Origin of the sequence: Micromonospora sp. M61 (assembly GCF_018070245.1) — a bacterium.
In the GTDB taxonomy this organism is placed as follows: Bacteria; Actinomycetota; Actinomycetes; order Mycobacteriales; family Micromonosporaceae; genus Micromonospora; species Micromonospora zamorensis.
The window spans coordinates 1-55,652 of sequence record NZ_JAGPYA010000014.1 but is presented as its reverse complement, the minus strand read 5'-3'; the positions used below and the strand labels follow the sequence as shown (position 1 = coordinate 55,652).

The window sequence follows — 55,652 nt, the reverse complement described above, 5'->3', positions numbered from 1 at the left end:
GGATCCGGCTGTTTCCGCGGTTGTTGCCGCACCTGGCAATCCGGGGATCGCCTCGGTGGCTGAGCTGCGGACGGTGAACGCTTCCGATCCGGACGCCGTAGCGGCTCTGGCCGTGGAGACTGCCGCTGACCTGGTGGTGATCGGGCCGGAGGCGCCGCTGGTCGCCGGGGTTGCCGATGCTGTCCGCGCCAAGGGGATCGGCGTCTTCGGTCCATCCGGTGCTGCCGCGCAGCTGGAGGGCTCAAAGGCGTTCGCCAAGGACGTGATGACCGCCGCCGGCGTACCGACCGCTCGGGCGTACGTCTGCACGGACGAGGAGAGCACCGCTCGGGCGCTGGACGAGTTCGGTGCCCCGTACGTGGTGAAGGACGACGGACTCGCCGCAGGCAAGGGCGTGGTGGTGACCGACGACCGGTCCGCCGCGTTGGCCCACGCGAACGAGTGTGGACGGGTCGTGGTCGAGGAGTTCCTCGACGGCCCGGAGGTCAGCCTCTTCGTGGTGACCGACGGTGAGGCGGCGCTGCCGCTGCTGCCGGCTCAGGACTTCAAGCGCCTCGGCGACGGCGACACGGGGCCGAACACCGGGGGCATGGGGGCGTACGCGCCGCTGGCCTGGGCACCTCCCGGCCTGGTCGACGACGTCATGCGCGACGTGGTCCACCCGACGCTCGCGGAGATGCGCCGCCGGGGCACCCCGTTTGCTGGTCTGCTCTATGTCGGGCTCGCGATCACTGCTGCCGGCCCCCGGGTGATCGAGTTCAATGCGCGCTTCGGTGACCCCGAGACCCAGGTGGTGCTCGCGTTGCTGGAGACCCCGCTGGGCGGGCTGCTGCACGCGTCGGCCACCGGCACGCTGACCGAGCATCCGCCGCTGCAATGGCGGGACGGCAGCGCTGTCACAGTGGTGCTCGCCTCCGCTGGCTATCCGGCCGCGCCGCGTACCGGCGACGTCATCACCGGCGCGGACCGGCCGGGCATCATCCACGCGGGCACCGCCCGCCGGGCCAGCGACGGCGCGTTGCTCTCCGCCGGCGGCAGGGTCCTCTGCGGTACGGCCACCGGCTCCGACCTGGCCGCCGCGCGGGACGCCGCGTACGCGCTGGTGGACGGGGTGGAGTTGGCCGGCTCGCAGCACCGCACCGACATCGCCGCCGCCGCCATCGACGGCCGGATCACGATTCCGGGCTGAGCAGCCGCCGGGCAGACGGCTGAGCGGCACCTCAGCCGAAGTAGCGGCGCAGTTCGCGGGTGAGCACCTTGCCGGTGGCGTTTCGGGGCAGGTATTTCACGAAGATCACGTCCCGGGGGACGCTGAAGCGCGCGAGATAGCGCCGGACGTACTCGCGTACCGCATCGGGATCGAGCGTCTCGTCGGGGTGCAGGGCGAGGAACGCGGACAGGCGCTGGCCGTACTCGGGGTCGGGTACGCCGATCACGGCCACTTCGCGGACCTGCGGCAGTTGGGCGAGCAGATCCTCCACTTCGGAGGGGAAGACGTTCTCACCACCGGAGACGATCATGTCGTCGGCCCGTCCGTCGACGAAGAGCAGCCCGTCGGCGTTGAGCCGGCCGAGGTCGCCGGTGTCGAGCAGACCGTCGCGGGTTTCCCGGCTGGTACCGGAGGTGTAGCCCTCGAAGAGCATCTCGTTGCCGACGAAGATCCGCCCGACCCGTCCGGTCGGCACCGGCTGGCCGTCGTCGTCGAGCATTTCCAGCCGGGTGCCGTGCGGTGGCCGACCGGCGGTGGTGGGTGCCTGGCGCAGGTCCTGCGGGCCGGCGATGGACGCCCAGGAGACCTCGGTGGAGCCGTAGAGGTTGTACAGGACGTCGCCATAGGCATCCATGAACTTCGGTGCCAGCCCGCCGGGCAGGGCGGAGCCGCTGACCGCGACGACCTTGAGCGGGGGGCGCGGGTCCGGCGGGGGCACCTCCATCAGTCGCTGCACCATCACGGGTACGGCGAACAGCGCGTCGCAGCGGTTGGCGGTCAGGGCGGAGAGTGTGGCGGCCGGGTCGAAGCGTCGGTGCAGCACGATGGTGGCCCGCAGGGCCAGGCAGACCTGGAGGGCGGCGAATCCCCAGGTGTGGAAGATCGGTGCGGCGATCATCACCCGGGTCCTGGTGTGCAGCGGGATGCGGCCGATGATGGACACCAGCGGGCCGAAGCCTTTGGGCGTGCGACGACGGGCGCCCTTGGGCGTACCGGTGGTGCCGGATGTGAGCACGATGATCCGGCCGTCCTGCTCCGGCGGGCGCAGGTCGCCCGGCAGTGCGCCGGCCACCAGCTCCTCGCGGGCGCGTTCGTCGAGCCGGGGCAGCTCGGCGGGGAGGCCGAGGACCCGCTCGGCGAACTCGTCGTCGTGCACCAGCAGCCGCAGCTGTTGCTCCTCGGCGATGGTGCCGAGCTGGGCCGCGGAGAGCCCGGTGTTGACCAGCACCGCGTCGACGCCGAGCAGGGTGGCGGCAACGATCGTCTCGATCAGCCCGTGGTGGTTGCGGCAGAGCACGCCGATCCGGTCGCCGGCCTGTACGCCGTGCCCGGCCCGCATCGACCTGGCCATCCGTTCGGCCCGGTCGAGCAGGTCGTGGTAGGTCAGCTCGACGCCGTCCTCGTCGATGACCGCCGTCCGGCCGGGATCCCGGGCGGCCGCCTGGCGCAATTCGCCAGCCAGGCTCCACCCCCAGGTACGCAGGGCGTTGAGTTGCGCGGCGACTCGGACCGGGTTGCCGGGGGTGAGCAGTCCGCGACGGGTCAGGGTGGCGACGGTGAACGGCAGGTCCATGCCGCAGACCTCCTAGGGGTGGTGCGCGGACGGGGCAGTGGCCTGCCCGTCCATCAGGGCTTCTTCCTTGATCATGCACTGGGGGCGGCTGAAGGCCCAGTTGGCGTCGGCGCGGGGTGACGAAGACGGCACAGATCGTGGAGTCCGGGCCACCGTCGGCCCGACCCCCTTGAAGAGGCGCCGGGCCGGCGGCGGTCAGCGGATCTGCATCCCGGAGATGGCTCGGGAGATCACCAGTCGTTGGATTTCCGAGGTGCCCTCGAAGATGGTGTAGATCTTGGCGTCCCGGTACCAGCGCTCGACCGGGTGGTCGCGCAGGAAGCCGGCCCCGCCGAGCAACTGCACCGCCTTCTCGGTGACCGACACCGCCACCTCGCCGGCCTTGAGTTTGGACATCGAGCCCTCGCCCGCGGTGAACGGGCGGTTGTTGCGGCCCATCCACGAGGCGCGCCAGACGAGCAGCCGTGCCGCGTCGATTTCCATCCGCATGTCGGCCAGCGCGAACGCGACCGCCTGGTTCTCGATGATGGGTCGTCCGAACTGGACCCGTTCCTTGGCGTAGTCCAGGGCGTACTCGTAGGCGGCCCGGGCCACGCCGAGCGCCTGCGCGCCGACCGTGGGTCGGGACAGCTCGAACGTGCGCATCGCGGCCTGTCCGGTGACCCGCTGACCGGAGCGGGCCCGGTCGAGGCGTTCCAGCAGGGCGTCCCGCCCGCCGAGCAGGCAGCGGCCGGGCACGCGTACGTCGTCGAGGAAGACGTCGGCGGTGTGTGACGCGCGGAGGCCGAGTTTGCGCAGCTTGCGGGTGGCGGCCAGGCCGGGGGTGCCCGGCGGTACGACGAACGCCGCCTGGCCTCGGGAGCCGAGGGTGGGGTCGACGGAGGCGGTGACCACGTGCACGCCGGCGATCCCGCCGTTGGTGGCGTACGCCTTCTGGCCGTTGAGCACCCACTCGTCGGTGGCCTCGTCGTAGACGGCCCGGGTGCGCATCGCGCCGACGTCGGAGCCGGCCTCGGGTTCGCTGGTGCAGAACGCGGCGACGGCCGGTGAGTCGACGTCGCCGAAGCACTGTGGCACCCACTCGACCATCTGGTCGGGGGTGCCGGCGCCGTAGATGGCAGCGACGGCGAGTGAGGTGCCGAAGATGGAGAGGCCGATGCCGGCGTCACCCCAGAAGAGTTCCTCGCTGGCGATCGGCAGGGAGAGCCCGGTCGGGTCGGCCCAGCAGGTGGCGAGGAACTCAAAGCCGTAAAGGCCGACCTTGGCGGCTTCCTGGATCACCGGCCACGGGGTGTCCTCGCGCTCGTCCCACTCGGCGGCGGCCGGGCGCACGACCTCGGCGGCGAAGCCGTGCACCCAGTCGCGTAGATCCCGCTGTTCCTCATTCAGGTCAAGCGAGAACTCAGCCATGTCAGGCCTTGGGGATGTCGAACAGGTTGGCGATGTTGGCGGCGAGGCCGAGGTCGCCCTTTGCCTTCAGCTTGCCGGTCATGAACATCATCACCGGGTTGGCGCCACCGGAGACGATCTTCAGGAACTCGACCGGACCCATGGTGAGGCTCAGCTTCGGGTCGTGCTGCGGGGTCTCGTTCACGACGCACGCGCCGTCGGCGATGACCACCTCGTAGGTGTCGCTGCCGCCGTCGGGGCGACCGGTGATGACCCAGTGGATGACCGCGTTGGTCGAGCCGGCCCGGTCCGCGCGGAACAGCGACGGCATCCGGCCGAACACCTCGCCCAGGACCTTGTCGCGCATGTCACCGGACATCACCTGAGCGATCTTGTCGTCCGGGGTGGACTTGACCAGCTGGGCGAACTCCTTGGGGCCAACGTTGGCGAAGGTGGCCGGGTCGAAGTCAGTCATCAGGTGTGTGCCTTCCGGAAGATTTGACTACTCGTGCGTAACCCTACGCACGAGTAGGTATGCTCGCAAGGTGTCCACCGTCCCCGCCTTCAAGCGCCTGCCACGCGCCGTCCGCGAGCAGCAGATGCTCGACGCGGCCGTGAAGGTCTTCTCCCGTCGCGGCTTCCACGCCGCCAGCATGGACGAGATCGCGGAGGACGCCGGCATCTCCAAGCCCATGGTGTACGCGTACCTCGGCACCAAGGAGGAGCTCTTCGTCGCCTGCCTGCACCGGGAGGGCACCCGGATGATGCAGGCCATCGCGGGAGCCGCCGCCCCCGACCTGCCGGCCGACGAGCGGCTCTGGCGTGGGTTGAGGGCGTTCTTCGGCTTCGTGGGCGCATACCGGGACGGCTGGGCGGTGCTCTACCGGCAGGCCCGGGGCGAGCAGCCGTTCGCCGGGGAGCTGGCCGCGATGCGGGCCCGGCTGGTCGAGGTGGTCGCCGGGATGCTCGACCACGCGCTGCGAGCCGAGGGCCGTGAGATCACCGCCGTCGACCTGGAGGTCGTCGCGTACGCCCTGGTCGGCGCGACCGAGTCGCTGGCCGACTGGCTCGCGGACCACCCGGACGCCGACCCGGAGAAGACGGCCACCCGGATGATGAACGTGGCCTGGCTCGGCGCCGCCCAGCTCCTGCACGGCGCGACCTGGCGTCCACCGGTCGACTGACCGGTCACCGCACCGGGGTCCGACGCAGCGGCGCGGTCACCGGCGCCGGCCCTCGGTCGGGCGCTGGCGAAACTCCAGGCGGGCAACCGGGTGCAGCTGGCCATCCTGGTGCACGACGCTGACCTGCTGTGACGGGTGGCAGGCCGGTCCGGGCCGGTCAGTGGCGGGCGGCGGCGCGGCGGTGCGCCCGGCGCCGCAGCCACCGGACGCCCTCGATGCCCAGCGTGACGATCACCGAGAGGCCGATCCCAGCGAGGACGCCCTTGACGGGGTGGCGCTCGAAGGCCAGCCCACCGAAGTAGCCGAGCAGCCCGCAGTACAGGGCCCAGGTGACCGTCGCGATCGCGTCGTAGAGAAGGAACGACCGGCGGGGATACCGCACGGCGCCCATGGTGAGGGTGACCGCGGTCCGACCGCCCGGCAGGTAGCGGGAGGTGGTCAGGATCAGCCCGCCGCGCCGGTTCAGCGCGCGCCGGGCCCACTCGGAGCTGGCCTGTCGGCGGCTGCCGTCGGGAAACCCGGCGAGCCGGTTCGCGCCACCACCACGTCCGATGGCGTACGACACGTGGTCGCCGACGCACGCGCCCACGGCGGCGGCGACGATCACCGGCGCCAGGTTGGGGTTGCCGCTGGTGGAGAGCACGGCGGCGGTGATGACGGCCGCCTCGCCGGGTACGGCCGGGAAGAACGCGTCGACCGCCGTGAGCCCGAAGATCAGCAGGTACACCCATGGTGAGGTGACCAGCTGTCGGAGCAGGTCGAGCGCGGAGTCCATGCCCCCATGCTCGCCGGGTGCGACCCGCCCGGTGGCCGAGTCGGCGGATCACCTCCTCCGGTCCTGCGCGTCAGGCCGCGCGGACCAGGGCGGGCGGGGCGAGCAGCGGACCGTGCGGGGTCTTGTCGTCGGCGGTGGGGCCGTGCGAGGTCAGCACCACCCGCGCGCCCAGCTCCGCGGACACCGCCTCCGCCCAGTCCGCGGGCGGGTCGTCGTAGAGCGGGCGGGAGCGCAGCAGGCGGGCGGTGAGCGCGGCCTGCCGGTCCAGGTCACCGGGTGGGCCCGGGGTGAGCCGGTCGGTGGTGTCGTAGCGGCGGCAGATCCGCAGCTCGGGGCCGGCGAGGTCGAGGTGGGTCAGGGCCAGGCCGTCGACCCCACCGGCCACGGCGAGGGCGTACCGGTGGGCGACCGCGTCGAAGTGGCCGAACCGGAACCGGCCCTGCCACGGGTTCGTCGGGTTGTGTGGATCGGCCAGCGGCAGGGTTGGGTCCTCGGTCACCAGCGGGCCCGCCCCGTGCCGGGTGGTGACCAGCCGGAGCACCCCGATCCGGGTCGCGCGGGGCTGCCCCGCCTCGGTGAGCAGGCTGTCGGCGTTGGCGAACGTGGTGGTGCTCCACGTCGTGTACGGGTGGAAGCCGTGCCACTCGTCGAGCAGCACCCCCTGCGCGCCCTCGAAGACGCAGGTCCCCGCGCGCAGCGCCCCGGTGAGCCAGCTCCCGTCGACGATCGCGACCCGCCCGGCGAACCCGGTGAACGCGGGCAGGCAGTCCTCGATCGGTGGCGCGTCCAGTGGGCCGAGCTCGGCGGTCAGCCGCTCCCGCAGGGCGGTCAGCCGGCGACGCAGCAGCGTTGGGCTGCGGCAGTCGGCGACCCGGGGCGCGTCGTCCGGGTGGGCGAGACCGTACGCGACGGTCTCGCCCACCCCCAGCCCGCAGGAGCCGTGCCGGTCGGCTCCCCGGGCGATCTCCCGGGCCTGGTTGGCGGCCCGGTGGTACGGGGTGGCGAGCAGCGCGTCGGAGTCGACGGTGAGTCGGTCGAGCGCGTCGGTCACCCCGACCGTGGCGAGATGGTCGGCCTCGGCGGCCAGCGCCAGCGGATCCACCACGACGTGCCGCGACAGGTGCGTACGCACACCGGGATGGAACGTGCCGGCGCCGAACTGCGCGAACGTGTGGTGCCGCCCGTCGCGCAGCACGACGTTGTGCGCCGCCTGCGCGCCCCCGTTGAAGCGGACCACCGTGTGCACGGGTCGCGTGGCGCAGAGCCAGTCCACCACCGTGCCCTTGCCGGCGTCCCCGTAGCCGAGGTCGACCACCGCCACGTGGTTCACAGCCGGGTCACCCCACCGGTGGTGTCGGTGAACGCGGGCAGCGTCGACACCTCGGCCCGCCGTCCCCGGCCGAGGCGGGCCAGTGCCTTCGAGACGGTGCCGGTGGCGCTGGAACCGGCGTGGTCCAGGTGGCGCAGGCCCTCGTCCAGGTCGATGGCCTGCTCGCCGAGGCCGATGGTGAGCGCGATGGTCTCGCAGACGGCGTCGAGGTCGTCGAGCACCACGGCGTTCTGCCCGAGCAGGCCCCGCCAGAAGTCGAGCACCTTGGCGTTGCCGGCGTAGTGGCTGCCGGCGGGGAGCAGGAAGTAGGTGTCCCAGCGGCGGGTCACCTCGTCGAAGATCTGCCGCAGCGGCACGTCCTCGGTCAGGTCGTCGCCCATCAGACGGGCCACCTCACGGGCCTTCACCTGGGGGTACGCCAGCTCGTCGCCGATGATGAACAGGTAGCCGCGCCGGCCGCGCTTCTCCCAGTTGTCGGTGGCGGTGTGCCGGGCCATGAAGTACATGGCCAGCTCGTACGACTCGCTCATCTGCCCGCCTCCCCCGCCTTCGAGGACGATCCGGCCGAGGTCGTCGTCCATCCGGTTGTCCGACTCGAACTGGCCCACCTGCAACGGCACCCGGTCGCAGGTGGCGTCGCCGATCGCGCCGAACATGATCTGCGGGTCGCTGGCGTACCCCTGCCGTTGCAGCAGCCCGAGCAGCTGCGGCAGCTTGGTCTGCAGGACACGCGGCACCTTGAGCATCGAGCCGGTCACGTCGAAGAGCACGGCGACGGGCGTCGACCGGGGGTGCTCGTCGGAGTCGCGGCTCTCGCGCATCCCGTCGCGGGGGTCGAGCGCGGTGTGCACGGTGCGCGCCCCGCTGTCGCTGTAGGAGAAGGCGCTCTTGCCGGTGGACCGGCGGTAGCGGTCGGCGGCGTCGTACACGTCGGTGGACCAGATTCCACTGCCCATGACAGCTCTCCTTAGGGGGTGAGGGTGAAGGGTCGGAAGGTGCGTGGCCCGTAGAGCCGGTCCAGCACCTGGTCGAATTCGCGCAGCAGGCGCCAGGCGTCGTCGGGCCGGTCGGCGAGAAAGCGGTGCCGGCAGCCCTGGGCGAAGGTGAGCAGCTCGCGCGGCGCGTGGCGGTTCAGCAGCCAGGTCATGCAGCGAGTGGCCATCCAGATGTCGGTGCCCGGCCCACAGGGCCTCTTCCGGAAGACCTCGGGCGGATACCAGTCCTCCTGGCCGGGCACCATCGCCGGGATAGTGGTGCCGATCGGGGCGGAGAAGCACCAGTCGATGAGCACCACGCCGTGGGCGGCCGGCTCGATCAGCACGTGTCGCGGCAGGACCGCGCCGTGCACGATGCCGGCGCTGTGGGCCAGGCCGAGCGCCACCAGCAGCCGCCGCCACATCCAGGCCACGTCGCGGGCGTCCAACCCGTCGGGGTACGCGCGCCGCACCTCGTCGAGGTCATGCAGGCCGGGCTCGGTGGCGAGCACGTTGATCCGCCGTTCGGCGCCGGTCGCGGCGTCGCGGTGCGGGAACTCGTCGACGAGCCGGGGCACGTACGGCAGGTAGCGCGGGTCGCCGCGCTCGGCGATGGTGTGCAGGGCGTGTGCCTCACGGGCCATCAGGTCGTTGTCGGCGGGCCGCCGGGGGAGCTTGAGCAGCCGGCCGTCGCCGACGTCGTAGAGGTCGGCCAGGTCACCCGAGTGGGCCGGCGCGCGGAGCCGGTAGTCGCCGAGAACGGTGACCTGCCGGGCCTGCCACCGGGTGGTGACATGGATGAACGCGTCGACTGCCTCGGCGCGTACCGCCGGGTCGGCCGGCAGGCGGTCGGGGTGCAGGGCCGCGACCAGCTCGCGGTAACGCCGGGCCGGCTGGTCCGTGCCGAACAGGTCGGCGTCGGTGCGGGCCGCCGCGACCAGGTCGATGGCCGCCGCCGTCCTCATCGCACCGTCTCCTCGCGGGCGGGGCGCAGCAGAGCCGGGTGCAGCAGTCGGGCGTCGCCGGCGCGGTAGAGCCGGGCGCGGGGGCCGCCTCGGGCGCCGCCGCGCTCGGTGCTGGCGCCGGTGCTCTCCACGAAGCCCGGCACGGAGAGCACCTTGCGGTGGAAGTTGCCGGCGTGCAGCGGGTGACCCCAGACCGTCTCGTAGACGGCGCGCAGCTCGCTGATCGTGAACTCGGCGGCGAGGAAGCGCGTGGCGAGCGGCGTGTATTCCAGCTTGGACCGGGCCCGTTCCAGCGCGTCGTCGATGATCCGGCCGTGGTCGAAGGCGAGCTGCCGGCTGGTCAGCGCGGTCACCGGCAGCCAGATCGCCTCGTCGGCGTCGGTGCCGGCGGCCGGGTCCGGCAGGTCGGGGGCGAACGCGAGGTGGGCGATCGAGACGACCCGCATCCGCGGGTCGCGGTCGGGCGCGCCGTAGCTGCCCAACTGCTCCAGGTGTACGCGGCGCAGCCCCTCGCCGCCGAGCCCGGTCTCCTCGGCCAGCTCGCGTCGGGCGCCAGCGGTCAGGTCTTCGTCGGGGTGGACGAACCCACCGGGCAGCGCCCAGTGCCCCTCGAAGGGTGCCTGGCCGCGCCGGATCAGCAGCAGGTGCAGCGCGTCGTCGCGGATGGTCAGCGTCACCACGTCGACCGTCACCGCGACCGACGGATAGGCCCGGGGGTCGTACGCGGCCAGGAACTCCTGCTCGTTCATCGCGTCTCTCTCATTCTGAGAACATCTCGCTGTGAGAACAACCTAGCGCATGCGAGCGCCCCTGCCAAGAGGGGTTCCCATCAGCGCACCAGACCCGCCAGGTGCGGTCGGCCGCGCGAGTCGTGCAGGGCGAACCCGCCGTCCGGCAGGAGAGCGAAGCTCACGGTGCTCGGAAGCGGGACGGGAAGCTTGAAGGCGACCTCGACGGTGTAGGCGTCCGGCAGCCGGTTCTCCAGTGCGGCCAGGCAGCGCGCCTTGCTCCACATGCCGTGCGCGATCGGCCGGTGGAAGCCGAAGAGCCGCGCCCCGAGGCGGGACGTGTGGATCGGGTTGTGGTCCCCGGACACCCGCGCGTACTCCGTGCCGACCCGGGGCTCCACCCGCCAGCGGGACGTGCCGGCCGGCGGCTCGGTGCGTCCACTCCGGTCGCCCCCGCCAGGCTTGCGCTCCCGACCCAGGTACGTCGAGACACCCTCCCAGACCTTCTCGCCGGCGACCGAGCCGACCAGCACCACGTCCACCTGCCGCCCCCGGTCGTGCGGGCGCAGGTTCTCGGCGTACGTCGTGAAGTCGAGGGTCTCGTCGGCGGTGATCGGGCGGTGCACGGTGATCCGGTTGCCGATGTGCACCAGACCGATCAGTGGAAAGGGAAAGTCCGGCGCGGTCATCAGCCGCAGGGTCAGCGGGAAGCCCATGACGTGCGGAAACGTGCCCGGCAGACGATCGGTGAGCCGGAACCCGCAGACCCGGTCGTAGGCGGCCAGGTGCGCCCGGTCGACGCTCACCCCGCCCACTGCCAACTCGGCGCCCGGAACGCCGGGGCCGCGCCGCCCGCCGCCCAGGCCGGGCAGCGCGCCGAGCAACGCCCGACGGTAGAGCGCTCCGGCCGCCGGCATCCGAGGCAGTTCGACCCGGTCGCGGCCGGCGGCCTCCGGCCGGAGTGCCGCGGCCCGCATCTCCGCCGACAGTGTCTCCGTCGGGCCGTCGATCAGCTCGTGCAGGGAGAGGTCGTCGTCCGGCTGCCTTTGAGTGCCCATCACGCCCCCAGCAGGCTCTGGCCGCAGACCCGGACCACGTTTCCGCTGACCGCACCGCTGGCCGGCCAGGCCAACCAGCCGATCGTCTCGGCCACGTCCACCGGAAGCCCGCCCTGGGCCAGGCTGTTCATCCGCCGGCCCGCCTCGCGGACCACCAGCGGGATACGCGCGGTCAGCCGGGTCTCGATGAAGCCCGGGGCCACCGCGTTGACGCTGATCCCCCGCTCCCGCAGAGCCGGGGCGAGCGAGTCGACCAGGCCGATCACGCCGGCCTTGCTGGTGGCGTAGTTGGTCTGCCCCCGGTTGCCGGCGATCCCGGCGATCGACGAGACCGAGACGATCCGCCCGCCGGTCGGGATGAGCCCCCGCTCCAACAGCACGTCGTTGATGCGTTCCTGGCTGGAGAGGTTGACGTCGATGACCTGGTCCCACCGGTCGGCGTCCATCCGGCCGAGCGTCTTGTCCCGGGTGATGCCGGCGTTGTGCACCACCACGTCGACCCGGCCGTGTCGGCCGGCCAGGTGATCGGCGAGCCGGGTCGGTGCGTCCGGTGCGGTCAGGTCGAGTTGCACCGCCGTACCGCCGATGTCGTTCGCCACCGCGGCCAGCGCGTCACCGGCGGCCGGGATGTCCAGCGCCACCACCTGTGCGCCGTCGCGGGCGAGCACCCGGGCCAGCGCCGCGCCGATGCCCCGGGCGGCGCCGGTGACCAGCACGACCTGCCCGTCCAGTGGGCGGTCCCAGTCGGCCGGGGCGGTCGCCTCGCCGGTGCCGACCCGGATGACCTGACCCGAGACGTACGCGGACCGCCCGGACAGCAGGAACCGGAGCGTCGACTCGAGGCTGGTGAGGACGCCGTTCTCGGCGCGGGTCACGTAGACGAGTTGGGCGGTCGTGCCCCGGCCGAACTCCTTGCCGATGCTGCGCACCAGACCTTCCAGGGCGCGCTGGGCGGTCGCCTCGCGGGGCGTCGGGCACTCCTGCGGTGGTGTGCCCAGCACGATCACCCGGCCGCCGGGCAGCACGGCCCGGGCCTGTGGGTGGAAGAAGTCGTAAAGCTGGCGCAGCTCGGTCGAATCGGTGATCCCGGTGGCGTCGAAGAGCAGTGCGCCGTACCGCCGCGGGTTGTCGCCGGGGGCGGTGTCGGCGGCCGGGTCGGCCACCTCGACCCCGGCGGCGGTCAGGATCCTGCCGACCGGCTCGGCGAGCCGGCCGCCGGTGGCCGCGCCGAGCAGGGCCGGCCCGGGCAGCAGCGGGTCGCCTGGAGAGTGCCGGCGCAGTCGGGGCGGGTCGGGCAGCCCGAGGCGCTTGACCAGCGTGCGGCCGGCAGTCGATTGGACGAAGCTCGCGTACCTGTCGGTCATGGGCGTAGCCTACTGGCGAGTAGGGTTCGAGCAACACATGTCGAGGAGGCGGATCGTGCAGAGCATTCGGCGGGTCGCGGTCATCGGGGGCAACCGCATCCCCTTCGCCCGTTCCAACTCGCGCTACGCGGACGCGTCGAACGCCGACCTGCTCGGCGCCGCGCTGGACGGCCTGATCGCCCGGTACGGGCTGGCCGGGCAGCGCGTCGGTGAGGTGGTGACCGGCGCGGTGCTCAAGCACTCCCGCGACTTCAACCTCACCCGCGAGGTGGTCCTCGGCTCCCGGCTCGACCCGCACACCCCGGCGTACGACATCCAGCAGGCCTGCGGCACCGGCCTGGAGGCGGCGATCCTCGTCGCCAACAAGATCGCCCTCGGTCAACTCGACGTGGGCATCGCCGGCGGCGTCGACACCACCTCCGACGCGCCGCTCGCGGTCAACGAGGAGATGCGCCGCACGCTGCTCAAGCTCAACTCGGCCCGCACGCTGGGCGAACGGCTCAAGGTCGCGGCGAAGCTGCGCCCACTCCAGCCGTTCAAGCCGGAGATCCCGCGCAACGCCGAACCCCGTACCGGCCTGTCCATGGGCGACCACGCCGCCCGCACCGCGGTGCGCTGGCAGATCGACAGGCGATCCCAGGACGAGCTGGCCCTGCGTTCGCACCAACGGCTCGCCGCCGCGTACGACAGAGGTTTCTTCGACGACCTGATGACTCCTTACCTGGGGCTGACCCGCGACGCGAACCTGCGCCCGGACACCAGCGTGGAGAAGCTCGGCTCGCTCAAGCCGGTCTTCGGCACCCGCGGCCCGGACGCCGAGCAGGCCACCATGACCGCCGGCAACTCGTCACCGCTCACCGACGGGGCATCCACCGTGCTGCTCGCCAGCGAGGAGTGGGCGGCCGCGCACAACCTGCCGGTGCTGGCCTGGTTCAGCTGGTCGGAGACGGCCGCTGTGGACTTCGTGCACGGCGACGAGGGGCTGTTGATGGCCCCCGCGTACGCGGTGCCCCGGATGCTGGCCCGCGCCGGCCTGACCTTGCAGGATTTCGACTACTACGAGATCCACGAGGCGTTCGCGTCCCAGGTGCTGGCCACCCTCGCCGCCTGGGAGTCGCCGGAGTTCTGCAAGGACAGGCTCGGCCTGGACGCGCCGCTGGGCGCGATCGACACCGACCGGCTCAACGTCAACGGCTCGTCGCTGGCCGCCGGACACCCGTTCGCCGCCACCGGCGGGCGGATCGTGGCGACCCTGGCCAAGCTGCTGGCCGAGCGGGGCAGCGGACGCGGGCTGATCTCCATCTGCGCGGCCGGTGGTCAGGGTGTGACCGCCATCCTGGAGCGTTGAGGGCGGCAGCCCCGGGCAGCCCCGGCCCGGTCCCGGTGTCGACCGGTGGGTGCGGGACAATGAGGTACGTGACGACGATCCCCAACGTGCTGGCCAACCGGTACGCCTCGCCCGAATTGGTCGCCCTCTGGTCTCCGGAGGAGAAGGTCCGGATGGAGCGGCGGCTCTGGCTCGCCGTGCTGCGCGCCCAGCGGGATCTGGGCGTCGCCGTGCCGGACGGTGTGGTCGAGGCGTACGAGCGGGTGCTCGACCAGGTCGACCTCGCCTCGATCGCCGAGCGGGAGCGGGTCACCCGGCATGACGTGAAGGCCCGGATCGAGGAGTTCAGCGCGCTCGCCGGGCACGAGCACGTGCACAAGGGCATGACCTCGCGGGATCTCACCGAGAACGTCGAGCAGCTCCAGGTGCGCGCCTCGCTGGAGCTGATCCGGGACCGCGTCGTGGCCACCCTGGCCCGGCTCGCCTTCCTCGCGTACGAGCACACCGACCTGGTCATGACCGGCCGTTCCCACAACGTGGCCGCGCAGGCCACCACGCTGGGCAAGCGATTCGCGTCGGCGGCGGAGGAGTTGCTGATCGCGTACGAGCGGCTGGAGGACCTGATCGCCCGCTACCCACTGCGGGGGATCAAGGGCCCGGTCGGCACCGCCGCGGACCAGCTGGACCTCTTCGACGGCGGCGCCGACAAGGTGGCCGAGCTGGAGCGGCGCGTCGCCGAGCACCTGGGCTTCTCCCGCGTGCTGAACAGCGTCGGGCAGGTCTACCCCCGCTCACTGGACTTCGACGTGCTGGCCGCGCTGGCCCAGACCGCCGCCGCGCCGTCGTCGCTGGCCACCACGATCCGCCTGATGGTCGGTCAGGAGCTCGCGACCGAGGGCTTCAAGCCGGGCCAGGTCGGCTCCAGCGCGATGCCGCACAAGATGAACACCCGCTCGTCGGAGCGGGTGAACGGCTTCGCGGTGATCATCCGGGGTTACCTGTCGATGGTCGGCGAGCTGGCCGGCGACCAGTGGAACGAGGGCGACGTGTCGTGCTCGGTGGTCCGCCGGGTGGCCCTGCCGGACGCGTTCTTCGCCGCCGACGGGCTGTTCCAGACGTTCCTCACAGTGCTCGACGAGTTCGGCGCGTACCCGGCGGTGATCAACCGGGAGCTGGAGCGATTCCTGCCGTTCCTGGCCACCACGAAGATCCTGGTGGCGGCGGTCCGGCGTGGCGTCGGCCGCGAGGTCGCGCACGAGGTGATCAAGGAGCACGCGGTCGCTGTGGCCCTGGCGATGCGTGAGAAGGGCTCGCCGGAGAACGACCTGTTCGACCGCCTGGCGGCGGACGGCCGACTCGGCCTGTCCCGCGCCGACATCGACACCCTGGTCGCCGACCGCTCCGCCTTCGTCGGCGCCGCCGCCGCCCAGGTGGCAGCGGTAACCAGCCGCATCACCAAGGTGGTCGAAACCCACCCGGAAGCCGCCACCTACAGCCCACCCCCCATCCTCTAACCCCACCCCCCCCAACCCCACCCATCCCCGGTGATCAAGAGGTTTGCGTCAACTTTGATCTCCTACTTGACGCAAATCTCTTGATCAACCACACGGGGCGGCGTGGGTGGGGTCGGTGGGTTGGGGCTATTCGCCGGTTGGGGTTTCGGCGGCGGTTCTGAGGTTGGGTGCGCTGGCCGGTTCGGCGATGCCGCCGGGCGACCCCGTGAAGCCCGCTACCTCCGCGGTCTCCGCGGCGACCACCGGCTGGTCGGCCGGCATGACCTCGGGCATCTTGGGCACGACGACCACGGCCGTCCCGTACGCGCAGATCTCCATCCACATCTCACCGCAGTCCCGGCTGTCGAACCGCATGCCGATCACCGCGTTCGCGCCGAGCCGCAGGGCCTCCTCGCCGAGCCGGGCCACCGAGTCGGTGCGCCACCGGGTCAGGTTGTCCGGAGCCATCGGGTCGTACGCGCCACCGCGCAGGTTCTTGACCCCCTCGCGGTACGGGTTGCGCGTCCTGGCCATCGATGACACCACCTCACCGAGAATCTGGCGGATCTCGTAGCCGGGCAGTTGCTCTGTCGTCACGACCAGCACGTTTCCGATGCTGTCAGGAGTGGCGTGACCCGATCGGGTGCATTGTTCACCTGATCGGATGCTGCAAAACGACGCGGCGCGGACGGCCGGCACGCCGCCGACCATCCGCGCCGCAGCGGGCGTTAACCGTCAGACACCGGCCACCGAGGTGATCCAGGCCCGGTTGTACGCAACGCTGCCGTAGTTCTGGATGCTCTGCCCGTCGGCGGTGGAGGCGACGCCGACCTGCTGGCCGTTGTAGAACTGCGGGCCACCCGAGTCGCCCCGCCACGCGTTGCCGCTGATCTCGGTGCTCCGGATCGCCTGCCCGCCGTACGCGTCGGTGACGCTGTTGCTGGTCACCCGCACGGTGGCGGTCTTCAACTGGCTCGACGCGGAGCAGCCGCTGTAGCAGGTCATGCCCCAGCCGTAGATCGAGTTCGTCGAGTTGAGGGGCGGGTTGCTGCTGGCCAGGCTGACCGTCGAGGTGCTGACGGTGCTGGAGAGTCGCATGAGGGCGAGGTCGTTGCGGGTGTAGGTGGCGCTGACCGTACGGGTGACGCCGCCGGAGGAGCGGTACACGCTGCCGACCCGGACGGACATGGTGCCGCTGATGCAGTGCCGGGCGGTGAGCACCCATTGCGGGGAGATCACGCTGCCGGAGCAGGTGAACGAGCCGTTGCTCATGACCGCCGCCGCCCAGGGGGCGGACGAGACGGTGGTGCCGCCGATGATGGGTTGCGGGCCGGGCGGGGCGGCGGACGCGCCGGACGCGGTGCCGAGGGCGCCGACCAGCGCGATGCTGAGTACGGCGAGCAGGGGGCGGATGCGCATCGGGTGGACTCCTTGGGCGGGGCGGACCCGGGGTCGCCGGGTGTGGATGGGCGACAGCGGGAGGTCCCCCCTGCCGCCTGAATCGACTTACGTCGATGTACAGTAGGGCCCGAGCCGGCCGTTATCAAGGACCTGATCGAGGATCGCCGATGTAACGATTCGGCCTTCCGTTGCGCCGTGTATGCCCTGCTGAGGCCACCTGCCCCGCCTGTGGAGCCGCTCAGAGCGCCAGTAATGTTGATCACTGCTTGAACTGCAGCCGGCCGGTGCGTCCGTGGCCGTATCTGCCAGGTACGCTGGCTGCGCTCGCCCGTTGTGGGTCGGCACCCAACTGCGTACACAGTCAGGAGTGCCCAGTGCCTCGCGTCGTCGTCGACGTCATGCTCAAGCCCGAGATCCTCGATCCGCAGGGCCAGGCCGTCGCAAACGCGCTGCCCCGGCTCGGCGTCGGTGACGTCGCCTCGGTTCGGATCGGCAGGCGGATCGAGATCGAGTTCACCGGTGAACCGGACCTGGACCGCGCTCGGGAGATTGCCGACAAGCTGCTCGCCAACCCGGTCATCGAGGACTTCACCGTCCGCCTGGTCGAGGCCGACGAGACCGCGGACGCCCGCTCGTGACCGCCCGGGTCGGTGTGGTCACCTTCCCTGGCTCGCTCGACGACGGGGACGCGGCCCGAGCGGTCCGGATCGCCGGCGCTGAGCCGGTCCGGCTCTGGCACGGCGACCCGCAGCTGCACGGCGTCGACGCGGTCGTTCTGCCCGGTGGCTTCTCCTACGGTGACTACCTGCGCTGCGGCGCCATCGCCCGGTTCGCCCCGGTGATGGAGACGATCGTGGACGCCGCTCAGGGCGGTCTGCCGGTGCTCGGCATCTGCAATGGCTTCCAGATCCTGTGCGAGGCGCACCTGCTGCCCGGCGCGCTCACCCGCAACCAGCACCTGCACTTCCGTAACCGGGACCAGGTCCTGCGCATCGAGTCGGCCGGCACCGCGTGGACCAACGCGTTCCAGCCCGGCCAGGAGGTGCTCATCCCGGTCAAGAACGGCGAGGGCTGCTACGTCGCGGACACCGCGACGCTGGATCAGCTCGAAGCCGAGGGTCGGGTGGTCGCCCGTTACGTCGGCGGCAACCCCAACGGGTCGATGCGCGACATCGCCGCGATCACCAACGCCGCCGGCAACGTGGTGGGCATCATGCCGCACCCCGAGCACGCGGTGGAGGCGCTCACCGGTCCTTCGCTGGACGGCCTCGGGTTCTTCACGTCGGTCCTCAAGCACCTGGTGGGGGCGCCGGCGTGACCGGCGACACGATCATCGGTCTGCTCAACCGCCGGTCTGGCGGGCACGAGCGCAGCGAGGAGAGGTCATGACCACCCATCCGGACCCGGTACGCGACACACCGGAGGCGTACTCCGCTCCGTCGCAGCCGGCGGAGCCCAGCCTGGCGCAGCCCGTGGCACCGGCCACCGCCCCCGCCCAGCCGGCTCCCGCCGTCTGGACCGAGGGCGTGGACACCGTTCCGCGCGCCGACGGCACCCCGGGCGAGCTTCAGCCGTACACCGAGCTTGGTCTGCGCGACGACGAGTACGACCGGATCCGGCAGATCCTCGGCCGCCGACCCACGCAGTCCGAGCTCGCGATGTACTCGATCATGTGGAGCGAGCACTGCTCCTACAAGTCGAGCAAGGTGCACCTGCGCCAGTTCGGCGAGAAGGCCCCGCCCAGCGACCGGATGCTCGCCGGCATCGGTGAGAACGCCGGTGTCGTGCAGATCTCCGACGAACTGGCGGTGACCTTCAAGGTCGAGTCGCACAACCACCCCAGCTTCGTCGAGCCGTACCAGGGTGCGGCCACCGGCGTCGGCGGCATCGTCCGGGACATCCTCGCCATGGGCGCCCGCCCGATCGCGGTGATGGACCCGCTGCGCTTCGGTGCCGCGGACCACCCGGATACCGCCCGCGTGCTCACCGGTGTGGTTGCCGGCGTCGGCGGCTACGGCAACTGCCTCGGTCTGCCCAACATCGGTGGTGAGCTGGTCTTCGACCCCTCCTACCAGGGCAACCCGCTGCTCAACGCGCTCTGCCTGGGCGTGTTGCCGGTCGAGCGGCTGCAGAACAAGGCCGCCGCCGGCCCGGGCAACGTTGTCGTTCTGATGGGCGCCAAGACCGGCCGGGACGGCATCGGCGGCGTGTCGGTGCTGGCCAGCGCGACCTTCGACGAGGGCAGCGAGGCACGTCGACCCGCCGTGCAGGTCGGCGACCCGTTCATCGAGAAGCTGCTGATCGAGGCGTGCCTTGAGCTGTACGACGGCCAACTGGTCGTCGGCATTCAGGACCTCGGCGGCGCCGGCCTGACCTGCGCGCTCACCGAGACCGCCGCCGCGGCCGGCACCGGCATGCGGGTCTGGCTGGAGCGGGTGCCGCTGCGCGAGCCCTCGATGGACCCGCACGAGATCCTGGCCAGCGAGTCGCAGGAGCGGATGCTGCTGGTCGTCGAGCCGGAGAAGCTCGACGCGGTGCTCAAGACCTGCGAGAAGTGGGGCGTTCTCGCCACCGCGATCGGTGAGGTCACCGCACCGGAGCCGGACGGCAGCCCCGGCCGACTGGCGATCACCTGGCAGGACCACCTGGTCGTCGACGTGCCGCCGGGTTCGCTGGTCGACGACGGTCCGGTCTACGCCCGGCCGATGCGTGAGCCGGCCGACCTGATCCTGCTCCAGGCCGACCGGGCCGAGACGCTGCCCCGGCCGGCCGAGCCGGAGGCGCTGCGGGAAACTGTGCTGCGCATGATCGCGTCGCCGAACCTCGCCGACAAGACCTGGGTCACCGAGCAGTACGACCGCTACGTGCTGGGCAACACGGTGCTCGCCCAGCCGGAGGACGGCGGCGTGATCCGGGTCGACGAGCGGACCGGGTTGGGCGTGGCGCTGTCGTTGGACGGCAACGGCCGGTACGCCAGGCTGGACCCGTACAACGGCACCAAGCTGGCCCTGGCCGAGGCGTACCGGAACGTGGCGGTGACCGGCGCGAAGCCGATCGCCGTGACCAACTGCCTCAACTTCGGCTCCCCGGAAGACCCGGGCGTCATGTGGCAGTTCGCCGAGGCCGTCCGCGGCCTCGCGGACGGCTGCCTGGAGCTGGGCATCCCGGTGACCGGCGGCAACGTCAGCTTCTACAACCAGACCGGCGCGGCGGCCATCCACCCGACCCCGGTGGTCGGTGTGCTGGGCGTGCTGGACAACGTCGCCGACCGGGTGCCGATGGGCTTCGTGCCGCGCGCCGGCGGCGACCACGACCAGCTCTACCTGCTCGGCGAGACGAACGTGGAGCTGTCCGGCTCGGAGTGGGCCTGGGTGACGCACGAGCACCTCGGTGGCATCCCGCCGCAGGTCAACCTTCTCCGCGAGAAGGCGCTCGCCGAGCTGCTGGCCGAGGCGGCCCGGGTCGGTCACCTGGCCTCCGCGCACGACCTCTCCGACGGTGGTCTCGCCCAGAGCCTGGTCGAGTCCTGCCTGCGGCGTGGCGTCGGTGCACGGGTCGCGGTGCCGGAGCAGTTCGCCGAGGGCTCGATGCCGTTCGTCTACCTGTTCAGTGAGTCCGCCACCCGGGTGCTGGTCTCGGTGCCGCGGGGCCACGACAAGGCGTTCGCGGCGCTCTGCGCCGAGCGGGGGGTGCCGTTCGAGCTGATCGGTGTCACCGACCCGTCCGGCGGCGCGCTGGAGGTGCACGGCCAGTTCCGGATCAGCCTGGACGAGCTGCGTACCGCGCACACCGAGACGCTGCCGCGCCTCTTCGGGGGTGCCGCCGCCGTCGAGGTGCCCGCGCCGGCCGCCGGCGTGGCGGGTGCGGTCGAGGGCGTCCCGCTGCCGGTCGCGGAGGCCGAGCCGGTCGATCCCGCGGAGGTGGTCTCCGAGCCGATCGCCTCGTTCGGGCCGGTCCCGCAGACCGGTGCCGTCGAGCCGATCGAGTCGGAGCAGCCGGGCACCGCCGCCGAGTCTGACCCCGGTGTCGCCGAGCCGTCGCCTGACGAGCGCTGAGGCGTTGGCGGCCGCCGTCCACGGTCAACCTGGTTCCGGTGCCCGGTTCGACTGGGGGCTGACCGGGGCGGCCGAGCTCGGACGGGTCTGCGCGGCACTGGTGGTGGTGGACGTCCTGTCGTTCACCACCTCGGTGGAGGTGGCGGTCGCCCGTGGCATGCGGGTGCACCCGTTCCCCTGGGGTGAACAGGCCGCGGACTACGCGGTGCGGGTCGGCGCGACCGCTGCGGTGGGGCGGCGGCAGGTGAGCGCGGAGCATCCGTGGTCGCTGTCGCCCGCCGCACTGAGCACCGCGCCGGTGGTGGCGGACCTGGTCCTGCCCTCACCCAACGGCTCCGCCATCAGCGCCGCCGCCAGCGCCACCGGCCTGCCGGTGGTCGCGGCGTGTCTGCGCAACGCACCGGCCGTCGGGCGTTGGCTGCGCCGCCAGGGGTACGGCACAGTCGACGCCCCGATCGGTGTGATCGCTTCGGGGGAGCGGTGGCCGGACGGCTCGCTGCGCCCGTCGGTGGAGGACCAACTCGGCGCCGCCTCCGTGCTGGACGCTCTCTCCGGCGTGCCGGGTGGGCTGTCCGTGGAGGCGGCCATGGCGCTCGCCGCCCTGGCCAGCACTCCGGACGTGCCCGCCGCGGTACGCGGCAGCGTCTCCGGACGCGAGCTGACCGAGAGTGGTTTCGCCGAGGACGTGGACGTCGCCGTCCAGGTGGGTGTGTCGACAGTGGTCCCGGTGCTGCGCCAGGGCGTCTTCTCCGCCGCCTAGGCATTGAATGGGCTGAGCCCCGGAACCGTTACCACGGTTCTGGGGCTCAGTTTTTGGTTGGTTAGTTGGTGGTTAGTTGCCGGTTGGTCGTTTGGGTGTTTGGCAGGTGGTTCGGGCTGATTCGAGGGTGCCGTTGATGGAGGTGACGCAGTATTCGTAGTTCCAGAAGCCTGAGGTTAGGTAGGCGATGCCGTGGGTGGGTTCGGTGAATGTTTGTTCGCTTGGGGTCAGGGGGCTGCCGTTGGTGAGGTCGCGGGTCCAGACGCGGTAGCCGGCGGCTGTGTCGTTTTTGGTCCAGGTGTTGGACGGTGTTGGCGTCGAAGGGGTTGATTTGTAGGCCGGTGGGTGCGGTGGGGGTTGTGGTGCCGACCCTGATGGGGCGTGCGGGGTTGGGGACGCCGGAGCCGGTGGTGTTCCAGCTGGCTACCGAGATGAGGTAGCGGTGGTTGGGTTTGAGGCCGTCGATGCGGGCGGAGAAGCCTTTGATGCCGGTGCTGGAGAGGATGGCGTTGGGGGTGTCCTGGTCCCAGAAGAGGACTTCGTAGCGTTCGATGGCGCTCGGGTTGGTGGGTACGCCCCAGGTGATGGTGAAACCGGTGGCGGTGGGCTGCGTGATGATTCCGGTGGGTCCGGGGGTGCCGTCGGGTTGGCTGTCGCGGTTCTGATGGGTGACCAGGCGGATTTTTGGTCGTCGGTGTCGCCGTTGTCGGTGCGGACCTGGTATTCCCAGGTCAGCCCTTTGACGGAGAGGGTTTCGTGAGGCATATGACGCTGTGCGGTCCGGGGTTCCTGTCTACCCAGCTGCGCTGGAGGCGTCCGAGGCTGCGGTCCGTCTGTACGCCGCTCATCTGCTCGCCTGGTTCCCCGAGGAAGAGGGCTTGCTCGGCCCAGCGTTGGCTGACCTGATCCGGCGGGAGCCGGAACCGGTCGTCGCGGCAACTGCCTGCGTTGCGGCTGGTCTGAGTTGCCCTGACGGCAGTGAAGCACTCGTTGGCGCGCTTTCAACTCGCCGAGACAGCGCTGACCTTGTGGAGCGCTGGTCGGCGGTGTTGGGCCTGTCGCGGATGTTGCGGCGCCCGGACCGGTCCCAGGTCAGGGATCTCTACTCGTGCCTCTTCTGGGCTGTCGAACCCGTTCCCCACTGGCCCTTTCTCGAAGGTGACATGGCCAGCTTGGCGGCCCTGACGATTGCCGACCTGAGTCCGGACGTCGCCGGCGATCGCATCGATGTGCTGGCCGAGAGGGCGGCTGCTGCTGACCCCACCACGGACAACGTCACGCTGCTGAGGGCCCTGCTGGATGCCGCGTTCCCTGAGCCGGTGCCGGACACTGCGGAATTCGACGACCTCACGCTGGTCCAGCAACGAACGCTCGCAACGCTGTTGGGTAGCAACATCCTGCAGGGCGGGGCGATGGTGGCCATGCTTCTCGGGCGGTACAACCTCCCTGACAGTGAGCCACGGCTTCGAACGTGGTGCAGCGGTTGATGCATGCCGGGTGCGCCAAGGCCCGCTTGACGTGGCGGGCCGGGCGGCCAACTTTCAGGAGGTGGGGCGGCGGCAGACGGTGCGGATGGTGGGCGGGCGGCTCAGATGAATGTGTCTCCGCAGACCCGCCAGGGATCTCCGTTCCGGCCCTCCAGGGAGAGGTCGACCTCGCGGGTCGCACCGTTCGCCCCGACGAGCCGCACGTCGATCCGCGCCTCGTAGCCGGGTTCGTCTGCGAACGCCCCGCCGAGGACGGCGTGATCGACGGGCCGGAAGCCGTCCTTGAGCTTGCCGACGAAGGCGTCTTGAGTCATAGCCTTCTGGGCGTCGGCGCAGAGCAACTGGTATGCCCCGGCGTCGTCACCCGCTTCGACCCGGTCGAAGTATTGCCCGGCGACCGCCTTGGCATCGTCGATGTCCGGCCCCGCGAACCAATACAGAAAGAATCCGGTCACTGGAAGCGCGCAGATCACCAAGGTGACGACGATGCCGATCACGAGACCGACTTGGGTGCCGCTCGACCAACCACCGCTGCCTCCGCTGCGCGGCGAGGGTGGCATCATTTCGCTTGGCGACAAGGGTGGCATCATTTCGGGACCCGGCGCTGACGGTGACGAGGTCATATTCGCGACGGTATTGATCGCCGACACCGAACCGACCACGTTCCGGACACGACTAAGTCAAGATCGCTCCTCGGCACACGCACGGCAGCCGGCCTTGGCTCCACCATGACTGTGGTTACAGTCGGCGACAGCTGAGTGCGTGCGGACGCAGTCGAATTCCGGCAGAGAACGAACCATTGCTGCCAGGACGCCGTGCGCGAGGGGGAGGCCACCCAGCTCGCTGATCCTGAACCAGGCGATGTCGTCATGCTCCTCAGGTGCACTGTTGGTGGGAGAGCCGACCCAGTCGCCAATTTGCCAGACACCCACGTGAACGGCGTCCTCGCCACTGCCGTCATGCACGACGCCCACGTGTGAAGCGGACTCCGCCACAATCTGAACACCGAGCTCCTCGTGCATCTCACGTGCGAGGGCTTGTAGTTCCGACTCACCCGCTTCGACCAGCCCGCCGGGCAGGTCCCAGACATCTGGGTACGCCCGTTTGGTCGGCCTGCGATGAACCAGCAGGATTGCACCGTCCCGTACGAGTGCACCTGTGACGACGACACGCATGACGGGATTAGAGCACGAGGATAGGACACGTTCGTTCCCATCAACGAGGGCTCCCAGCCGTCCAGATCTGCGGGAGGCGGCGGGTCGATCACGACGGTGACGCTGGGTGTCCGACGGTGGTGGTGGTGAAGGTGACGCAGCGGATCTGGTCGAGAGTTTCCAGCCACGCACCGTCCGCGGCGCAGTCCGAAGGACGGTGAACGGTCCGGGTGACTTCGGCATCGTGGGCACTTGCGCAGTTGACCACCTTCACCCGGCCACTCACCTCGCGCGGTCCGTCAGTCGTGGCGATGCCCGTTTCGCCGAATACCTGGAAGCAGGTGCCGGCCGGGAACGCACCTGATCGCTGGCGGCGGTGATAGGCGCCCAGGGACAGGACCGCCCCGGCCAGCACCACCAACACCACCACGGACGACCCGGCCAACCATAGGGCCCGCCGTCTACGAGCCTTGTTGTCGCCCGTGTCGTCAGCCATTGCCACCCTCCGATCGGCAGCGCCGAGACTAGAGCACGACGCCGGTCAGCGGGGGACGGCCGGGACCGCACCCACGGACGACACTCGCCGCCAGTCCGGAGCAACGACGACAGGAGAGCGAGAGCCCACGCCAGTCATCAGTTCCCGCCTGACGAAGCGGTCCCTGGGCAGGTGTGGCACGACCGGGGGGCGGCATCCGCCCAGCCGAACCGGAGGTACCCGGCCCGGTGTCGGTTCATCGGACGTCGAAACCACCGGTGCTGCGGTAGACGCCGGGTTCGAATTCCTGGCTCCTTACACCGTGCCCGGTGAGGACGATTTCGGTGGGCTGTTCGGACACCATTGCCAACTCCTGCGGTTCCTGCGCCACGGGCGGCGCGGGCGGATCCTGCGGCGCGGGCGGCACGCGGCGCGGGTAGAGATTGCGTAGGAATCTCTCCACCGGGTGTTCGACTTAGCGGTAGCAGGCCCACGCCAGGGCGATGCCCATCACCGTCCAGATCAGCAGGACCTTGAGGTTCGTCCAGCTCGCGGGGCTGGACTTCACAGTGCCCATCAGCCAGTGGATGACCGACAGGTGGACCAGGTAGAAGGCGTAGGACCAGGCGCCGAGGGCGACGAGAGGTTTCTGCGGAAGATCGAGGGGCGCCCGGAGATGTCGCGGATCGCTGCCGCGAGCACCACGACTACGCAGGCCGGCACCAGGCCCTGCTGCGACCAGTGCGCGCCCCACCAGCCCTGCTGTGCACCCCACCACAGCAGCAGCACCGAGGCGGGCACCGTCGACAGGGCGAGCCACAGGTTGAGTTTCGGCCGCCAGTCGCGCAGGAGCGCAGCGGCGGCGATCATTCCCAGCAGGAATTCGACGAATCGGACCGGCGGGAAGCGAAGGAACCAGGAGAGCTGGATCCAGTACTGCTTCGGGTCGATCAGATCCTGCACGAAGAACCAGTAGGCCCATTCGACGAACAGGCCAACCGCCGCGATGATCGCGAGCGCCGGCAGCCGCAGCCGCAGCAGCGGCCGGATGACGATCTTGAGACAGTTATCCCAGGTAAGACCCATCCAGCCAACGACAGATCCAAATGAATCGCTCCCACTGGGACCTCGGGCCAGGCTCCCTGTAATCGGCCTTACGGCGAGGCACCGCCCCCGGACGCAGAAAAGAGCGGCTGCCCGGTTCGGGCAGCCGCTCTCGTCGTTCGAGGCCGGGCGGAGGAGTCCCGGTCAGTCGTCCAGCCAGTCGAGGCGTCGGCCGCCCCGCTCGGTCGGAGGCGGGGTGTCGGGCCGGGCCCGCCCGCCCTGCTGGTCGTAGCCCCGGTTGTCGTAGCCACCGGGCTGCGGGGGCTCCTGGCCGTAGCCACCACCCTGCTCGTAGCCGCCGGCCTGCTGGCTGCTGCCGTAGCCACCCTGGTCGTAGCCCCGGTCGTCGTAGTCGCCGCCGCGCTGCTGCGGGGCTTCCTGCCCGTAGCCGCCGCGCTGCTCGTAGCCGCCGGCCTGCTGGCCGTAGCCGCCCTGGTCGTACGCGCTGGTCTGCTGGCCGTAGCCGCCTGCTGGCTCCGCAGCCCGACCGCCGCCGTACGGGGCCGGGTCCGGCTGGCCGTAGCCCTGCCCCTGCTCCGGCTGGTAGACGCCGGTCGCGTACGGGTCGGCCGGAGCCGGGTACTGGGTGTTGTCGCCGGTGTACCGGCCGGTCGGCTCGTCGTACCGCTCGCCGTAGGCCGCTCCGCCAGCGGGAGCCGGCGGGTAGGCGGCGGTCCCGGCCGGCGCGGTGTAGTCACGGCTGCCGTAGCCGCCACCGGAGGCCGGAGCGTTGCCGTAGGCCGGGGCGCCGCCATAGCCAGCGCCGGAGCCGGGCGCGGCGCCGTAGCCGTCACCGGCCGCGCCAGCGCCGTAGCCGCCCTCGGGGCCCGCCGGAGTGCCGTAGCCGCCGCCGGAGGCGGGTGCGTTGCCGTAGCCGCCACCCGACGCGGGTGCGTTGCCGTAGCCGCCGTACCCGCCCGGTGCTGGCTCGTCGCCGTAACCGGCGCCGCCCCAGCCCTGCTGGCCCGCACCGCCGTACGCCTGCGCAGGCGCGGCGTACGGGTCCGGCGGAACGTCGTCGACCACCGGGCGGTGCATCATCGTCGGCGCATCGCTCAGCGCCGCGCCACCGATCATGGTCGGGTCCGCCCCGCCGTCGGGCCGTCCGCCGACCACCCGGGTCTCTTCGGCGCCACGGAAACCGCCCCGCGCAGGTGGGACCGGACCGCCGCCGCCAGCCGCCGCAGGGGCTTCGTCGTCGTCGCCGTTCTCCCTGCGCTTCATCCAGAGCAGCACGATGGTGCCGACGCCGGCGGCCACCAGAAGACCGCCGAGCAGAATGATCAGGTACGAGCCCATGCCGCCGCCGCTGTCCTCGTTGTTCGAGGCGTTCGCCGCGGCACCTGGGCTGGGGTCCTCGGAGGCCTGCTCCTCGGCGCCCTCGTCGGTCGCCTCCTCGGTGGGAGTGGCCTCGGCGGTAGCGGATGGGGTGGCGCTGGGCGTCACTTCGACCTTGATATCCAGGCTGATGCGCTGCCCGGTAACAGACTGTCCCGCGTTCGCGTTCAAACTCTTGGTGGCATTGATGTTGTCGAAACTGGCACCAAGGTCGAGCCGTCCCGGAGCGATCGGATTGCCGGCGGTTCCAGTGATTCTAAAGTCGCCGCTTCCGTTGCTGACGGTGTCGAACCGCTTGCCGGTGCTGTCCTGAAGGATCACGATGGCGTTAGGCACCGGCTCGCTGTTGGCCCTCTTGACCACCTTGCCGGAGACCGACCGCACGGTCTGGTTCTGCGGCGTCGGCGGCGGCGCGGCCTTGCCCTTGACCGTCAGCGAGACGGTGGCGGTGTCCGGGCCCGAATCGGCCTCGACGGCCACCGTGACGGTCGCTGTCGCGTCGCCGGCGTTGTCGTTGGCCGCGATCCTGACCAGCACCGACCTGGCTTGGGGGTTGCCCAGACCGGGGAAATCGACGTCGCCGCAGCCGCTGGCGCAGCTGACGCCCGACGGCAGACCGGACAGGCCGATCTTCGCCTTCCGGTCGTTGTCACCGGGAGTGACGCGCACGGTCACCGTGGCGTCGCTTCCGGCGTTTACGGTGACGGAGCCGGGGGAAACTTCGACCTCTGCGGCCATGGCTGGTGTGGCGGGGACGGCGAGCAGAGCGCCGGCAACCAGCGCTACGACCACACCGGCCCGCTGCTTCCAGGCACGTCGGTGTGTTGACACGTCCACCGCCTTCCGGGCTGACTTCCCTCTGACCGGCGGGGCGCCGGGCCGGGGATCATCACGGTTCAGATACGCCGTCGGCAACTATGCCTTGTCCGACCGGATCGGCGCGACCCAGGGCCAGCGTCAGGTAGTTGGCCTGCGGGTCGTATCGTCCCGTCGTGTCCTCTCCGCACAGTAAGTCCGCTGCCGTGACGGCGGCGTTGTTGGCGCTCGACGAGGGGCGTACGCCCGAACGGCCGGTGTTCCGAGAGGCGGTCCGGTCGTTGTTGGCCGTCCTCGCGGAGCGCGCCCCCGGCCGATCGGTGGAGGTGCGCGTCCCACCATACGGGGCGATCCAGTGCGTACCGGGACCTCGACACACCAGGGGAAACCCACCAAACGTCGTCGAGATGGCTCCCGACACCTGGTTACGGTTGGCGACCGGGAGGATCGGCTGGGTCGAGGCGGTCGCCGAAGGTCGCGTCCAGATGAGCGGTGTCCGTGCGGATCTCTCGGCGTATCTGCCCCTCTAATTATCTCCGAGTCCCACTCACGGTGACGGCGTGCGCAGGAATCGTGACTATCTGTATTGACGGCGATTCGCGTACACTGTCAGGCGACGACAGTGGTCCCGGCAGAGAAGTGTGGATCCGCCCGTGATCCCGCCCGGCCGGTCCAGACCAGCATGAGGGAGCGGTAGGTGCCCCGAGGCGACGGCCGGCTGAGCCACGACCTTGACCCCCAACGACCTGGCCCCCAGGATGCCTGTGGCGTCTTCGGCGTCTGGGCCCCCGGCGAAGAGGTTGCCAATCTGACCTACTTCGGCCTCTACGCCCTGCAGCACCGCGGCCAGGAGGCGGCGGGCATCGCGGTGAGCGATGGCTCCGGCGTGGTGGTCTACAAGGACCTCGGGCTGGTGGCCCAGGTCTTCGACGAGCCCACCCTGGCGAGCCTGCGCGGCCATCTGGCCATCGGGCACGCCCGCTACTCCACCACCGGCGCGTCGAACTGGGAGAACGCCCAGCCGACGATCCGGTCGACCACCTCCGGCACGACCATCGCGCTGGCTCACAACGGCAACCTGGTCAACACCGCCGAGCTGGAGAAGGAGGTCGCCGAACGCGGCCTCGTCGCGGACGGTTCGACCAACGACACCTCCCTGGTGACGATGCTGCTCGCCAGCCGACCGGATCTGTCGGTCGAGGCGGCCGCACTGGAGGTGCTGCCGCAGCTGCGTGGCGCGTTCAGCTTCGTCTTCATGGACGAGTCGACCCTCTACGCGGCCCGCGATCCGCACGGCGTCCGCCCGCTGGTGCTCGGCCGCCTGGAGCGCGGCTGGGTGGTGGCCAGTGAGACCGCCGCACTGGACATCGTCGGTGCCAGCGTGGTGCGCGAGGTCGAGCCGGGCGAGCTGATCGCGATCGACGAGAACGGCCTGCGCTCCACGCGGTTCGCCGCGCCGGAGCCGAAGGGCTGTCTCTTCGAGTACGTCTACATCGCCCGCCCGGACGCCACGATCGCCGGGCGCAACGTCCACTCGGCGCGGGTGCAGATCGGCCGGCAGTTGGCCAAGGAGCACCCGGTCGAGGCCGACCTGGTGATCCCGGTGCCCGAGTCCGGCACCCCGGCCGCGATCGGCTACGCGGAGGCGTCCGGCATCACCTACGGCGCCGGCCTGATGAAGAACCCGTACGTGGGGCGCACCTTCATCCAGCCGTCGCAGACCCTGCGTCAGCTCGGCATCCGGCTCAAGCTCAACCCGCTGCGGGAGAACGTCCGGGGCAAGCGGTTGGTGGTCGTGGACGACTCGATCGTGCGCGGCAACACCCAGCGCGCCATCGTGCGGATGTTGCGTGAGGCGGGGGCACTGGAGGTGCACGTCCGGATCTCCTCACCGCCGGTCAGCTGGCCGTGTTTCTACGGCATCGACTTCGCCACCCGGGCGGAACTGCTGGCCAACGGGTTGGACAACGACGGCATCCGGCGCTCCATCGGCGCCGACACGCTGGGTTACGTCTCGCTTCCTGGTCTGATCGCCGCGACCGAGCAGCCGAAGACCAGGCTGTGTCGGGCGTGTTTCGATGGGGAGTACCCGATCGAGCTGCCGGCCGGCAACCTGATCGGCAAGCACGTGCTCGAAGGGGTGGGCCGACGGGTCGCCAACTCGGCGCCGGAAGCCCCGCACACCAACGGCTCGTTCGTCGCCACTCCGGGTGGCGTTACCGCAAACCGCCCGTAGCACCAACCGGCGCGGCCCGGCCACCGCCGGCGCGGCACCGAGAACCAAAGGGGAGAACCGTGACGCACGTGTCCGAGCGCAACGGCGCAGGAAGCAGCCCGACCGGCGCCGGCGGCGACCGTCAGCCCTGGACGGCCGGCGCTGGCCGTCAGGCGCGCAAACGCTCGGTCTCGTACGCCGATGCCGGGGTTTCGATCGACGCGGGCGACCGCGCGGTGGAGTTGCTCAAGTCGAAGGTGCGCCAGACCCGCCGGCCCGAGGTGATGGGTGACCTGGGCGGGTTCGCTGGTCTGTTCCGGCTGGACACGAAGAAGTACAAGAGCCCGATCCTGGCGTCCTCCACCGACGGGGTGGGCACCAAGCTGGTGATCGCTCAGCAGATGGACATCCACGACACGGTCGGCATCGACCTGGTGGCCATGGTCGTGGACGACCTGGTGGCCTGCGGCGCCGAGCCGCTGTTCCTGCTCGACTACATCGCCACCGGCGAGGTCGTTCCGGACAAGGTCGCCGAGATCGGGGCGGGCATCGCCGACGGCTGCCGTTACGCCGGCTGCGCGTTGCTGGGCGGGGAGACCGCCGAGCACCCCGGTGTGCTGCGCCCGGACGAGTACGACATCTCCGCGACCGGTGTCGGCGTGGTCGAGGAGGCCGACATCCTCAGCCCGGACCGGGTCGAGGTGGGCGACGTGGTGATCGCCATGCGCTCCTCCGGTCTGCACTCCAACGGCTACTCGCTGGTCCGGCACGTGCTGCTCGGCGCGGCCCGGATGCGCCTGGACATCGTGATCGACGACTTCGGTCGGCAGCGGACCCTCGGTGAGGAGCTGCTCACCCCGACCAAGATCTACGCCAAGGACTGCCTCAAGCTGATCGCCGAGGCGGAGGTGCGGGCGCTGTCCCACATCACCGGTGGCGGCATCCCCGGCAACCTGGTCCGGGTGCTGCCCGAGCACGTCGACGCTGTGGTCAACCGCTCCACCTGGAAGCCGCAGCCGATCTTCGACCTGATCCAGTCGAAGGGTCGGATCGACGACCAGGACATGGAGTCGACCTTCAACATGGGCGTCGGCATGTTCGCGATCGTGTCGGCCGAGGACGCCGACCGGGCGCTGGCCACGCTGACCGGCCGTGGGGTCGAGGCCTGGCAGGCCGGCGAGATCATCGAGGGCACCGGCAACGTGCAGATGGTTGGTCAGCACACCCGAGGATGATCATGTTCCGGTGATCGTACGGGCACCTGATCAGGGCTTCACCCGAGTGGCCTATGCCGCCTAGCCTGAAGGGCTCAGGCTTGGCGGAGGAGGGCGATGGCTGCTCGGGGACAGTCGTTCAGCGGGATGCGGGGTCTTTCCACCGTCCCGTCGTACGTCGTCATGCAGCCCACCACCCTCTGCAACCTCGACTGCGCGTACTGCTACCTGCCGTTTCGTGCCACCGACCAGCGGATGCCGGTGGCGGTGGCCGAGGCGGTGGCGGCGGCGGTCAACCCGTGGGCGGCGGCCGGCCGGTTCTCCGTGGTGTGGCACGGCGGCGAGCCGTTGGCGGCCGGCCGGGAGCACCTGGCCGACCTGATGGCGCCGTTCGACCCCGAGGTCGAGCATCACGTGCAGACCAACGCCACGCTGATCGACGACGACTGGTGTGACTTCTTCGCCCGGCACGAGATGCGGGTGAGCGTGAGCGTCGACGGGCCGCGGGCCCGCAACGGCGACCGGGTCAACCGGGGCGGCCAGCCGGCGTACGACCGGATCCTGCGCGGCGTCGCGGCGCTGCGCCGTCATGGTCTGCCCTTCTCCGCCCTGGCCGTGGTGTCCCAGCCGGGCCCGGGGCTCGCCACCGAGCTGTACGACTACTTCCTCGAACTGGGCTGCGATGTGCTGGGCATCAACATCGAGGAGACCGAGGGGGTCAACACCCGGGACAACCGCCACGACTCCTCGGCGGTGACCGCGTTCTGGGCGGAGCTGGTCGCGGCGTGGCGCCGTGACCCCCGGATCCACCTCCGCGAGGTCGAGTGGACGTTGCGCTACGCCGCGGCGGTGCTCGACAACTCGGCTGACGGGGTGCTGCCCCGCCAACTGGACTCGATCCCGACCATCGGTCACGACGGCTCGGTGACCGTGCTGTCCCCGGAGTTGGCGGGCTTCACCGACCCGCGCTACGGCGATTTCAGCAGCGGCAACGTCCTGCACGCTCCGCTGGCGGAGATTCTCGGCGGAGCGGCGGCGACCCCGTGGGTGGGGGAGTTCCTGGCCGGGGTGGAGGCCTGTCGGGTGTCCTGCCCCTACTTCGGCTTCTGTGGCGGTGGCCACGCGGCCAACCGCTACTTCGAGCTGGGGCGTTTTGACGGTACGGAGACCGAGCACTGCCGAAACAGCAAGATCCGCCTATTGGATGGAGTGTTGGAGCATGCCCGAGAGCACCAGTAACCGGCGGCCTGAGCGCGAGGCGGATGACGGAGTCAACGAGCGGGTGCGGGAGGCGGCCCCTGCGCTCGTCGCGCTGCTCCAGGAGGCTGAGGACGCCAGGCGGCTGCGCTCGGAGGTGTCGGGCGGCGATGGTGCCAGCGCTGTCTGCGCCTGGAACCACTTCGAGAACATCCCGACCTTCTACAACTGGAACAACCGCCCGCGCTGACGGGAGCCGTGAACAGGGGCCTGTCGAGCGGCCGGAATAACTCCGGTCGGGTCAGGCCCCTGATCGTCGGCAGCTGAACCTGCACGGGACGTGCGTGAGCACGCGGGTATCACCGCGTGCTCAGCTGCGTCGAGAGGTCAGCGGGCCGGACGGACCCAGGGATCCGGATCGTCGTCCGCGTGATCCTCATCATCGTCGTCGACGAACTCTTTAGAGTCGTCGTCGAAGTGGTGCTCAGACTTACCAGCACCCGCCAGTTCGCGCTGCAAGGCGGTGAGGTCGGTGTTCGGGGAGTGGTACTTCAACTCCCGGGCCACCTTTGTCTGCTTGGCCTTAGCACGGCCGCGCCCCATGGCTCGACCCCCTCGCACAGAATGCGGGGCAGCCCGAAGGCGGGCCCCGATGACGTCAGGCATCTCTCGTGGCTCTTACGGTACATGGGGATGCCACCGTTCGGCACCTCGGGTTACCGTCAGCCGGCTCTGCGCGTCGCGTCGATCCGGCCGTCACCCAGTGTACCGGGTAAGGAGCGGAACGGTTAGCGCCCGTGACACCGGACAAACCGCATCAAAATTCGATCCGGTCCTCAGCCTACCGAGCCGCGTCGGCACAGGGGGCCCGGAGGCGGATCCCGTCGATCCGCCTCCGGGGAATGCTCAGCGCAGGTGGATCGACCGCAGGCGGCCGACCTCCGCCATCCGGCGCTCGGCCAGCCGATCCGCGGCGACCGCTGGCGGCACGCCCTCGGCGTCGGCCAGGCCCAGGATCTCGCGGGTGGTGTCGTAGATCCGGGTTGCCCGCAGCTTCGCCCGGTCGAAGTTGAAGCCCTCGATCTCGTCGGCGACCTGGATCACACCGCCGGCGTTGACCACGTAGTCCGGCGTGTAGAGGATGCCCCGGTCGGCCAGCAGCTTCTCGATGCCCGGGTGGGCGAGCTGGTTGTTCGCCGCACCGGTCACCACCTTGGCGCGCAGCGCCGGCACGGTGTCGTCGTTCAGCGCGCCGCCCAGCGCGCACGGCGCGTACACGTCGATGTCCGCGGCGACCAGCGCGCTGGCGTCGTCCATCAGGGTGACCTGCGGGTGGTTGCTGCGAACCCAGGCCAGCGCCTTCGGGTTGACGTCGGTGGCGACCACCTCGGCGCCGTCCTCCAGCAGGTGGCCGGTGAGGTATTTGCCGACCTTGCCCAGACCGGCGACGCCGACCCGGCGGCCACGCAGGCTCGGAGTGCCCCAGACGTGCTCGGAGGCGGCCCGCATGCCCTGGAAGACACCCCAGGCGGTGAGGATCGACGAGTCGCCGGCGCCGCCGTGCTCCACGCTGCGCCCGGTCACGTAGCGGGTCTCCCGTGCCACCACGTCCATGTCCGCCACGTAGGTGCCGACGTCGCACGCGGTGTAGTAGCGACCGCCCAGCGACTCCACGAAGCGACCGTACGCGCGCAGCAGCGCCTCGCTCTTGATCTGCTCGGGGTCACCCCAGATGACGGCCTTGCCACCGCCCAGGTCCAGCCCGGCGAGCGCGTTCTTGTACGCCATCCCACGGGACAGGTCGAGCACATCGGCGAGGGCGTCGTCCTCGCTGGCGTACGGGTAGAAGCGGGTGCCGCCGAGCGCCGGCCCCAGCGCGGTGGAGTAGATCCCGATGATCGCCTTCAGGCCGCTCTGCTTGTCCTGGCAGAAGACGACCTGTTCGTGACCGGTCGATACCGGATCGTCGGTGCTCGCGAATACGCCCATGGTTGGCTCCTGGAGTGGTGTGCGTCCTTGTGGGACGCGGACCTGGTGGACCCCGGCGGGGATGCTGCCGGTGAGATCGAGCCTAGTATCGGCCGCCCTGGGGACGCTCGACGCGCCGCCGCCGTCCCACGTTGCGGCGCGCGTGGTCCGGCCGCTGACCTCATACGGCTGTGGTTCGTGGGAGGATCGCGCCGTGCCGTCGCTCTTCGCTTCTTACCTGCGCGTGTACGAACCGTTGACCGCCTTCGACCGGGACCGGCAGAGCTACTGGCGCCGCTACGTGTCCGAGGGGCGGGCGGTGGCCCCGGTCGAGGGGCCCGGCCGACAGCGGACGGCGGTGATCGAGGCGCTGGGCGCGGGCTGGACCCGGCTGCCGGACCTGCCGGAGGAGGCGTACGTCCTGGAGACGGACGACAGCCTGCTGGTCTGCCCATGGAACCTGCGGATCCGGGTCGCTGAGGCGGCGCTCAGCGCTCGGGACGGGGTGCCCTCGGTGCTCGCTGACGCCTTCGTGCCGCCGGTGCTCGCCGGCCAGGCCAGGGCGGTCGTCGACGACTGGCGCAGCGGCGCCCGGGTGCTGGAGCACGGGGTGCCCCGGGTGCACGAGCAGATCGCCACCTGGGGAGTGCCTCTGCGGTGGTTCGTGCTCTTCGAGCCGGCCGAGCGGGACCTGGTCACCCAGCCGGGCCGGCGGGCGCTGCGCTACCGGACCGAGATCTCCAAGGCCCGTCGCCGGTCCTCACGGGCGCTGTCGGTGCTGCGCAAGTCGGTGGGCGAGGCGCCGATCACCGAGGCGGTGGAGGAGGCGGCGCGCTGGCTGGAGGAGTTCCATCCGCGCTCGGTGGTCGAACTGGACTACGGCGGCCTGGTCGACCTGCTCTCCGACGAGACCCTCACCGCTGACGACTCGCCCGAGTTGGTCGCCACCGGCCTCGCGGGGCTGTCGCGCGGTGAGGCCGAGGAGGCGTCCGCCGCGTACGACACGTTGGTGGCCCGGTGGCGTGCCGTGCAGCTGCTGGAGCGGTGCAACTAGGGGCATATCGCCCGAGGAGCGCTCCCAAGGTGAGGTGTGCTCGTAGTTGACGCATCACGAACCGTGATCATGAGTCCGAATAAGGTACTTTCTGCCGTGTAAAAGTCGTAAAAATCGGGCATGGTTCATCCGTCCGTCTAGGGACCTTCATCCGTTCGGCCCATGTCGGACATCGGGGACTAGCCGGACCATGGGAGACGCGTCGGCCGGCGGGACCCCGGCCGATGTCTATACATGTGGAGGAGTGACCGATGGCATCGCGAACGCACGAACCAGAGCCGCTACTCACGCCGGCCGAGGTGGCGTCGATGTTCCGTGTCGACCCGAAGACGGTGACCCGGTGGGCAAAGGCTGGCAAGCTCAGTGCCATCCGCACCCTGGGTGGCCACCGTCGATACCGCGAGTCGGAGGTCAGGGCGCTGTTGCAGGGTCAGATCCCGCAGCAGCGGCAGGGCGACTGAAGCGGCAATAGTTTTCCGGTCAGGGGCGGTGGATCTCGATCCGCCGCCCCTTTCCATGTCCTGAGTGGCCGCCGTCGCTGCGTCTCAGCGCCGCGTCTCGGCCAGCGTCACCCGGATGCCGACAGTGCCGCCCTCGCCGCGCCGCAGCCGGCTGCCGAGCAGGCTGAGTCGACCGATCAGGCGGTACTTGTGCTTGAGCAGGTCCCGTACCCGACCGGTGTCGCCGTTGCCGTAGATCGTCGCGTGGGCTGGCACCTCCGCCCCGTGTGGCCGCCCCCGCACGTCGCACGGGGCCACGGTCACCTCACCGTTGTGGCGGATCCGCTTCACCTTGCCCGAGTCGGCCCGGGTCCAGACCGCCAACGCCTCACCATCTCGTACCGCCCAGACGGGGGTCGGCACCGCCCGACCGTCCTTGCGGAAGGTCGTGAGCAGGATGTACTTCTCGGCCGACAGCCGGTCCAGCGTGGTCACCCCGCAAGGATACGGCCGCTACCGGCCGCTGAGTGGACAGATAGCGTGAACGTCGTGACGGTTGAGCCTCGAATCGGTGACGTGGTCGGCGAACTGCTGCGGGACACGCTCGCGGTGGCCAGCGGGGTGGGCCCTCGACCGCTGGTCGGTGGGCGCCTGCCCCGGCCGGTCATCGAGATCATCGAGCGGGACGACGGTCTGATCAACGGCGCGCCGGCGGCCCACTATCTGGACGGTCCGCAGGACTGGCAGCCGTACGACCACCGCGCGGTGGACCGGGCCCGCGGCGAAACGCTGGACGTCGGCACCGGCGCCGGCCGGATCGCCCTGCTGCTCCAGGAGCGCGGCGTACCGGTCACCGGGCTGGACACCTCCGCGGGCGCGGTGGACGTGAGTCGACGCCGCGGTGTCCGGCAGCTGGTGCACGGCACCGTCGACACGCACGTCGCGGACGGGCAGCGTTACGACACATTCCTGCTGCTCGGCAACAACCTCGGGCTGTTCGAAGGGCGGGAGCGTGCCCCCGTGTTCCTGGCCGCGCTCGCCGCGCTGGCCCGACCGGGGGCGCAGATCATCGCGCACGGCACCGACCCGTACGGCACCCGTGACCCGGTGCACACGAGTTACCACGAGCGCAACCGCAGTCGGGGTCGGCTCGGCGGTCAGCTCCGGCTCCGGTTGCGCTACCGGGAGCTGAGCACCGAATGGTTCGACTATCTGGTCTGCTCGGCGGAGGAATTCGCCTCGCTGGTGCACGGCACCGGCTGGCGGTTGACCGATGTGGACGACCGCGACAAGCCGTACTACCTGGCCACGCTGCGGCTCGCCGACTGAGCGACGGCCCCCGCGCTCCGCATCGCGGAGGACAGGGGCCGTCGTACGGCTCAGACCTGGACGGTCGGGGGAAGCTGCTCGGGCGGCAGGCCGCCGTCGCCGTCGACCACCTCGTCCGGCTGGCCGTCCTCGTCGATGTCGACCATGGTGATGTCCACCTTGCCGTCACCGTCGGTGTCGAACTGGAACAGGTCTGCCTTGCCGTCGCCGTCGGTGTCCACCACCCACACGTCGGTCTTGCCGTCGTTGTTGGTGTCGGCGCGCAGCAGCTCGACCCGCTCGTCGCCCCGGGTCTCCACGGTCTGCCCGTCAGTGACGCTCTCCGGTGCCTGGCTCATCTCGGTGGTCCTTCCCTCGGTTGACGGGCCGTCAGTACCCGATCCCGCGCTCCCCCACGCATGAGCCGGGTCGTCGAGCTGTCTAGGGTCGCACCATGAGCGAGCGGAGCGGGCGGAACACCCCGGTCGGCGTGGCGGGGACCCCGCGCGCCGACAGGCGGGAGAGGGAGGCGTGATGAGCGATCGTTTCGTGGTCGTCGGTGCCGGCACGATGGGGCTCGGCATCGCGTACGTGGCGGCCGGGGCCGGTCACGCCGTGGAGTTGGTCGAGGTGGACCCCGAGCGGGGCGCCTCCGCGCTGAACCGGCTCGCCGACCTGTGGGAGCGGGCGGTGCAGCGAGGGAAGCTGAGCGCCGACGAGGCCGCCGCGAACCGGCAACGGGTCACGCTGCGTCCCACGCTCACCGACGTCGCTCCCGCCCCTGAGGTGATCGTGGAGGCGGTGCCGGAGCGGCTCGACCTGAAGCGGGCAGTGCTGCGGGACGCCGCCGCGCTGAACCCCGCGCTGCTGGGCAGCAACACCTCCAGCATCGCCATCGGTGAGCTGGCCGTCGGGCTGGACGCGCCCGAGCGCTTCCTCGGCCTGCACTTCTTCAACCCGGTCTGGGCGATGGCCCTGCTGGAGATCGTGGTCGGCCCGGCCACCGCCGAGGAGACCACGGCGGCGGCCGTGGCGCTCGCCGGCCGGTTGGGCAAGGACCCCGTCGTCGTACGCGACCTGCCCGGCTTCGCCACCTCACGGCTCGGGGTCACCCTCGGGCTGGAGGCGATCCGGATGGTCGCCGACGGGGTGGCCAGCCCTGCCGACATCGACAAGGCGATGGTGCTGGGCTACCGGCACCCGATCGGGCCCTTGGAACTCACCGACCTGGTCGGCCTCGACGTGCGGCTGGACATCGCCCGCACCCTCCAGGCCGCGTACGGCGACCGCTTCGCACCGCCGCCCCTGCTCGTGGAGATGGTGGCCGACGGGCGGCTGGGCAAGAAGTCGGGGCAGGGCTTCTACCAGTGGAAAGCCGGGGTCAAGCAGTGAGCGCAAGGAGTGAGCTTGCGAGCCCCGCAGTCGCGAACGGAAGGTGGGCGCAGTGAGCGCGGTGGGCGCGGTGAGCGGCTTGCGGATCGAGGAGCGGCCGGACCGGCTGGTGGTCACCCTGGATCGGCCGGAGAAGCGCAACGCCATCGACGCCGAGCTGATCGCCGAGCTGCACCAGGTCTGCGCCGAGCTGGAGGCGCGTCCCCGGCTGTTGCTGCTCACCGGTGGGGCGGCGGGCATCTTCGCCGGTGGCGCCGACATCGGCCAACTGCGTGAACGGGGCCGCACCGATGCCCTCGCCGCGATCAACTCCGCTGCCTTCGCCCGGATCAGGGCGTTGCCGATGCCCACCGTCGCCGCCGTCGACGGCCCGGCGTTGGGCGGTGGCGCGGAGCTGGCGTACGCCTGCGATCTGCGGGTGTGCACGGCGCGGGCGGTCTTCGGTCAGCCGGAGGTGCGGTTGGGCATCCTGGCCGGCGCTGGCGCGACCCACCGGCTGCCCGCGTTGGTCGGTGAGGGCCGGGCCAAGGAGCTGCTCTTCACGGGCCGGCGGGTGGACGCCGCGGAGGCGCTGCGGATCGGCCTGGTGAACCGGGTGGTGGACGAGCCCGACGAGTTGCTGACGGTGGCGCACGCGCTGCTGGACGAGATCGCCCTGGGTTCGCCGCTGGCGCTGCGGCTGACCAAGCTCGCGGTCGACGCGCCCGCCGCCGCGCATCCGCAACTCGACCTGGTCAGTCAGGCGGTGCTCTTCGAGGACGAGGAGAAGCACCGGCGGATGACCGAGTTCCTGGAGCGCCGCCGGCCGCGGTGACTCCTGGAGACGAAACGGCCGCACCGGCGAGCGCCGGTGCGGCCTTCGTGTGCCTGTGGTCGTGCTACTGCCGGATCTGCACTTCGGCGTCGGCCAGGCCGCGGATCACCTGGGCGGACTCGCCGAAGCCGATGATCAGCACGGCGTCCGCGCCGAAGTCCTTGATCTCCTTCGCACCCCGGCTGAAGTCGACGGGTGCCGCCTTGGCATCGGCCGGCGGCTCGTACGTCAGCAGCTTGAGTCGATCGGCAGCGATACCGGCCTTCTCCAGCTCCTCACGGACGGTGCCCTGGAGGCCCTCACCGTAGGAGTCCTTGCGAGCCACGATGACGATCTTCTGCGAACCGTCGCGGAGGATGACGTCGGCCAACGCCCGGCCCTGGAGGCTGTCCGGTGGGGCGGTGCGGAAGTAGAGGCCCTGGTCGTCCACGTCGGTCAGGCTGCTGTCGGTGTTCGACGGAGAGAAGAGGATCTTCCCGGCCTGCACCACGTTCGGCAGCACGGCCCGGGAGATGCCCGAACCACCAGCGCCGATGATCACGCTGACGCCAGCCGCCGCGTGCCGGGCCACCGTCGCCTTGGCCACGTCCGGGTTGGTGCCGTCGTCGCCGTCCAGCCACGTCACCGGCTTGCCCAGGGCGCCGCCGGCGGCGTTGATCTCCTTGATCGCCAGCGCGGCGCCGGCGGCCATCGGCGGGTAGGCGATCGACAGGTCACCGGTCTTCGGCAGCAGACCGCCCAGGATCAACGGTTCCTGCTCGGGGTCGCCGCCCGGGCGCTGCTTCTTCGGCTTCGGCGGCGTCTTGGTGCTCGCCGCCGACTCGATGCCCGCGCCGACGAACTCGGTCTTGCCGTCGTTGATCTGCTGCCCGTCGAAGGTCAGCGTGGCGTAGCTCGCGGTGGCCGGCTCACCCTTGTCGGTGAAGCCCGCCCGGGTCAGCGAAACCCCGCGGTACTCGATGTCCTGCCCGTTGCGGGCCAGCGTGAGGCAGCTGACCGGGTCCTCGCAGCGCTGCCCGTCGTTGGTCACCGCGACGATCTGCTTCGCGATGGCAGCCGGGTCGGTGCTTCCGGCCAGCTGCGCGGCGAGCACGGCGATCACCACCGCGTCGTACGTCTCGGCCGAGTACACGTAGTCCGTCAGCGCCGGATTGACGGCCCGTAGCCGGCCCTTGAAGTCCTCGGGTAGCGGAACGAGGGGCGTGGTGCCCTTCATCCCATCCACGAGACCTGCGCGTTCTTTCAACTCCGCGGGGTAGGTGTTGAGCATGTTGCCGTCCGTGCCGTAGAGGCGCACCTGTTGGGCGCTGGTCTCCTTGGCCTTGTCATCCCCGCAAGCGCTTGTGGCGAGCAGGATCGTCGCGCAGGCAGCCAGTGAGGCCACCCGCGAGCGGCGTGATACGAGCATGGTCGTCCTTCCTCCGGCGAAGGTCCGCTGCGCACATTAGCGTGCCGAGGCCGACGGCGGGACCGTGGAGGTGGCGTAAAGCGCAGGTAGCTCGCCTTGAACACGGACAGTGACGGTTGTCGGGAGCCTTGACGACGCGTCCTACTGTGCGCTGGGTGACGGACCTACCACAGCAGACGTTCGACGACGCGGCCGCCGTGCTCCACTCGGCGCTGACCGGGGATGGAGAAGCGGTGGTGGGAGCGTTCGACGCGGTCGTCGACCGGGCCGGCCTGAGCGGCGCGTACGGGGTCGCGTGGTGCCTGGCCGCAACGATGCTCGGTGACGCTCCGGCGGCCAGCGGCGCGGCCCTGGACTTCCCGGGAATCGACCAGGCTGAGTACGACACCCGCTGGGTGGCCCGCTTTGTCAGCGCGTACGCCAACCGGGACGAGCCGACCGGGGAGGCGCTGTTCGGTGCCGCGGCAGCCGACGGGCTGCTGCCCGACTGCCTGCTCACGCTCGCCGGCTCGACGATCGCCACCCTGCGCAGCCGTGCCGGGTGACCGGCCGCCGGTTCGCGGCGTCCGTCGGGGGGCGGACGCCGCGACCGCGCGGACCACTCAGAACGCGTGGTACGCGATCAGCGGCTCGTACTCGTAGCGCAGGTTCTCGAAGCGGACCTGGAAGTTGACCCCGTCCCGGACGTCGGTCGCCACCGTGATCCAGCCCGAGTTGGCCGGCAGGTAGGTCCAGTAGTTGCAGCCACTCGTCTTGTCCACGAAGATCACGCACGCCTCGGTGGCGTACACGCTCGCGTTGCGGACGTTGATGTCGCGACAGCGGGTCGTGGTGCGGTACTGGCCGGCCGATCCGCCGTAGCGGCCCGTCTCGAAGTACGACCGCACCGCCCCGCCGTAACAGGTGGCGAGCGGGGCGAACGCGTTCGCCCCGGAGCTGACCGGTGCGGTCGGTGTTGTCGGCTCCGCCTGCGCGGGTGTGCCGGCGAAGAGCAGGGTGGTGGCCGTGGCGACGGCGAGCAGGCGAGCGGTCGGGGATGACATGCGTGCCTCCGAAAGCGGGTTACTGACCGTCCGTATTGGACTGATCATCCGACCGTGACGATGATACGTATCGATCAATGGCGGCGTGACCCCGTGATGTCCGGCCCGTGTGGTAGCTCTGTAGGCATGTCCGAGGCGATGCTCAGCAAGGTGCGCAAGCTGCTGGCCCAGGCCGAGGACCCGGCCTGCACGCCCGCCGAGGCCGCCGCGTTCACCGCCAAGGCGACCGAGTTGATCGCCCGCTACGGGGTGGACCGGGCGCTGCTCGCCGTCCGCGACCCGACCACCGACCCCGTCGGTGACCGGGTGCTGGACATCGTCGCCCCGTACGCCCGCGACAAGGTCGGCCTGCTCGCCGCGGTCGCCGAGCCACTGCGCTGCCGCTGCGTACGCCGCCGGCAGGGCAACGGCTTCGCGCTGCACCTCTTCGGCTTCGCCAGCGACCTGGAACGGGTCGACCTGCTCTTCACCTCACTGCTCGTACAGGCGGCGCACGGCCTGGCCGCCACCGCCGTGCCGGCCGACGACCACCCCGCCGCCTTCCGCCGCTCCTGGCTCGCCGGTTTCGCGGAAGTGATCGGGGGTCGGCTCTGGGCGGCCGAGACGGCGGCGGCCAGCGAGTCGGGCACGCCGTCGGTGGCGCTGGTGCTGGCCGACCGGTCCGACCGGGTGCAGCGACGGCTCACCGAGGAATACCCGCGGCTGCGCACCGCACCGCCGCGCCGGCTCGGCGGCACCGGCTTCGGTCCGGGGGCGGAGGCTGGCCAACGCGCCAACCTGGGTGGTCGGGACCTCGGCGGCCGCTCCGCTGGCGACCGGCAGCTCGGTCGGTGACTCCGTGCGCCCGTCAGGCGGAAGTGCCGGGGCCGCGTGACACAGTGGCGACGTAGCGGGTGAGCAGCTCGTGCCAGCCGGCGGTGAGCGCCTTGCGATATCCCTCGGCCGCCTCGCCGTGCCGGTCGAAGTGCCGGTGCTCCAGCTCGACCCGGGTGCGCTCCGGCCCTTCGGGAAGGAACAGCACCTCGACCTCGCTGGCCCGGGCCGGGTCCGGCACCGGCGCCCGGTCGGGGCCGATCTGCCAGACGAAGACCAGCCGCCGCGGTGGATCCCAGGTGAGCACCCGACCCCAGTCGGCGCGGAAACCGTACGGGCCGATCTCGTAGAGCATCCCGCCGGCGCGCGGCTCCATGCCCAGCTCCGCGAGAGCGTCCGGGCCGGACCAGGTGTATTCGGTGACCCACCAGTCAGTCAGCTCGTCGGTGAACACCGCGAACGCGTGCTCGGCGGCGCCCGGGACGAGGAGACTGCACCGTAGGGAGAACCGGTCGACGTCCTGCCGGATGTCGGCCGGATCAGTCATTTCCTGTCCCATAGGCCCGGACCATACCGGCTGATGCCCGCGTGTGCAGCTTCGCACGGTGCCCGGTTCCAGACAGAGGGTCGCCGACTCGTCACGGACGGGATGCCCCGCCGGAAAGCGGGTAAGCGCGCCGAACGCCCGGACGACCGGGACGGTGTGCAGGCGGGGCGGGAGATCATGAGCGAGAGCGCGCAACAGCGAGGGCCGGACCGGAACGTCGAGAGCGCGGACCCCGACGTCCTGCTCGACATCCCGAAGGTCTCCGTCGACTCGATCCGACTGGCCGTCGACGGCCTGGACGCCGACCTGTCGCTGCGGGCCCGGGTGGCCAACCTGCTCCAGGTCGACGCCGGCGTACGGGTGCACCTGAACGGCGGCGAGCTGGACATCAACGGGGTGCAAGCCGAGGCGCAGTTGCGGGTGCGGTTGGAGCAGCTGACGAGGATCCTGGGCCGGGCGCTCGACACACTCGACGCCAACCCGGAGATCATCGAGGCGCTCGCCCGGACGGCCGTCACCACCGTCGACGACGTGAACCGCAGCGCGCAGCAGCTGGCCCCGGGGCCGATGGGGGCCGCTGAGGTGCGGGGGTCGGCGCGGCGCTCCAACGGCGTACTCCAGGAGTTTGGTCAGCAGGTCGGTGCGGTCGGGGCCGTCGCCGACCGTGCCCAGCAAGGCCCCGGTCGTCCGGGGCCGGGTCCGGGTCAGCCGGGTCCGGGTGGGCCCGGTTCGGGTGGGCCAGGGGCTGGTCCGGGTCGGCCTGGGGCGGGGCCCGGCGGCGCGGGGAAGGGTCCTGGGGGCCCTGGGCCCCATGCCGGAGGTCCGGGACCCAGTGCGGGCGGACCCGGGTCTCAAGCGGGTGGCCCCGGGCCGGGCCAGAAGTCGCAGCCGGAGTCCGGTGGGCCGCAGGGCGGCGGGGCCCCGGAAGGCCGGCCGCACGAGGAGCCGCGCCACCCTGAGGGGCAGCGGCACGAGGAGCCGCGCCACCCTGAGGGGCAGCGGCACGAGGAGCCACGCCACCCCGAGGGTCAGCGGGCCGCGGGCCCGGGTGACGGGAAACGGCCGGCCGGCGCGGACCGGGGCGCTGAGGGACCGGCGGGATCGTCTACCGGGGAGCGTGGGAACCGACCGGGCCAGTCGGCAGGCCCCGGGCCAGGCCCATCCGGCGATCGTGACGGCGGTGGTGGGTTGCTGGGCGGGGCGCAGAGCGCAGCGCAGCTCGCCGAACAGGCGGGGGAGACCCTGCGGCAGGCCGGGCGCAGCGTGTGGGAGGCGATCCAGAGCGGCGTGGCGCAGCACCGCCAGCAGGGGCGCCGAGACGAGTGACGCCGGGCAAGGCGGACCAGCGACGCCGCGCGACCGATCCGCGCAGCCGGTCCGCGCAGCCGGTCCGCGCAGCCGATCCGCGCGACCGATCCGCGCGACCGATCCGCGCGACCCAGGCATGATCGACTCGCTTTTCAGGAAAGCGCGGTATTGGGCACCTTCCGATGCCCCGATTTCCGGGAAGTCGAGTGGATCACACCCGTGGCGGGCCGGTCCGCAGCCGTAAACAGCAAGATCCCCACCTGCGTTTCCGCTGGTGGGGACCTCTGTAGCCCGGCGAAAGGCTATGTGGCCAGGGGCGGGGTCGAACCGCCGACCTTCCGATTTTCAGTCGGACGCTCGTACCAACTGAGCTACCTGGCCGTATCGCTGCTCGGCTCATGCTACCCGGCAACCGGACGAACCGGTGGCAGGGCGACCTGCTCCGATACGCAGAACGCCGCGCGAGGCGCGGCGTCAGCGCTGCGGTCCTGACGGGACTTGAACCCGCGACCTCCGCCTTGACAGGGCGGCGAGCACTCCAACTGCTCCACAGGACCTAGCTTGTGTTGCTCCGACTTGCGCCGGTCGTGCCCCCAACGGGATTCGAACCCGTGCTACCGCCTTGAAAGGGCGGCGTCCTGGGCCGCTAGACGATGAGGGCGGCCCCGCCATCATTGCACACTCGCAACTTCAAGCGGACTTGCTCCCATCCGGCCCCGCCGGAGGCTTGGAAAGCATACGTGATGCCCGGTCGGTCGACAAAATCGGTATCCGCAAGGGCTTCGGAAGAGACATAACCGCAGGTCAAAGCCGGTCTAGCGGAGTTTGGTGATGCCGAAGCGCTTCTTGAGGTCGGCGATCAGGTGGGGGCAGGCGGCGAGCGTCGCGGCCCGATCGCCACCCCCGTCGTGCAGCAGCACGATGGCGCCGGGGCGGGCGGCGGTGTGGATGCGCTTGCCGATCGTGGCGGCGTTCGGCTTGTCCCAGTCCTGTGGGTCGACCGACCAGTGCAGCGGGCGCATGCCGAGACCCTTCGCCACCGCCAGCACCTCCGGCGTCCACCGGCCGCCCGGCTGCCGATAGAAGGACACCTTGGCGCCGGGGGCCGCTGCCTGGATGGCCCTGTTCGTGCGTTTCAGGTCGGCCTTTATCTCGTTGACGGGCCGTCGGGCCAGGTCGAGGTCGTGCCGCCAACTGTGGTTGCAGAGCTGATGCCCCTCGTGGACGATCCGCCGGACCAGCTCCGGATGGCGCTGCACCTCGCGACCGACCACGCAGAACGTGGCGGTCACCTTGGCTGCCCGCAGTTGGTCGAGAACCTTGGGAGTCCAGGTCGGGTTGGGCCCGTCGTCGAAGGTCAGGACCACCGGGCGTACGCCGCTGTTGCGCCGCAGGCCGGCCGGGAGCTTGGCCGGCAGCGGCCGCAGCGGAGGCTTGGCGACCGTGGGATGCGGTGACGTCGTGGGGGCAGTGGTGGACTCCACCGGCTGCGGCGCGCCGGCGGGCGCGATGGTGTGGTCCGGCCCCGCACAGCCGGACAGGACCAGCGCCACGGCGAGGACGGACGCCAGAAAGGCGCGGGCTCGCATCTGCTCGCTCCCGGAGGGTCGGGGTAGGCGGACCCGCCCGACGGTAGTTCACGCGATCACCGGGCAACAGTGCGATCAGTCACGCCTCGACTGGTCCAGGGAGTCACGGACCGCGACGGCGAGCGAGACCGCCTCGGCCAGGTCGACCGGCCGCACCACCCCGGCGGGCAGCGTGTCGGCGCGCCAGCCAGGGCCGGCGGCGAGCGCCAACAACGGGCGGCGGGGTGCGGCGAGCAACGCGCTGAGCTGGGACGGATCGGCGGTGGCCCGGGTGTGCGACCAGAGCACCACGGCGGCCGGACCGGTCCGGTTGACCGCCTCCACGAGAGCGGCCACCGGCACCCGGGCGCCGAGCATCCGGTAACTGACCCCGGCCTCCGCGAGGGCGGCGGCCAACGCCTCCAGTGGCAGGGTGTGCTGCTCCTCGTCGGCGCAGGACAGCAGGATCCGGGCCGGCCCGGTGGGAACCTTGGCCCGACTGGCCGCCGCGAGAGCCTCCGAGACGCAGCGGGACACCAGGTGTTCCACCTCGATCAGGCCGGTGGTGGCGGCGTGGCGTTCGCCGATGCCGGCTAGCACCGGGCGCAGCAGACCCTCCCAGGTGGCGACGACCCCGACGGTGGCGAGGGCGTGCGCGATCGTCTCGCTGATCGCCGCCGCGTCCAGCCGCATGGCGGCGCGGGCCAGACCACGGGCTGCCGGGCCGGCGCGGCCGACCGGGATGGTGCCACCGCCGTCGCGGCCGGACGGGGGGATCCGGACGGGGGTGACGGTGCCGTTGGGTGTCGGATCCGGTGCCTGGCGAGCCCAGCGAGCCGCCTCGGCGGGGCTCACCCCCTCGGCGGTGAGCCGTCGCATGATTTCGAGACGGGCCAGGTCGGTCGGGGTGTACCGGCGGTGGTGACCGGGGATGTGCTCACTGGGCCCGAGCCCGTAGCGCTGGTGCCACGTGCGGAGGGTCGTCACCGCGACTCCCAACCTGCGTGCGACCGCGCCCGCGCTCAGCGCCTCATCGACCACCCGACCGCTCCGCCGAGTCGTCCGCCGACAGAGCAGGCGGGGTCACGGCCAGGCCGGGTGCGCCGGACGTGGGGCCCGAGGGGTGCAGCAGCCGGTTCACCACCCCGCCCAGCCAGGGCGCGTACGACCGGGGGTCGCGATCCAGCTCGGCTTCCAGCGCGGTCGGATCGGCCCACCGCAGCTCGGCGACCTCGTCCGGGTCCGGCAGGAGCGGGGCCCCGGGCAGGAAATCGCCCCGCAGCACGTGGTCGTACTCGAATTCGACCCGACCGGTCGCCGGGTCCTCGGCGTAGTAGACGTAGACGCCGACCTCGGTCAGCTCGACCGGGCCCGCGCCCAACTCCTCGCGTAGCCGCCGGTTGGCCGCCTCGGCGAGGGACTCGCCGGGCTGGGGGTGGCCACAGCAGGCGTTGGCCCAGCGCAGCGGGAACCGCGTCTTGACGGCGGCGCGCCGCTGGAGCAGCACCTGGCCGTCCGAGTCGACCAGCAGCACCGAGAAGGCCCGGTGCAACTGCCCCGGAGCCTGGTGCGCGGCCGCGACGGTCGTCTCGCCGTGGGCCTCGCCGTTTTCGTCGACCAGCTCGACGAGGTGGTCCTCACGGCTGCTCATCGGCCTTCCCCGGTGATCCGGCCGGCGGCCAGCTTGCCGGAGATGAGCACCATCGGTACGCCGACGCCGGGCTGGGTCCCGGAGCCGACGAAGACCACGTTCGACAGTTTGCGGTGCAGGTTCGACGGGCGGAACGGGCCGGTCTGGAAGAGGGTGTGGGCGGCGGCGAACGGCGTGCCCGCGGCCATGCCCTGGTCCTCCCACTCGGCCGGGGTGATCGCCCGCAGCACCTCGACGCCGGCACCGAAGCCGACGTAGCCGCGCTCCTCCAGAGTGCCGATCAGCTGGTCGCTGTAGCGCCGGGTCAGGTCGCCGCGCCACTCGAACGGGGTCCGGTGCAGGTTGGGCACGGGAGCCAGCACGTAGTAGGTGTGCCGATCGGGTGGGGCCACCGACGGGTCGGTCCGGCTCGGGTTGGTCACCAGCAGCGACGGGTCGGTCATCAGCTCACCCCGCCGGATGACCTCATCGAAGGTGCCCTTCCACGCTCGTCCGAAGTGGATGTTGTGATGGGCGATCTTTTCATATCCCTGTCGGGAGCCGACGTGCAGAACGACGCAGGACGGTGAGTAGGTGAGCCGGCGCTGCGGGGCGGCGGGGAGCAGGTCCCGGTAGGCGACCGGCAGGTCGGGGTTGAGCACCACCACGTCCGCCGGCACCAGTTCGCCGTCGGCGGTGATCACACCGGTGGCGCGGCCGTTCGCGGTCTCGACCCGGGTCACCGTGGTGCCGTACCGGATCTGCACGCCGTGCTTCTCGGCCGCGCCGGCCATCGCCTTGGAGACCGCGTGGATGCCGCCGCGCGGGAAGTAGACCCCGGCCACCGAGTCCAGGTACGCGATGACCGTGTAGATGGCCAGCGCGTCGTGCGGGGCGAGGCCGGCGTACATCGCCTGGAAGGAGAAGATCCGCTGGGTACGCGGGTCCCGGAAGAATTGGTTGATCTTCGTCTGGAGTCGCCGGAAGGCCCCGCTGGCGAGCAGCTTGAGGAGGTTGCCGGTGATCAGGTCGGTCGGCGCGTCCAGGTTGCGCTCGATGAAGTCGGCGCGCTCCAGGCGCCACAGCTCCCGCGCGTAGTCGACGAAACGCAGGTAGCCGTCGGCCTCGCGCGGCCCACAGACCCGGGAGATCTCCGCCGCCATCCGGGTGGTGTCGGTGAGCACGTCGAGGGTGGAACCGTCCGGGTAGTACGCCCGGTAGGCCGGGTCGACCGGGGTCAGGTCGAGCCAGTCGTCCAGCTCCTCACCGACCGCGCCGAGCGCCTCGGCGATCAGGTCGGGCATGGTGAGCACGGTCGGGCCGGTGTCGAACTCGTAGCCGTCGACCCCGAGACGGCCGGCCCGCCCACCCGGCACCGGCTCGCGTTCCAGCACTGTCACCTGCCGGCCGCTGCCGGCCAGGTGCAGCGCGCAGGCGAGCCCGCCCAGCCCGGCCCCGACGACCACCACACGGTCCGTCCGTCCTGTCACCGTCCGCACGTGACCACCTCTTCCAGAAAGTCGCTCATCAGGCCCGCCGGCTGGTGGCGGCGGTGGCCAGCCCGGTCAGCGCGGTCCGCGCCGTCCGGTCCACTGGTGCGGCGTCGAGCGCGGCCAGTGCGTCACTCACCCGCTCGGCGATCATCCGCTCCACCCGGGCCACCGCGCCGGTCTCCTCGACCAGCTCGGCGAGCCGGTCGACCGGCCCGTCGCCGGCCCGATCCATCGCCCGGAGCTGGGCCGGCGTGGCCAGCTCCCGGGCCAGCATGAGCAGCGTGGTCGGCTTGCCGGTGCGGAGGTCGTCGCCGGCCGGCTTGCCGGTGTCGGCGGGATCGCCGTAGACGCCGAGCAGGTCGTCGCGGAGCTGGAACGCCTCGCCGACGGCAAGGCCATAGCGGGTGTACGCGGAGACCAGCGCGTCGTCGACAGGCACCCCGGCCAGGCAGGCCCCGAAGAGCAGTGGCCGCTGGACGGTGTAGCTGGCGGTCTTGTAGCGGGCCACTCGCAGCGCCCGGTTGACCGACCAGCTCGCCGGGTCGTTCTCGCCGAGCACGTCGAGATATTGCCCGGCGACCGTCTCCACCCGCATCTGGTCATAGCAGCGCCGCACTTCGAACAGCCGGGCCGACGGCACTGTGGCCTGGGCCAGCAACCGGTCGGCCCACACCATGCAGAGGTCACCGATGAGTACGGCGACGGCTTCGCCGAATCGGCCGGGATCACCCCGGTGGCCTGCGGCGATGTGCTGTTCGGCGATCGCGATGTGTGCGGTGGGCCGGCCCCGGCGGGTGGTGGACGCGTCCATCACGTCGTCGTGCACCAGGGCGAAGGTGTGCAGCAGCTCCAGCGCGGCCAGCGCGGGCAGGACGGGTGGTAGCGCCTCGGTGCCACCGACCGCCCCGCGCCACCCCCAGTAGGCGAACGTGGAGCGGATCCGCTTGCCGCCCACGAGGACTGCTTCCCGCGCGGTGGCGGCGAAGCGGCCCATCGAGATGTCGATCTCGGCGAGGGAGTCGACCTCGGCGGTGAGGAAGGTTGCCAGGGTCTCGTCGACCGCGGTGATCAGGTCATGGGTGTACGCGGCCAGAACGGCGCGGACCGGATCGTCACCGTCCCCCGGCCCCCGCTGCGCCACACGGGTCGCATTGCCCGCAACTGCGTCGTTGGCCATGCGACTGAGCGTACCCTAGGCTACGAGTTGCGTCGATTGGTGCGTCGATAAATTAAGGAGGGCCGGTGGACACTGATCTCACCGCTGCCTATGACCGGTGTCGTGAGCTGCACAAACGCCACGGCCGCACCTACTATCTCGCCACCCGGCTGCTCCCCGCTTGGAAACGACGACATGTCCACGCCCTCTACGGGTTCACGCGGTACGCCGACGAGATCGTCGACCGCACCGAGGACCTACCGCAGGTCGAGCGTGCCGCCCGCCTCGACGACTGGGCCAGCCGATTCGTGTCCGGCCTGCACGGTGCGTCGGTCGACGACCCGCTGCTGCCGGCCGTGCTGCACACCATCGCCGTCTTCGACCTCGACCGGGACGACTTTGCGTCGTTTCTGAAGAGCATGGCGATGGACCTGACAGTCACCTCGTACCCGACCTACGACCACCTGCTCGACTACATGGAGGGCTCGGCGGCGGTCATCGGCACCATGATGCTGCCGATCCTGGGCACCTCCGACCCGGTGGCGGCACGGGAGCCGGCACGGCAGCTCGGCTTCGCGTTCCAACTCACCAACTTCATCCGGGACGTCGCCGAGGACCTCGACCGGGGCCGCACCTACCTGCCGGACGAGGACATGGCGAAGTTCGGCGTCACCCGCGAGGAACTGGCCGAGGCCTGCGCCCGGGGCCGCGGCACGCCCCGGACCCGCGAGCTGATCGAGTACGAGGTGACCCGCGCCCAGGCGCACTACGCCGCCGCCGCGCCGGGCATCACCATGCTGGCGCCAGCCTCGCAGGCCTGCATGCGCACCGCGTACGCGTTGTACGGCGGCATCCTCGACGAGGTGGCCGCGCAGGACTACGACGTCTTCACCCGGCGGGCCCTGGTGCCGCAGCGGCGACGGATGGCGGTGGCCACACGGGCTCTGCTCACCTCGACCGGTACGCCGGTCACCATCCCCGGGCCGACGGTCCACCCGCAGACCCGGTGACCGCAAGCACCGCGATCGTGCTCCTCACCCGCGACCTGCGGGTGCACGACCACCCGGCGCTGGCCACCACCTGCGCGGCCTTCGACCGGGTGGTTCCGCTGTACGTGCTCGACCCGGCGCTGGCCGGCCTGTCGGCCAACCGCACCCGGTTTCTGCACCAGGCGCTCGCCGAACTGCGGGCCGAACTGCGCGAGCGCGGTGGTGACCTGGTGGTACGCCACGGCGACCCGGTGGCCGAGACGATCCGGTTGGCCGGCGAGGTCGACGCTACCGCCGTCGCGCTCTCCGCCGATGTCAGCAACTACGCCCGGCGCCGCGAGCGACGACTGCGCGCGGAGTGTGAGCGGCACCGGCTGCACCTGCGACTGTTTCCCGGGCTGACAGTGGTCGAGCCGGGCGCGTTGCGGCCCGGTGGCGGGGGCGACCACTACCGGGTGTTCAGCCCCTACCACCGTGCCTGGGCGGCCAGTCAGTGGCGTGCGGAGTTGGCCGCGCCGCACCGGGTGGAGCTGCCGGGCGGGGTGAGCGTGGGCAGCCTGCCGAAGCCGCCGGCCGGGGACTCACCGGACGCGGCGGTCGGCGGCGAGCGGGTTGCCCGGCAGCGGCTCAACGACTGGCTGCCCGACCTGGACCGCTACGACGATCAGCACGACGACATGGCCGGCGACGACACGTCCCGGCTCAGTCCGTACCTGCGGTTCGGCTGCGTGTCCCCACTGGCGGTGGCCAACCGGGCCGGGGACCGGTCCGGGCCGTTCGTCCGGCAGATCTGCTGGCGGGACTTCTACTACCAGGTCACCGCCGCCTTCCCGGAGATCTCGACGTCGGCGTACCGGCGGGGCGCCACCGAACAGTGGCGCTACGACGACGACGCGTTGGCGGCCTGGACCGAGGGTCGGACCGGCATGCCCATCGTCGACGCCGGGATGCGGCAGATGCGTACGCAGGGCTGGATGCACAACCGGGCCCGGCTGATCACCGCCGGCTACCTGACCAAGCACCTCGGGCAGGATTGGCGGCCCGGCGTGGCCGTCTTCTTCCGCTGGCTGCTCGACGGGGACGTGGCCAACAACTCCGGCAACTGGCAGTGGGTCGCCGGCACCGGCAACGACACCAAGCCGTACCGGGGGTTCAATCCGGTCCGGCAGGCCGAACGGTACGACCCGGACGGCGACTACGTGCGCCGGTGGGTGCCGGAGCTGGCGAAGGTGCAGGGCAAGGCCGTGCACCAACCGTGGCGACTGCCCGACGCGCTCCGCCAGACGCTCGACTATCCGCCGCCGCTCTCGGTGCCGGGCACCGACCCCGTCTGGCTGCGCTGATCAGAGGCAGGAGTGCAACACCTCGACCAACTCGTCCACCCGGTCGTGCTCGGCGAGGTGCGCCGTGGCGTACCCGAAGGCGTAACCGCGCTCCGGGTCGGCCCACGCGCTGCTGCCGCCGATGCCGCCCATGCCCCAACTGCCGTCCGGCTCCCACTGCATGCCCAGCGTCCATCGGACCTGGCGGTCCAGCAGCAGGTCCGGCCCGTCGTACTGGACCCGGGTCGCCTCCGCCAACAGCTCGGGGCTGAGCAGACGGACTCCGTCCAGGACACCCCCGGCGAGCAGACCGGCGTAGAGCCGGGCCAGGCCGGAGGCGGTGGCGTGCAGGTTGACCGCGGGCATCTCCGCAGCACGCCAGAGCGGGCTGTTCAGCACGGCCAGGTCCAGCCCTCCGGCCGGGTTGCCCAGCGCTCGTGCCCGCAGCGATCCCGGCTCACCGAGCTTCCGGGCCGGCCACTGCGGGTCGCCGTAGCGCAGGTCGGCGCAGCGCCGCTGATCCGCGGCGGCCAGCCCGAAGCCGAGGTCGAGCTGCCACCGGTCGGCGATCTCCTCGGCCAGGAACCGGCCCACCGACCGCCCGTCGACCCGGCGAACCACCTCGCCCACCAGGTGCCCGTACGTCCAGGCGTGTTCCGCGGCCACCGAGCCCGGTGACCACTCGGGGTCGGCGGCGGCCAGGTCGCTGGTGAGGAGCGTCCAGTCGGCGATCGCGGTCGCCGGTCGGGGTACCGGAAAGGCCGGCAGCCCGGCGGTGTGCGACAACACCTGACGCACGGTGGCGGGTGTGCGGAACTCCGGCCAGTACCGGTCGACGGGTGCGTCGAGGTCCACCTGCTCCCGGTCGACGAGCATCAGCAGGCAGAGCGCGGCCACCGGCTTGCCGACCGAGTAGACGTTGACGAGCGTGTCCGGCCGCCACGGCTCGCCGTCCGACCCGGCAGCGGTCCGGGTTCCGCCGATCAGGTCGACGACGGGCTGACCGTCGTGCCAGATGACCAGGCTGGCACCTGTCTCCCGGCCGGAGGTGAGCAGGTCGTGGAAGCAGTCCCGGACCGGTGCGAAGCGTGCGTGCATCCCGCCACGGTAGGCGTCCCGGACCGGTGAGGGTGCCGACTTTTCTCCGACCCTGGTGGTCGGGCTGGTGTCGCTGGGGGATGCTGTCGGGGTGGCAGAGCCGGAGCTGGTGGATGTGGTCGTGGTCGGGCTCGGGGTCGGCGGCGAGGAGGTGGCCGAGCGACTCGCCGAGGCCGGCCTGAGCGTCGTCGGCATCGAACGGGATCTGGTCGGCGGGGAGTGCCCCTACTGGGGCTGCATCCCGAGCAAGATGATGATCAGGGCGGCCAACGCCCTGGCCGAGGCGCGCCGGGTCGACGGGCTGGCCGGGACGGCGCAGGTCCAACCGGACTGGGCGCCGGTGGCCAAGCGCATCCGCGAGGAGGCCACCGACACCTGGGACGACACGGTTGCCGCCGACCGGTTCACGGGCCTGGGCGGCCGGCTCGTCCGGGGTAGTGGCCGCCTCGACGGCCCTGGCCGGGTCCGCGTCGGCGACCAGGTGTTCCAGGCTCGGCACGGGGTCGTGCTGGGCACCGGGACCCGTCCGTCGGTGCCACCGATCGACGGCCTGGCCGACACTCCGTACTGGACCAACCACCAGGCGATCGAGGTCGAGGAGTTGCCGGAGTCGCTGCTGGTGCTCGGCGGCGGCGCGATCGGTCTGGAACTGGCACAGGTCTTCGCCCGCTTCGGGGTCCGGGTCACGGTGGTGGAGGCGCTCGACCGGGTGCTGGCTGTCGAGGAACCGGAGGCGTCCGAGGTCGCCGCCGCGGCGCTGCGCGCTGACGGCGTGGAGATCCACACCGGGGTACGCGCCGAGCGGGTCGAGCACGACGGCACCCGGTTCACACTGCGCGGCAGCGGCGGTTCGGCGTTCACCGCCGACCGTCTGCTGGTGGTGACCGGGCGCAAGGCCCACCTGACCGAGCTGGGGTTGGACACGATCGGCCTGGACGCCAGCCAGCGTTACCTGCCGGTCGACGACCGGTTGCACGTCACCGACCAGGTCTGGGCGGTCGGCGACATCACCGGCGAGGGCGCCTTCACGCACATCGCCATGTACCAGGCCGGGATCGTGATCGCCGACATTCTGGCCCGTGCCCGGCAGGCGAGTGCGGGGGCGGATGCCAGCGGGACCTCCAGCGTGGTCGGCGGTGCGATGGGCGCGTCCAGCTCGCTGGCCGCCAGCGGGTCGAGTGGGTCGGCCGGCACCGTCCCCCGAGCGGACTACCGCGCACTGCCCCGGGTGACCTTCACCGATCCCGAGGTCGGAGCGGTCGGGCTCACCGAGCAGCAGGCGCGCGAGCGTGGCATCAACGTGCAGGTCGGTTTCACCAAGCTGGGCAGCTCGACCCGGGGCTGGATCCACCGGGTCGGTGACGACGGCTTCATCAAGCTCGTCGCGGACGCCGACCAGGGTGTTCTGATCGGCGCGACCTCGGTCGGCCCGGCCGGCGGCGAGGTGCTATCCGCGCTGGTCGTGGCGGTGCACGCGGCCGTGCCACTGAGCCAGCTCCGGCACATGATCTACGCGTACCCGACCTTCCACCGGGCCATCGAGTCCGCGTTGCACGACCTGTCCTGACGCCCGCCCCGGCTGTCGATGTCGGAAGAATCCGGCAGCAAGCCAGCAAACGACGGGCACTTTGCTGTTCATTTCTTTCATCCTGGTGACGTACGATTGCGACCGTGACCAAGCGGTTGACTGAAGTTGCCAAGAAGGCGGGCGTCAG

Annotated in this window: 57 protein-coding genes and 3 tRNA genes (1 of these 60 running past the window's edge); 25 read left to right on the top strand and 35 right to left on the bottom strand. The window is 71.2% G+C overall.

Annotated elements, in window-relative coordinates; translation table 11 throughout:
* Positions 1–1,189, top strand: the 3' portion of a protein-coding gene (purD, locus tag KBX34_RS10660) for a phosphoribosylamine--glycine ligase (RefSeq protein WP_210924746.1). Its footprint begins 62 nt before the window's first position; only the last 1,189 of its 1,251 coding nucleotides appear in the window; its start codon lies off the left edge, out of view; its stop codon occupies positions 1,187–1,189.
* Positions 1,190–1,220: 31 nt separating this feature from the next.
* Here the strand turns inward: purD and KBX34_RS10655 are convergent, their stop codons facing one another.
* The 3 genes from KBX34_RS10655 to KBX34_RS10645 form a co-directional block, all read right to left on the bottom strand.
* Positions 1,221–2,783 (bottom strand): AMP-binding protein, encoded by a 1,563-nt coding sequence (locus tag KBX34_RS10655; RefSeq protein ID WP_210924745.1) that lies wholly within the window; start codon positions 2,781–2,783, stop codon positions 1,221–1,223.
* Positions 2,784–2,978: 195 nt separating this feature from the next.
* Entirely contained in the window at positions 2,979–4,193 is a 1,215-nt protein-coding gene (locus KBX34_RS10650; RefSeq protein ID WP_210924743.1) for an acyl-CoA dehydrogenase family protein, read from the bottom strand.
* Between the two features lies 1 nt (position 4,194).
* Entirely contained in the window at positions 4,195–4,647 is a 453-nt protein-coding gene (locus KBX34_RS10645) for an SCP2 sterol-binding domain-containing protein (protein WP_088950933.1), read from the bottom strand.
* 70 nt (positions 4,648–4,717) lie between these two features.
* Here KBX34_RS10645 and KBX34_RS10640 point away from each other — a divergent pair, with 70 nt between their 5' ends.
* Entirely contained in the window at positions 4,718–5,356 is a 639-nt protein-coding gene (locus tag KBX34_RS10640) for a TetR/AcrR family transcriptional regulator (RefSeq protein ID WP_088950934.1), read from the top strand.
* Positions 5,357–5,513: 157 nt separating this feature from the next.
* Here the strand turns inward: KBX34_RS10640 and KBX34_RS10635 are convergent, their stop codons facing one another.
* The 7 genes from KBX34_RS10635 to KBX34_RS10605 all read right to left on the bottom strand — a co-directional run bounded on the left by KBX34_RS10635 (position 5,514) and on the right by KBX34_RS10605 (position 12,550).
* Positions 5,514–6,131, bottom strand: coding sequence for a DedA family protein (locus KBX34_RS10635; protein ID WP_099849681.1), 618 nt, complete (start codon positions 6,129–6,131; stop codon positions 5,514–5,516).
* Positions 6,132–6,201: 70 nt separating this feature from the next.
* Positions 6,202–7,461 (bottom strand): adenylosuccinate synthetase, encoded by a 1,260-nt coding sequence (locus KBX34_RS10630; protein ID WP_210924741.1) that lies wholly within the window; start codon positions 7,459–7,461, stop codon positions 6,202–6,204.
* A complete protein-coding gene (locus KBX34_RS10625; RefSeq protein ID WP_088950937.1) occupies positions 7,458–8,417 on the bottom strand; it encodes a hypothetical protein in 960 nt (319 codons plus the stop codon). Before KBX34_RS10625 ends, KBX34_RS10630 begins: the two co-directional genes overlap by 4 nt.
* 11 nt (positions 8,418–8,428) lie before the next feature.
* Entirely contained in the window at positions 8,429–9,400 is a 972-nt protein-coding gene (locus tag KBX34_RS10620; protein WP_210924739.1) for a serine/threonine protein kinase, read from the bottom strand.
* Complete coding sequence (locus tag KBX34_RS10615; RefSeq protein ID WP_210924737.1) at positions 9,397–10,149, bottom strand: NUDIX domain-containing protein; 753 nt, start codon at positions 10,147–10,149, stop codon at positions 9,397–9,399. The genes KBX34_RS10620 and KBX34_RS10615 overlap by 4 nt, the downstream gene beginning before the upstream one ends.
* Positions 10,150–10,229: 80 nt before the next feature.
* Entirely contained in the window at positions 10,230–11,105 is an 876-nt protein-coding gene (locus KBX34_RS10610) for a MaoC/PaaZ C-terminal domain-containing protein (protein ID WP_247671686.1), read from the bottom strand.
* An 80-nt stretch (positions 11,106–11,185) separates the two neighbouring features.
* The gene (locus KBX34_RS10605; RefSeq protein ID WP_210924733.1) at positions 11,186–12,550 is read right to left on the bottom strand and encodes a 3-oxoacyl-ACP reductase; all 1,365 of its coding nucleotides are present in this window, start codon (positions 12,548–12,550) and stop codon (positions 11,186–11,188) included.
* A 55-nt stretch (positions 12,551–12,605) separates the two neighbouring features.
* Here KBX34_RS10605 and KBX34_RS10600 point away from each other — a divergent pair, with 55 nt between their 5' ends.
* Positions 12,606–13,898, top strand: a complete 1,293-nt coding sequence (locus KBX34_RS10600) for an acetyl-CoA C-acetyltransferase (RefSeq protein WP_088950941.1) — start codon at positions 12,606–12,608, stop codon at positions 13,896–13,898.
* Positions 13,899–13,966: 68 nt separating this feature from the next.
* Positions 13,967–15,391, top strand: a complete 1,425-nt coding sequence (purB, locus tag KBX34_RS10595) for an adenylosuccinate lyase (protein WP_210924731.1) — start codon at positions 13,967–13,969, stop codon at positions 15,389–15,391.
* 126 nt (positions 15,392–15,517) lie between these two features.
* Here the strand turns inward: purB and KBX34_RS10590 are convergent, their stop codons facing one another.
* Together KBX34_RS10590 and KBX34_RS10585 are read right to left on the bottom strand one after the other, a co-directional pair.
* Complete coding sequence (locus KBX34_RS10590) at positions 15,518–16,081, bottom strand: YbjQ family protein (RefSeq protein WP_210924729.1); 564 nt, start codon at positions 16,079–16,081, stop codon at positions 15,518–15,520.
* A gap of 24 nt (positions 16,082–16,105) precedes the next feature.
* On the bottom strand, positions 16,106–16,789 hold the full coding sequence (locus tag KBX34_RS10585; protein ID WP_088950943.1) for a trypsin-like serine protease: 684 nt from the start codon (positions 16,787–16,789) through the stop codon (positions 16,106–16,108).
* A gap of 356 nt (positions 16,790–17,145) precedes the next feature.
* Between KBX34_RS10585 and purS the strand changes: the two genes are divergently transcribed.
* The 4 genes from purS (at position 17,146) to KBX34_RS10565 (ending at position 21,586) form a co-directional block, all read left to right on the top strand.
* On the top strand, positions 17,146–17,409 hold the full coding sequence (gene purS / locus KBX34_RS10580) for a phosphoribosylformylglycinamidine synthase subunit PurS (protein ID WP_030491392.1): 264 nt from the start codon (positions 17,146–17,148) through the stop codon (positions 17,407–17,409).
* Entirely contained in the window at positions 17,406–18,089 is a 684-nt protein-coding gene (gene purQ / locus KBX34_RS10575; protein ID WP_088950944.1) for a phosphoribosylformylglycinamidine synthase subunit PurQ, read from the top strand. Before purS ends, purQ begins: the two co-directional genes overlap by 4 nt.
* Positions 18,090–18,156: 67 nt before the next feature.
* Positions 18,157–20,826 carry a phosphoribosylformylglycinamidine synthase subunit PurL gene (purL, locus tag KBX34_RS10570; RefSeq protein WP_210924727.1) on the top strand — a complete coding sequence of 890 codons (2,670 nt, stop codon included), beginning with the start codon at positions 18,157–18,159 and terminating at the stop codon, positions 20,824–20,826.
* Between the two features lie 4 nt (positions 20,827–20,830).
* Complete coding sequence (locus tag KBX34_RS10565) at positions 20,831–21,586, top strand: 2-phosphosulfolactate phosphatase (RefSeq protein ID WP_210924796.1); 756 nt, start codon at positions 20,831–20,833, stop codon at positions 21,584–21,586.
* 61 nt (positions 21,587–21,647) lie between these two features.
* Here KBX34_RS10565 and KBX34_RS34410 read toward each other — a convergent pair whose 3' ends face one another.
* On the bottom strand, positions 21,648–22,202 hold the full coding sequence (locus tag KBX34_RS34410; protein WP_374223675.1) for a fibronectin type III domain-containing protein: 555 nt from the start codon (positions 22,200–22,202) through the stop codon (positions 21,648–21,650).
* 262 nt (positions 22,203–22,464) lie between these two features.
* Here KBX34_RS34410 and KBX34_RS10555 point away from each other — a divergent pair, with 262 nt between their 5' ends.
* Positions 22,465–23,073, top strand: a complete 609-nt coding sequence (locus tag KBX34_RS10555; RefSeq protein WP_210924726.1) for a hypothetical protein — start codon at positions 22,465–22,467, stop codon at positions 23,071–23,073.
* A 101-nt stretch (positions 23,074–23,174) separates the two neighbouring features.
* Here KBX34_RS10555 and KBX34_RS10550 read toward each other — a convergent pair whose 3' ends face one another.
* The 6 genes from KBX34_RS10550 to KBX34_RS10525 all read right to left on the bottom strand — a co-directional run bounded on the left by KBX34_RS10550 (position 23,175) and on the right by KBX34_RS10525 (position 27,975).
* Positions 23,175–23,570, bottom strand: a complete 396-nt coding sequence (locus KBX34_RS10550; protein ID WP_210791965.1) for a hypothetical protein — start codon at positions 23,568–23,570, stop codon at positions 23,175–23,177.
* Between the two features lie 183 nt (positions 23,571–23,753).
* Positions 23,754–24,248: an NUDIX domain-containing protein gene (locus KBX34_RS10545; protein ID WP_210924725.1), complete on the bottom strand. Its 495-nt coding sequence runs from the start codon at positions 24,246–24,248 to the stop codon at positions 23,754–23,756.
* Between the two features lie 88 nt (positions 24,249–24,336).
* A complete protein-coding gene (locus tag KBX34_RS10540; protein WP_210791967.1) occupies positions 24,337–24,723 on the bottom strand; it encodes a hypothetical protein in 387 nt (128 codons plus the stop codon).
* A gap of 235 nt (positions 24,724–24,958) precedes the next feature.
* Positions 24,959–25,165, bottom strand: coding sequence for a hypothetical protein (locus KBX34_RS10535; RefSeq protein WP_210924724.1), 207 nt, complete (start codon positions 25,163–25,165; stop codon positions 24,959–24,961).
* A gap of 113 nt (positions 25,166–25,278) precedes the next feature.
* On the bottom strand, positions 25,279–25,788 hold the full coding sequence (locus tag KBX34_RS10530) for a hypothetical protein (RefSeq protein ID WP_210924723.1): 510 nt from the start codon (positions 25,786–25,788) through the stop codon (positions 25,279–25,281).
* A 162-nt stretch (positions 25,789–25,950) separates the two neighbouring features.
* Positions 25,951–27,975 (bottom strand): hypothetical protein, encoded by a 2,025-nt coding sequence (locus KBX34_RS10525; protein WP_307871371.1) that lies wholly within the window; start codon positions 27,973–27,975, stop codon positions 25,951–25,953.
* A gap of 191 nt (positions 27,976–28,166) precedes the next feature.
* Here KBX34_RS10525 and KBX34_RS10520 point away from each other — a divergent pair, with 191 nt between their 5' ends.
* From KBX34_RS10520 to amcA, 5 genes are all read left to right on the top strand, one after another.
* The gene (locus KBX34_RS10520; protein ID WP_099849700.1) at positions 28,167–28,490 is read left to right on the top strand and encodes a sterol carrier family protein; all 324 of its coding nucleotides are present in this window, start codon (positions 28,167–28,169) and stop codon (positions 28,488–28,490) included.
* 167 nt (positions 28,491–28,657) lie between these two features.
* On the top strand, positions 28,658–30,196 hold the full coding sequence (gene purF / locus KBX34_RS10515) for an amidophosphoribosyltransferase (protein ID WP_088950947.1): 1,539 nt from the start codon (positions 28,658–28,660) through the stop codon (positions 30,194–30,196).
* A gap of 59 nt (positions 30,197–30,255) precedes the next feature.
* Complete coding sequence (gene purM, locus KBX34_RS10510) at positions 30,256–31,410, top strand: phosphoribosylformylglycinamidine cyclo-ligase (RefSeq protein ID WP_141912148.1); 1,155 nt, start codon at positions 30,256–30,258, stop codon at positions 31,408–31,410.
* Between the two features lie 126 nt (positions 31,411–31,536).
* Positions 31,537–32,628, top strand: a complete 1,092-nt coding sequence (amcB, locus tag KBX34_RS10505; RefSeq protein WP_307871372.1) for a cyclophane-forming radical SAM peptide maturase AmcB — start codon at positions 31,537–31,539, stop codon at positions 32,626–32,628.
* A complete protein-coding gene (gene amcA / locus KBX34_RS10500) occupies positions 32,609–32,836 on the top strand; it encodes a multiple cyclophane-containing RiPP AmcA (RefSeq protein ID WP_088950950.1) in 228 nt (75 codons plus the stop codon). Before amcB ends, amcA begins: the two co-directional genes overlap by 20 nt.
* Before the next feature lie 137 nt (positions 32,837–32,973).
* On the opposite strand, the gene KBX34_RS10495 is transcribed toward amcA, so the two are convergent.
* Positions 32,974–33,189: a DUF3073 domain-containing protein gene (locus KBX34_RS10495; protein ID WP_088950951.1), complete on the bottom strand. Its 216-nt coding sequence runs from the start codon at positions 33,187–33,189 to the stop codon at positions 32,974–32,976.
* A gap of 303 nt (positions 33,190–33,492) precedes the next feature.
* Positions 33,493–34,575 (bottom strand): Glu/Leu/Phe/Val dehydrogenase dimerization domain-containing protein, encoded by a 1,083-nt coding sequence (locus KBX34_RS10490; protein WP_088950952.1) that lies wholly within the window; start codon positions 34,573–34,575, stop codon positions 33,493–33,495.
* A gap of 193 nt (positions 34,576–34,768) precedes the next feature.
* On the opposite strand from KBX34_RS10490, the gene KBX34_RS10485 reads away from it, so the two are divergent.
* Both KBX34_RS10485 and KBX34_RS10480 read left to right on the top strand, forming a co-directional pair.
* Complete coding sequence (locus KBX34_RS10485; RefSeq protein WP_088952124.1) at positions 34,769–35,608, top strand: hypothetical protein; 840 nt, start codon at positions 34,769–34,771, stop codon at positions 35,606–35,608.
* Between the two features lie 251 nt (positions 35,609–35,859).
* On the top strand, positions 35,860–36,069 hold the full coding sequence (locus KBX34_RS10480; protein ID WP_007073996.1) for a BldC family transcriptional regulator: 210 nt from the start codon (positions 35,860–35,862) through the stop codon (positions 36,067–36,069).
* An 84-nt stretch (positions 36,070–36,153) separates the two neighbouring features.
* Here the strand turns inward: KBX34_RS10480 and KBX34_RS10475 are convergent, their stop codons facing one another.
* Positions 36,154–36,543, bottom strand: coding sequence for a PPOX class F420-dependent oxidoreductase (locus KBX34_RS10475; RefSeq protein ID WP_210791971.1), 390 nt, complete (start codon positions 36,541–36,543; stop codon positions 36,154–36,156).
* Positions 36,544–36,597: 54 nt separating this feature from the next.
* Here KBX34_RS10475 and KBX34_RS10470 point away from each other — a divergent pair, with 54 nt between their 5' ends.
* Positions 36,598–37,377: a bifunctional 2-polyprenyl-6-hydroxyphenol methylase/3-demethylubiquinol 3-O-methyltransferase UbiG gene (locus tag KBX34_RS10470; protein WP_210924721.1), complete on the top strand. Its 780-nt coding sequence runs from the start codon at positions 36,598–36,600 to the stop codon at positions 37,375–37,377.
* Positions 37,378–37,427: 50 nt separating this feature from the next.
* On the opposite strand, the gene KBX34_RS10465 is transcribed toward KBX34_RS10470, so the two are convergent.
* Entirely contained in the window at positions 37,428–37,715 is a 288-nt protein-coding gene (locus tag KBX34_RS10465) for a hypothetical protein (protein WP_088950954.1), read from the bottom strand.
* Between the two features lie 175 nt (positions 37,716–37,890).
* Here KBX34_RS10465 and KBX34_RS10460 point away from each other — a divergent pair, with 175 nt between their 5' ends.
* Complete coding sequence (locus tag KBX34_RS10460; RefSeq protein WP_210924719.1) at positions 37,891–38,748, top strand: 3-hydroxyacyl-CoA dehydrogenase family protein; 858 nt, start codon at positions 37,891–37,893, stop codon at positions 38,746–38,748.
* Positions 38,749–38,818: 70 nt separating this feature from the next.
* Positions 38,819–39,562 (top strand): enoyl-CoA hydratase/isomerase family protein, encoded by a 744-nt coding sequence (locus KBX34_RS10455; RefSeq protein ID WP_088952126.1) that lies wholly within the window; start codon positions 38,819–38,821, stop codon positions 39,560–39,562.
* 64 nt (positions 39,563–39,626) lie between these two features.
* Here the strand turns inward: KBX34_RS10455 and KBX34_RS10450 are convergent, their stop codons facing one another.
* Entirely contained in the window at positions 39,627–40,970 is a 1,344-nt protein-coding gene (locus tag KBX34_RS10450; RefSeq protein ID WP_210924717.1) for an ABC transporter substrate-binding protein, read from the bottom strand.
* Between the two features lie 155 nt (positions 40,971–41,125).
* On the opposite strand from KBX34_RS10450, the gene KBX34_RS10445 reads away from it, so the two are divergent.
* A complete protein-coding gene (locus KBX34_RS10445; protein ID WP_088952127.1) occupies positions 41,126–41,515 on the top strand; it encodes a hypothetical protein in 390 nt (129 codons plus the stop codon).
* Positions 41,516–41,572: 57 nt separating this feature from the next.
* Here KBX34_RS10445 and KBX34_RS10440 read toward each other — a convergent pair whose 3' ends face one another.
* The gene (locus KBX34_RS10440; protein WP_210924715.1) at positions 41,573–42,013 is read right to left on the bottom strand and encodes a hypothetical protein; all 441 of its coding nucleotides are present in this window, start codon (positions 42,011–42,013) and stop codon (positions 41,573–41,575) included.
* Positions 42,014–42,139: 126 nt separating this feature from the next.
* Between KBX34_RS10440 and KBX34_RS10435 the strand changes: the two genes are divergently transcribed.
* A complete protein-coding gene (locus KBX34_RS10435) occupies positions 42,140–42,847 on the top strand; it encodes a DUF2786 domain-containing protein (RefSeq protein ID WP_210924714.1) in 708 nt (235 codons plus the stop codon).
* Between the two features lie 13 nt (positions 42,848–42,860).
* Here KBX34_RS10435 and KBX34_RS10430 read toward each other — a convergent pair whose 3' ends face one another.
* On the bottom strand, positions 42,861–43,385 hold the full coding sequence (locus KBX34_RS10430; RefSeq protein ID WP_088950959.1) for an SRPBCC family protein: 525 nt from the start codon (positions 43,383–43,385) through the stop codon (positions 42,861–42,863).
* Between the two features lie 90 nt (positions 43,386–43,475).
* Between KBX34_RS10430 and KBX34_RS10425 the strand changes: the two genes are divergently transcribed.
* Positions 43,476–44,699, top strand: coding sequence for a hypothetical protein (locus KBX34_RS10425; protein ID WP_210924713.1), 1,224 nt, complete (start codon positions 43,476–43,478; stop codon positions 44,697–44,699).
* A gap of 289 nt (positions 44,700–44,988) precedes the next feature.
* Here KBX34_RS10425 and KBX34_RS10420 read toward each other — a convergent pair.
* From KBX34_RS10420 to KBX34_RS10385, 8 genes are all read right to left on the bottom strand, one after another.
* Positions 44,989–45,062: transfer RNA gene (locus KBX34_RS10420), tRNA-Phe, on the bottom strand.
* A 102-nt stretch (positions 45,063–45,164) separates the two neighbouring features.
* Positions 45,165–45,238: transfer RNA gene (locus KBX34_RS10415), tRNA-Asp, on the bottom strand.
* A gap of 31 nt (positions 45,239–45,269) precedes the next feature.
* A tRNA-Glu gene (locus KBX34_RS10410) sits at positions 45,270–45,342 on the bottom strand.
* Between the two features lie 154 nt (positions 45,343–45,496).
* Positions 45,497–46,270 carry a polysaccharide deacetylase family protein gene (locus tag KBX34_RS10405; RefSeq protein WP_210924712.1) on the bottom strand — a complete coding sequence of 258 codons (774 nt, stop codon included), beginning with the start codon at positions 46,268–46,270 and terminating at the stop codon, positions 45,497–45,499.
* A gap of 75 nt (positions 46,271–46,345) precedes the next feature.
* Positions 46,346–47,290 carry a MerR family transcriptional regulator gene (locus KBX34_RS10400; RefSeq protein ID WP_088950962.1) on the bottom strand — a complete coding sequence of 315 codons (945 nt, stop codon included), beginning with the start codon at positions 47,288–47,290 and terminating at the stop codon, positions 46,346–46,348.
* Positions 47,280–47,900 (bottom strand): isopentenyl-diphosphate Delta-isomerase, encoded by a 621-nt coding sequence (gene idi, locus KBX34_RS10395; RefSeq protein WP_088950963.1) that lies wholly within the window; start codon positions 47,898–47,900, stop codon positions 47,280–47,282. The genes KBX34_RS10400 and idi overlap by 11 nt, the downstream gene beginning before the upstream one ends.
* Positions 47,897–49,378 (bottom strand): phytoene desaturase family protein, encoded by a 1,482-nt coding sequence (crtI, locus tag KBX34_RS10390; RefSeq protein ID WP_210924711.1) that lies wholly within the window; start codon positions 49,376–49,378, stop codon positions 47,897–47,899. Before crtI ends, idi begins: the two co-directional genes overlap by 4 nt.
* 28 nt (positions 49,379–49,406) lie before the next feature.
* Complete coding sequence (locus KBX34_RS10385; protein ID WP_210924710.1) at positions 49,407–50,549, bottom strand: polyprenyl synthetase family protein; 1,143 nt, start codon at positions 50,547–50,549, stop codon at positions 49,407–49,409.
* A gap of 65 nt (positions 50,550–50,614) precedes the next feature.
* Between KBX34_RS10385 and KBX34_RS10380 the strand changes: the two genes are divergently transcribed.
* Both KBX34_RS10380 and KBX34_RS10375 read left to right on the top strand, forming a co-directional pair.
* Positions 50,615–51,538 carry a phytoene/squalene synthase family protein gene (locus tag KBX34_RS10380; RefSeq protein WP_210924709.1) on the top strand — a complete coding sequence of 308 codons (924 nt, stop codon included), beginning with the start codon at positions 50,615–50,617 and terminating at the stop codon, positions 51,536–51,538.
* On the top strand, positions 51,535–52,860 hold the full coding sequence (locus KBX34_RS10375) for a deoxyribodipyrimidine photo-lyase (protein ID WP_210924708.1): 1,326 nt from the start codon (positions 51,535–51,537) through the stop codon (positions 52,858–52,860). Before KBX34_RS10380 ends, KBX34_RS10375 begins: the two co-directional genes overlap by 4 nt.
* On the opposite strand, the gene KBX34_RS10370 is transcribed toward KBX34_RS10375, so the two are convergent.
* Positions 52,861–53,937 carry a serine hydrolase gene (locus KBX34_RS10370; protein ID WP_210924707.1) on the bottom strand — a complete coding sequence of 359 codons (1,077 nt, stop codon included), beginning with the start codon at positions 53,935–53,937 and terminating at the stop codon, positions 52,861–52,863.
* Between the two features lie 91 nt (positions 53,938–54,028).
* Between KBX34_RS10370 and KBX34_RS10365 the strand changes: the two genes are divergently transcribed.
* Positions 54,029–55,504 carry an NAD(P)/FAD-dependent oxidoreductase gene (locus tag KBX34_RS10365; protein ID WP_210791984.1) on the top strand — a complete coding sequence of 492 codons (1,476 nt, stop codon included), beginning with the start codon at positions 54,029–54,031 and terminating at the stop codon, positions 55,502–55,504.
* Positions 55,505–55,652: the final 148 nt, after the last annotated feature.

Excerpts from the sequence above, each read along its gene's own strand:
- KBX34_RS10540 (WP_210791967.1), bottom strand. The coding sequence starts at position 24,723 with ATGGCTGACGACACGGGCGACAACAAGGCTCGTAGACGGCGGGCCCTA.
- KBX34_RS10610 (WP_247671686.1), bottom strand. The coding sequence starts at position 11,105 with ATGCGGGCCGCGGCACTCCGGCCGGAGGCCGCCGGCCGCGACCGGGTC.
- idi (WP_088950963.1), bottom strand. The coding sequence starts at position 47,900 with ATGAGCAGCCGTGAGGACCACCTCGTCGAGCTGGTCGACGAAAACGGC.
- KBX34_RS10605 (WP_210924733.1), bottom strand. The coding sequence starts at position 12,550 with ATGACCGACAGGTACGCGAGCTTCGTCCAATCGACTGCCGGCCGCACG.
- KBX34_RS10435 (WP_210924714.1), top strand. The coding sequence starts at position 42,140 with ATGTCCGAGGCGATGCTCAGCAAGGTGCGCAAGCTGCTGGCCCAGGCC.
- KBX34_RS10490 (WP_088950952.1), bottom strand. The coding sequence starts at position 34,575 with ATGGGCGTATTCGCGAGCACCGACGATCCGGTATCGACCGGTCACGAA.
- KBX34_RS10635 (WP_099849681.1), bottom strand. The coding sequence starts at position 6,131 with ATGGACTCCGCGCTCGACCTGCTCCGACAGCTGGTCACCTCACCATGG.
- purL (WP_210924727.1), top strand. The coding sequence starts at position 18,157 with ATGACCACCCATCCGGACCCGGTACGCGACACACCGGAGGCGTACTCC.
- KBX34_RS10430 (WP_088950959.1), bottom strand. The coding sequence starts at position 43,385 with ATGGGACAGGAAATGACTGATCCGGCCGACATCCGGCAGGACGTCGAC.
- KBX34_RS10480 (WP_007073996.1), top strand. The coding sequence starts at position 35,860 with ATGGCATCGCGAACGCACGAACCAGAGCCGCTACTCACGCCGGCCGAG.
- KBX34_RS10370 (WP_210924707.1), bottom strand. The coding sequence starts at position 53,937 with ATGCACGCACGCTTCGCACCGGTCCGGGACTGCTTCCACGACCTGCTC.
- KBX34_RS10460 (WP_210924719.1), top strand. The coding sequence starts at position 37,891 with ATGAGCGATCGTTTCGTGGTCGTCGGTGCCGGCACGATGGGGCTCGGC.
- KBX34_RS10645 (WP_088950933.1), bottom strand. The coding sequence starts at position 4,647 with ATGACTGACTTCGACCCGGCCACCTTCGCCAACGTTGGCCCCAAGGAG.
- amcA (WP_088950950.1), top strand. The coding sequence starts at position 32,609 with ATGCCCGAGAGCACCAGTAACCGGCGGCCTGAGCGCGAGGCGGATGAC.
- KBX34_RS10385 (WP_210924710.1), bottom strand. The coding sequence starts at position 50,549 with ATGGCCAACGACGCAGTTGCGGGCAATGCGACCCGTGTGGCGCAGCGG.
- KBX34_RS10450 (WP_210924717.1), bottom strand. The coding sequence starts at position 40,970 with ATGCTCGTATCACGCCGCTCGCGGGTGGCCTCACTGGCTGCCTGCGCG.
- KBX34_RS10585 (WP_088950943.1), bottom strand. The coding sequence starts at position 16,789 with ATGCGCATCCGCCCCCTGCTCGCCGTACTCAGCATCGCGCTGGTCGGC.
- KBX34_RS10465 (WP_088950954.1), bottom strand. The coding sequence starts at position 37,715 with ATGAGCCAGGCACCGGAGAGCGTCACTGACGGGCAGACCGTGGAGACC.
- KBX34_RS10625 (WP_088950937.1), bottom strand. The coding sequence starts at position 8,417 with ATGGGCAGTGGAATCTGGTCCACCGACGTGTACGACGCCGCCGACCGC.
- KBX34_RS10655 (WP_210924745.1), bottom strand. The coding sequence starts at position 2,783 with ATGGACCTGCCGTTCACCGTCGCCACCCTGACCCGTCGCGGACTGCTC.
- KBX34_RS10495 (WP_088950951.1), bottom strand. The coding sequence starts at position 33,189 with ATGGGGCGCGGCCGTGCTAAGGCCAAGCAGACAAAGGTGGCCCGGGAG.
- KBX34_RS10650 (WP_210924743.1), bottom strand. The coding sequence starts at position 4,193 with ATGGCTGAGTTCTCGCTTGACCTGAATGAGGAACAGCGGGATCTACGC.
- KBX34_RS10590 (WP_210924729.1), bottom strand. The coding sequence starts at position 16,081 with ATGGTCGGCGGCGTGCCGGCCGTCCGCGCCGCGTCGTTTTGCAGCATC.
- KBX34_RS10530 (WP_210924723.1), bottom strand. The coding sequence starts at position 25,788 with ATGGGTCTTACCTGGGATAACTGTCTCAAGATCGTCATCCGGCCGCTG.
- KBX34_RS10545 (WP_210924725.1), bottom strand. The coding sequence starts at position 24,248 with ATGCGTGTCGTCGTCACAGGTGCACTCGTACGGGACGGTGCAATCCTG.
- KBX34_RS10620 (WP_210924739.1), bottom strand. The coding sequence starts at position 9,400 with ATGAGGACGGCGGCGGCCATCGACCTGGTCGCGGCGGCCCGCACCGAC.
- KBX34_RS10405 (WP_210924712.1), bottom strand. The coding sequence starts at position 46,270 with ATGCGAGCCCGCGCCTTTCTGGCGTCCGTCCTCGCCGTGGCGCTGGTC.
- KBX34_RS10440 (WP_210924715.1), bottom strand. The coding sequence starts at position 42,013 with ATGTCATCCCCGACCGCTCGCCTGCTCGCCGTCGCCACGGCCACCACC.
- KBX34_RS10615 (WP_210924737.1), bottom strand. The coding sequence starts at position 10,149 with ATGAACGAGCAGGAGTTCCTGGCCGCGTACGACCCCCGGGCCTATCCG.
- KBX34_RS10425 (WP_210924713.1), top strand. The coding sequence starts at position 43,476 with ATGCCCCGCCGGAAAGCGGGTAAGCGCGCCGAACGCCCGGACGACCGG.
- amcB (WP_307871372.1), top strand. The coding sequence starts at position 31,537 with ATGCGGGGTCTTTCCACCGTCCCGTCGTACGTCGTCATGCAGCCCACC.